Origin of the sequence: Corallococcus sp. AB038B (assembly GCF_003668955.1) — a bacterium.
In the GTDB taxonomy this organism is placed as follows: domain Bacteria; phylum Myxococcota; class Myxococcia; order Myxococcales; family Myxococcaceae; genus Corallococcus; species Corallococcus exiguus.
This window is the reverse complement of the sequence record NZ_RAWO01000004.1, coordinates 56,659-113,993: the sequence shown is the minus strand read 5'-3', so window position 1 is coordinate 113,993 and position 57,335 is coordinate 56,659. Positions and strand designations below refer to the sequence as shown.

Genomic DNA, 57,335 nt, shown 5'->3' with positions numbered 1-57,335 from the left:
CCGAGGAGCGGAAGACCTCCAGCGTGTTCGCGTCCACCTGCCCGAGCAGGAGCAGGAAATGCCCGTCCGACAGCTTCGTGAACGAGGCCGTGCCCGCGGTCGCCGTTTCACCGTGAACAAAGGCAAACGGGCTCGGCGTCAGGGATGGGTTGTAATCATAGAGCGCGATGCGCCCCAGACCGGGCCCCTGCTCCATGGGCAGCGCCAGGATGCTGCCCACCGCCTGCATGCCGCCGCCGTGGCGGTAGCCGTCCAGCACTGGCAGCGCCGCCACCGCGGCGTCCGCGCCCGGCGGAGAGGTATCCTCGGGTTTCTTGATGGAGGGGCTCAGCCGGTTGGAGCGGAAGCGAGCACCCTCTCCGTTGCGGGTGGCCATGTGCACCAGGTGCCCCACGTTGCCCCCGGGGGCGTCATCCCGCTTGGACAAGATGAGGAGGCGACCCGAGCGGGTCGACAGGCGCTGGATGCCTTGCCAGTGATTGCTGCCCGGGTAGGCCACGTTGAGGTTGAACGGCCCGGGTTGGAAGCCGAGCACCTCGCCGTGATCCCTCAACTCCTGGAAGCGCAGCGGCACATCAGGGCTGCACAGGTTGCAGTCCGGGCTTCCCCAGATGCAGGAGGTGTCGCCTCCGAGTCCGAGGGCCCGTGGAGCCGCGGTGGCAGCGGGGGTTTCACGAGGAACCGCGGCGGGCTCGCGGGCCTCTGGCTCACAACCCGCGAACGCCAGCAATCCCGCCAGCGACAGGGCCGCGGCGGGCCCGTAACGACGATGGATGCGTTGCATGGTTCTTTGGCCTGCCCCCGTGGCTACGGATCCTGCGGCACCTGCGGGCAGTTCGGCCCCGTGCAGATGGGGCCGCAGTCCAAGCACCAGCCCATCTCGTGGGCCTCGCAGAGGTAATCCCCGCACGTCAGGCTGCCGCAGTCCGACAGGCAGCTGGCCACCGTCTCGATTCCGTTGCACAGACCATCACCGCAATACGTAGCGGGTCCGCCGCCACGCATCCACGGAGAAATGGTCGTATTGCACGGTGGCGAGGAGGACGACGTAGAAGCCCAGGTAGGTCATCTGGATGCTCGCCGCGTTCCAGTTCTGCGCGGAGCAGGCGCCTCCAATGAGCAACATCATCAGCAGCGTCCCCGCCACGAGCACCCGCCGCACCTCCACGCCCACGAGAAGCAGGAGTCCCACCACCGCCTCCGCCACCGGGATGGCCAGACTCACCGCGTACACCCACGAGGGCGGCAGCGGGCTCTTGTCGAAGGAGTCGCGCATGCCCGCCGCGAACGCCGTGAGCTGCGGCAGACGGAAGAGGCCGTGGAGCGCGATGTTCATCCCCAGGCCCACCCGGGCCAGGGCGTGCGCGAGGCGTGCGTTGTCGACAGGCTGCGAGGGCATCGGGAAACCTCCAGAGGCTTCCCGTGTCCCTCTGAACGCCCGCGAGGACAAGGCTCGCGGGCGTCAAATCATTCTTCGATGGACTCGAAGGATGCGCGTCAGTCCCAGCGGCTGGTGAGCTTCAGCTTCCACTCGCGCAGCTTGCCGTTGCCCACGCCCGACGGGTTGACGATGTGCAGCTTCCACAGGCCGTTGATGGTGCCGTCGCGGGGGATGCCGCGCGTCACCGGGATGCGCTTGGGCGGCGTTCCCTCGTTGGGGCCGTCCCACAGGAGCGCCGTCTCACCGCCCGGATCCTCCAGCGTGAGCACCAGCTTGGACGGGTTGTTGTGCGCCAGGTCCAGCTCCACCGTGATGTCCTCCGGCACCGTCGCCAGGCCCACCACCGCCTGCGTCGCCGTCAGCGGCGTCGTGTTGCCCTGCAGCGTCAGGTCCGCGTACGCCGTGAACTCGCCCGACATCCACGCCGGACGGCACCAGCCCTCCGTCGCGCCGGAGTCCAGGCCGTGGCACGCCAGCCCCTCCTGACACGGCACGAAGCGCGAGCACGACTCGTGGTCGCCCGGGATGGCCAGCGTCGTCACACAGCGGCCGTAGAGGCTGGAGGCGTCATACGGCTTGCCCTCGCAGTGGAGGTTCGTCCCGCACGTCCCCGCGCCCGTGCACGCGTCGCCTTCCTCGCCCAGCTGCGTGGCCGCCTTGAGGTTCTGGAGCGCCACCGTGTTCACGGCCGGCAGCCGGCCCAGCGTCAGGATGTCGTAGAAGGGCCGCGCCGCCACCATCGCGTTCGCCGCCGCCGAGGGCACGTTGTACGTGGACTGCAATGCCGTCAGCGACTGGGTGTTCACCACCGCCAGCGCCCGGCGCGCCTCCGACACGTTGAACGACACGCCCTGGTACGTGCCCACCCAGCCGTCCACCGGCAGCTCCACCCGGCCCGTGCCCCGGGCGTACGCCTCCAGCGCCGCCAGCGCCGCGGGCCCCACCTGGGGCAGCGCGTCCACCTGCTCGATGGAGACGAAGCGCTTGTCATCCGCCGTGTGCGAGATGCCGTCCGGCCCGAAGCGGTAGTTGATGATGCTCTGCGCCGCCAGCGCGTTGAGCGGCACCTGCGTGTCCAGCACGTTGAAGGTCAGGGCGTACTCGTTGAGGAACATCACCACCCCGATGCCCGCGGGCGTGCCCGTGGCCAGCTCCTGCGTCTGGACCGCCAGCGCTTCGGCCGGCGTGTCCGACACCGCGGCAGCGCCGCAGCTCAGGAGGAGGGGAACCGAGGAAAACGACAGAAAACGACGGAGTCTGGAGTTCATGGCGTCCATGTACTCCAAGAAAGGCCGCGTGTCGGTGACCGTTCAGGTTCTCTCTTGATACAGGGCGATGACGCCGTGGACCTGGTCGGTGACCTGCTGGAGGCGGTCCGCCGCCGCGTGGGTGGCCTCCACGCGGGCCACCGAGGCCTGCATCAGCGCCGTCAGGTCCGACACGGCGGTGAAGATTTGTGACACGCCCGCCGACTGCTGGCTCACCGACGCCGAAATCTGGCGGACGGCGTCCACGTTGCCCTTCACCAGCCCGGACAGCATGCCCAGCCGTTCGCCAGAGGCGCGGATGGTCTCGATGCCCCGGCCCATGCGCTCGCCGCCCTGGCGGGTGAGGTCCACCACCCCCTGGATTCGGGAGCGCGTGTCATCCAGCACCGCGCGCACCTGCTGCGTGGCCGTCACGGACTGGGTGGCCAGGCCCCGGATCTCCCGCGCCACCACCGCGAAGCCCCGGCCCACCTCTCCGGCCCTCGCCGCCTCGATGGCCGCGTTGATGGCGAGCACGTTGGACTGGTCCGCCAGGTCCTGCACGGTCCGGGTGATGCCAGCGATCCGCTCCGTGTACGCCGCGAGCCCCTGGATGCGCGCGGAGAGGTCCTCCGTTTGCGCGCGCAGGTCCGCCAGGCCCTCCACGCTCCGGCCGATGGCCTCCTCCACCGCCGCGCCCACGTCACCGGCCTGCTGCGTGGCATTCAGCACCCGGGCTGCCTGCTCCGAGGCGACCTGCGAAGTTTGACGGATCTCCTCCGCCGTCACCCGCGTCTCCTCCAACGCGCGGGCTTGACGGGCGAGTTCCTGGCGCTGCTCGCCAGTGGACTCCGTCAGCGTCCGCACGGAGTCGCGCAGCGCGTCCGCGGAGCCCATCAGCGGCCGGACGACCTGCTCCTCCACCGCGGTCCGGGACAGCTCCAGCTGCGCCTCGCGCCGCGCGGACTCCCGGAGGTCGCGCCGGCCCTGCACGCAGGAGGCGATGAGGAAGATGTCCTCGAACGCCACCCACGCGGTGTGCTCCATCCACCGCCAGGATTCGCGGGCGTGCATGCCGAAGATGGACTCCGGCCAGAGCAGGCCGCGCAGGAGGTGGTCCGCCGCCACCACGCCGCTGAAGGTGAGCAGCACCTTCCAGTCCCGGTAGATGGAGAGCAGCGCCAGCGAGCCGAAGATGTGGAAGTGCGTCTCGATGCGGCCGCCCATCAGGTGGATGAGCAGCCCGGACATCAGCGCCTGCCCCACCGCGATGACGTGCCGTGTGGACTCGCGGCCGGGCCGCGTGAGCGCGAGCACCACCGGAAGGCCGCCCAGGAGCAGGCCCAGCCCCACCGCGGCCACCACGTGGGAGTGGACCGTGCTCTGCAACCCCTCCCAGGCCCGGGGCGACAGGTACACCGCCGCCGCGATGCCGCCCAGCCACTGCAACGCCATCAGGACCACGAAGGTCCGGTCCGTCCGCCGGCCCAATGACAGACACTGCGCATCGAACAGCTGGCGCGCACGCTCGGACACGACCGATTCGGACAGCTGGATTCTCATCACGTGTCGTCACCCGCGGGCGTGAGCGGTGTTTCGAGGGCACAGCCAAAGACAGGCGCGGTGGTGGGGATGGAGACCTCCGAGTCCAGGAGGTCCCGGATGGCACTTCCCCCGGCGCTGTCACCTTCGTGGCCCCGCGAGGGGGTGATGCCGCCGGCGAAGCGCTCCACGCCGTCCGGCGAGAAGAGGACCAGCTGTCCCGAGGTGCGCGCGCCCAGCTCGCGCGCCACCTGCCCGTCCACGTCCGCCACCACCTCCACCCCTGGCAGGGCCCCGGCGCGCGTCCACAGCTCCGAGCGCTCGAAGCCCGGCGGGGCTTCATGCGGCGCCCAGACGAACACGTGTGTGGAGAGCCGCGCGCCGTGCCGGTCCAGGAGCTTCGCCAGCTCCGACAGCGTCGCGCGGGAACACGGGCACCGCGGATGGAGGAAGACGAGCAACGTCCACATGCCCGGCGCCCGGGTGAAGCGCTCCGGCAACCGGACAGGGGGCGTGGCCGCGAGCCCCGCGACATTCGCCGTCGCCCCCATGAGCCCCAGCCCCAACACGCTCGCCACGAGCCAGCCGCCCACCAACCACGGCAGCGCCCGGCGCCGGAGCGCACTGTGTTTCAGGCCCTCGTCATGGGACGCCCGGGCCGGGGCATCCGCGGGGCCCTGCGAGACAACCGGGGCGGACATGCATGGTCATGCTGAAGAATTCCCGTGCCAATGGCAACGCGTATTCAAGCAACCAAGTCCATACACTCCCCAGCCCGGGAAAAACGACAAGCCCGGTCGTCAGCCTCTTCCGGGAGAGAAGCCCGCCTTCCTTGCGGGCAAGCCCGGACTTCTACCCATGAATTCTTGTTATCACCGTTCCCAGAGCCGGATTTCGGTCCCTGCACGGCGCACGAGCAGCGGGCTCGCGGCGCCGTCCACCGGCTCGATGCGGCCCGGAAGCGTCGCGGACTGGACGCACCTCCAACCGCGCGCGACGAGCGCGGCGTGCACCTGGGCGCCGAAGCCTCCGCCATAGGACGTGAGCAGGTGGGACGCGCGCAGCCGGTTCAACAGGTCGTGGCCAGCGTCCTCGGACAGGTAGTAGAGCACCTCCGCGAGCAGCACCAGGTCCGCCTCCAGCGCCACGTCCTCCACGCTGGCCTCCACGATGCGCACGCGCGCGTGGCTGCCCAGCCGCTCGCGCAGGCGCGTGACGAAGCGGGGCTCGGACTCCACGGCGCGGACGTTCGCCTCCGGGAAGAGCGTCAGCAGGTGCTCGGTCATCAGCCCCTCGCAGGCGCCCACGTCCACCACGCGGCGGGGCGCGCCCGCGTCGCGCAGCGTCCCGAGCACCTTCGCGGTGAGGGCGAAGCGTTCCCCCTCGTAGGTGGATTGGGCGAAGCCCCAGGGGTCCGCGAGCTCGGAGAAGATCTCCGGCTTCGTGAGGGACAGGGCGCGCACCACGTCTCCGGCCCGCACCTCCGCGAAGGCCTCGATGCCGGGCCCGTCTCGCACGGGGTCCGTGCAGGCGCCCGCGCGGGCTCCGTCCGGACGCTCCCGGTAGAGCGCGTTGAGCAGGCCCAGCTTCCGTTGGAAGGCCGCGTCGTCCAGCACCGTGCAGGCGGTGGGCCGGGCGCCCGTGGCGGGGACCCACAGTCGTTCGAAGACGCGGCTGACGAGCAGCGCCACTTCGCGGTGCAGAGGGGCGTCCTCCTGCGGGCTGTGCGTGAAGACGCGGACGTCGCCTCGGGAGCGCTGCTCGCGGCACCACGGCCCCACCTCCGACGGGGACAGCAGGAGGTGCGTGCTCCTCGCGCCCAGGGCCCGGCCCACGGCCTCCAGCTCCCGGCCCGCGCTCCCGTCCTCCGTCACCACCGCGACGTCCGCCCCCGGCGCCACCGTGCTGAACAACCGGACCACGTCCTCCGGGTGTGCCACGACGATGAGCGCCGGGGCCTGCTCGTTCTCAGCCATGCTTCGCACTCCACATTGAAAGGGATTCCGTCAGGGGCTCAGCCATGGGCCGCGCTCCAGTCGGACACGTCCTGCGCCTCCTCCTTCGGGAAGCGGAGCAGCGGCAGCAACTGCTCGCGGATGAGCGGCTCCCAGTGCAGCCGCTCCGACAGCGCCCAGCCCGTCGCGAGCAGGAGGCGGCCTTCGTGCGCGTCACGCGGAAGCCGCCGCACCACCTCCTCCGCCACGCGCTCCGCGGTGCGCAGCTCCGCTTCCCGCAGGACGCTCGCGGGCAGCGCCTTCCAGGTCTCCATCGAGTGCGCCAGGCCCGCGGCCCGAGCGTCCGCCACCGGGTCCGACACCACGAGGTTCGGATGCGCCGCCTCCGACAGCCCCTGCCGCTCGCACACCGCCTTCAGCGCACGCCGGGCGCCGCTGGCCCCAGAGATGACGCAGATGGCGCCGCAGCCCAGGGCCTCCAGCTGCGCCAGGCCATAGGACTCATACAGCGACTGCCCCAGGGACACGTCCGTGGCGCGGTGCAGGTCGTCCCGCGTGAAGTCCAGACCCGCGGGCCACGTGGGCTGGTTCACCAGCGCGATGTGCAGGCCCGTGTCCTTCGCGTTGAACGCGTCCACCCGTGTCTTCAGGGCGCGCAGGTTGTCGGACGGGTCCGCCTCGTTCCACTCCGTCACCATCATCAGCAGCGCGGGCTTGCGCTCCGGTGGCAGCAACGTGGCCAGGTGCTCGCACACGTCCACGTCGCGCCAGAGTCCCTTGCAGACCTCGTCCCGCGCGATGTGCGTGAGCAGCAGGCGGAAGTCCTTCCCCCACGCCTTGCGCGCATGGGCCAGCACCTTCGCGCGCGCGGCCTCCTTCGCGTCCCAGCCCGTCTCGATGGGCCGGTGCCCGTGGGGCACCACCGTCACCGGCTGGAGCGCATAGCGTTCATCCAGGAACCGCAGCTCGTCCGCCACGGACGCGCTCACCGCGCCCACGCGGTCGCACAGGTGGCCGTTGCGCAGGATTTGGAAGTTGGGCCAGGTGCTCACGGGGTACACCTGGTCCAGCGTCTTGCCCTGCTCCAGCCCCAGGCGCTGGATGTTGTAGAAGCGCGCGTCGGACGCGCCCTGCCCTGCCTCGCCGTACTCCACGAGCACGCGGGGCGTGCGCACCTCGCCCGCGTAGTACACGGTGCGGCACCAGCGCCGCCCGTCGAGCAGCGCCTTGTACGCGAGCGGCAGCGACAGGTGCTCCTGCGCCAGGATGACCGTCCCCGCCCCATCCTTCGGGCGCAGCCGCTCCAGCGCGTCGAAGACAGGCTCCGCGAGCACGATGGCCAGCATCGCGTCGTGGTCCAACGCGGGTGCGTCCAGGAGGCCGTGCCGGACCGCCTTGCGGAACAGGCGGTTGACCCAGGGCGCCGCGCCCAGCCGCGTGCCGAAGCGCTGGCGCCACACGCGCGACAGTCCCCGCCACGCCGCCGGACGCGGCCCCCGGCAGTCGAACGGGAGGTCCACCCCGAGCAGCGTGTGCAGCCGCGCGAGGAACTTCGGCAACGTTCCCATCCTCACCCGGTAGCCCCGGAGCACGTCCGTGAGGTCCACGAGCAGCACCTCCACCGGACCGCCCGGAGCGTCGCGCCGCCCGTAGACGAACGACACGTCGTGCTGCTCCTCCACCGGCCGGAAGACGCGCGCCCACCGCTCCGGGTTGTCCCGGCGCAGGCCGCTGTAGAACACCTCGCCGTGAGTCTCCAGGTCGCGAGCCAGCGACTCCTCCGGCGCGTAGCTCCCCAGGCCGCACGGCCGCACCGTGGGGCTCACCAGCAGCGTGCGCGGGAAGGCCTGCCGGTACTCGGGCGCGGACAGCAGGTGCTCCAGCACCACTCCCATCCCTCCCAGCGTGCGCGTGGCCTCATAGGAAAGGTGCACCAGCATCTCCCCCTCCGCCCAGGGCTCCCGCGTGCTCATGGCACCACCGTCCACACGCGCTCGGCCATTCCCCGGCCCGCGCCCAGCCGCCGCGCGTGCGACTCCACCGCGGGCAGCGTCTGGGGCTCCAACTGGCTCGCGTAGAAGGACAGTCCGCGCAGCTTCGCGGACCACAGCGTCGTCACGTCCAGGCACCGGGGCGACAGCCCGAGCGCCCACGCGTAGTCGACGATTTCGTCCTCCGGGTGGTGCGCGGAGTACGGCAGGTCCTCGTAGTAGACGACGTTGCGCTCTCCGCGCAGGGCCCGCACCGCGTCGCGCACCATCAAGTGGTCCGCGTGGCTGGAGATGCCCAGCGGCACGTAGCAGACCGCGTCCTGGGACACGCTCGCCAGCACCTCGTCCAGCGCCAGCAGCACGCGCGAGGCCAGCGCCGACCGCGCCTCCTCCGACTCCACGGGGCCGCCCGGTGGCGCGCGCAGGCTCGTGTCGCGGAAGCCCAGGTGCACCAGGTCCAACCCGTGCGCCCGAGCGAATCTCCGGTCCTCGCCCATCCGCAGCGACGTCACCGCCATGGCCCGCGACGGGTCCACCGGCAGCACGAACTCCCAGCAACTCTGGGAGAAGACCGTGACGAGCGTGGGCACGATGCCCCGGGGCACGTCGAGCAGGCTCGCGTACGCCCCCAGCGCCACGTCGTCCGGATGCGGGGAGAAGAAGACGTGCTCCGGCCCCTCGTTCCTTCCACTGCGCGCGCGCTCAGCCACGGGCGCCTCCCGCGAGCGGCGGCGCGGGCCACGCGTCCAGCGGCAGGTCGTGCAGGTCGCCCTCGGGCGTCACGAAGCCCAGGATGACCACGCGCTCACCGTCGTTGTGCACCGTGTGCCGGAACGCCCGCACCGGCGCGTCCAGCTCTCGCGTGAGCCCTTCGGAGAAGCGGCCGGAGGTGATGAGCCAGTGCCCTTCGTCATTGGGCATGAGGCGCGGCGTGTTCCCGTCCAGCCACACCAGCCCCGGCCGGGACTCGCCCAGGTTGAAGGTGAAGAAGCTCTTGTCCGAGTGCGGCTCCGACGCGTGCGCCACCACCTCCCGCCTGCGCCGAGCGGTGCTGGGCGCGTGGTACTTCACGAACCGCACCGCCCCTTCCGTGCGGCGGCGGAACAGCCGCGTGAGCCCCCCGGCGCGAAGGCCGTAGCCCAGCTCCAGCGCCTCCAGCAGCACGATGCCCACGGCGTGACAGGCGTCGTACGCGTCCTCCGAGGCCTCCAGGAGCTCCCGCACCGGCTCCGGCACCACGCGGCGGCGGAAGACCGTCCACGTCGCGGGCTTGGCCATGAAGGCCTCGATGGGCTGCCGCACCACCGGCGACTCCGGGTACCAGGTGGCGTTGTAGCCCGTCTCGAACACCGTCGCCGCGGGGAGGAGCGCGTGCAGGTACGGATGCGCCAGCAGCGCGTGCTGGAAGGTTGCCTCGTAGCGCTCGAACAGCCCCGCCAGGGCGTGGCGCTCCAGGAAGGCCGAGGGGCGCTCCAGGTAGAAGAAGCCGCGCTCCGACAGCTGGGTGACGAGGCGCCGCGCGAAGGACTCCCGCTGGCGCGGCGTCCCGGACACGAAGTCCTCCAGCTTGAGCGGCCGGATGCCCGCGAAGCGCTGGGGCTGACGGCGCACGAGGCCGTCCCGCGCGGAGGTGAAGGGTCTGGGTGGCAGGGACGGTGCCGGTGTCCGTGGCGCGGTGGCGGGCATGGGATGTCGGGTCGTCATGGGTGGGATTCAGGCTGGAACGTGTCGCAGGTTACGGGTGGCGTCTGACATGCGTGGATCCCCCCGGACCCGGACCCGGGTCCAATGCCTCTCAAACCCAGTCACCTCCCAGGTCGCCCGGCACACACGCGCCGTCACTCACGCGTGCGAGGGTCGCGCTCCGTGAACGGGGGGCCCAGGGCTCGCGTCTAATTCCTGTCCTGCCTCCGCATGCGAGACGTCTGATCATCACTCGCTCCGGCCGCGTGCGGGTTCACCGCCCGGCACGGCTGACGCGTCATGCAGCTCCGCTGACGTGTCACACGGCGACGAAGATGACGCTCCGTCGCGCGTCCAGGTGCGCGTCTCGTCCGGACAACCACGGCGCATGAGCGCGGCATGTCGCTTGCTGTCTCCCTCCGCACTTGTTCCAGGAGAATGCATGCGCTTCATGAGCGGAGTCGTCGTCGCGGTCGGTCTTCTCGGGTGCGGTGGTCCGGAGGCCGAGCAGGCCCCCTTCGAGACAGTGGGTCACACGGACCAGGAGATCGTGGGAGGCATCGAGGCCCGGCCGAACTCCCACCCCTGGATCGTCAGCCTGCAGCAGTACGGCAGCCATTTCTGCGGGGGCAGCCTGGTGCGAGTGGGCGACAAGGAGGAGAGCGACATCGTCATCACCGCGGCCCATTGCGTCTATGACGGTCTCGCCAACGCCACTGCGGTCGCCGGGGCGCATGACCTGTACAACCCCACGTCCACGCAAGTGACAGCCCGGGTGACGAAGGCCGTCTACCACCCGCAGTACAATCCGGACACGACGCTGAACGACATCGCCGTCCTCAAGCTCGACAAGCCCATCAAGTTCGACACGACCGTCGCCAGGGCTTGCGGCCAGTCCTCGGGCATGCGCCCCAACCTCGCCCCCACGCTCGCGGGCGGCAACACGCGCGTCCCTGTCTGCCTCCCCTCCTCCGGGGCGCGCGTCGCGGACAACACGATGGCGACGGTCGCGGGCTGGGGACTGACACGCGAGGGGGGTTACGACACGTCAAGCATCCTGCTGCAGGTGGGCGTCCCCGTCCTCAGGCATCAGGACGTCGCCAACAGCTACAGGTCACAAGGAATCAACATCGACGAAAACGCCATGCTCGGGGCTGGGTACAAGCAGGGGGGCAAGGACGCATGCCAGGGCGACAGCGGCGGGCCGCTCGTCGTCCAACGCCCCCAGGGCTACGTGCTCCAGGGCATCGTGAGCTTCGGGGTGGGCTGCGCGCGGGCAGGGCTGCCCGGCATCTACACGCGCGTCTCCAACTACATCCCGTGGATCAACACGCAGATCCGAACCCTCAGCGCCGTCAGGTAGGGCGCGCGGCAAGGGCTGCCTTCGCCAACTCCAGGTCCGTGTAGAGGCTCGCCTCGGGGATTCCCGCCTCCTTCAACTGACGAGCGGCGATGCGGTTGACCCACCACACCGTCCCCCCGGGACGCTGGTGAAACCGGGCGAAGCGCGGATAGAGCAGCGTCCCCATTCCCTCGAAGCCCGTCAGATCCATCAACAGCGGTGTTTCTGGGGGAGTCGCCGCGAAGAGCGAGTCCAGGGCCTCGGACGACAACGACGACAGCCTTCCGAAGAGACGAACTCGGCGCGGCGTCTCCTCGAAGACTTTCACGGGGAGCCCCGCATCCAGATAGCCGTGGATGCCTTCCAGAAACGTGATGCTGCCGGCCTCGCGAGCCAGCGAGGTCGCGAGCCGAAAGAGCGCCAGGACCAGGGCATGATGCCGGGGCGCATGGTGGGCGCCCGGGCTCCACGCGACGAAGCCGCGCGCTTCGCCTGAATGACGGAGGCGAAAATAGAGGCTGATTCCATCCATCCCGATGACGTCCGAGTCGGTCATCCCCAACGGATCCAGGCTCGCGACTTCATCGAGGAACTGGCGTCCTCGCTCCTGGGGAATGGGGACACACTCCGGGAGGGGCAGGCTCTCGCTGGCAATCACCAGGGTGCCGTGGGTTTCGCGGAAGATCGTGGCGAGGGCGCCCTTCTCGAAGAACGAGGGGCTGAGCTCGACGCCATGGAACGTCGCGGGATGCGGAGGCAGGTGCAGCCGGGGAACGTGCTTGTCCTCCTCCTCCACAATCACCTTGAACCCACAGGCCTCCGCCGCCGCACTGAGCTCGAGCATCTCCGGGTGCGAGAGTCTCCGCCCCGTCCACCCCGGCAGACCTCGATATTGGTCGCGCACACACTGAATCGACTCATTCGCGTGAACGGGGAGGATCTGCCGCAGGGAGGCCGCCTCTTTCAGCGTCAGTTCGGGCCCACGCCAGGGAATCTGGACGCGCCATCCAGACGCCGTCCCAGGGATGGGCGCACAGCAGGCAGCCGCCATGGCCTGGTCACATCGAAGGCAGGGTGTGAAGACGAGGCCACGCTCGAGGGTGGAACCCTCGAAGCCCCCTCCGCAGCGGGGGCAGGTCTGGCGCTCTTCCGGCTCGTCGGTCAACGCAAGCTCCACGTCGCGAGTGCGGCGGGAGGCCGACACGGTCCCTTATGATACGTGCCGTGTCACGGGCCGTCCGCCGCCAGGCGCCTGTCCCCCTTCGTCCCGGGTGAATGCATGTTCGTCGCTCTTGGAGTCCTTGCTGGCGCCGCCGTGCTGGTGCCCACCGCGCGCTGGTGGTTGATGCACCGGGTGGGCACACCCCGCGGTAGCGAGCCCTTCGACGGACACGTCTACCGGGTGGGCAAGGCCGTCATCGCCGAACGGCGCTGCGAGCAGCCCCGCGCCACGGTCATCGTCATGCACGGCTTCGTGGCGGACATGCGCTACTTCACGCACCACTACCGCGAGCCCGACCTCCAGCTCATCCTGCTGACGAGCTGCGACTACCACCTGCCCATCACCGACCCTCGCGAGCAACCCGCCCCCTGGGCGAAGGTGCCGGCCGAACCGGAGGGCACCATCTCCCATGACGCCGCGGTGCTGGTGCAGGCCCTGGAGCACCTGCCCCGGACGGACGTCGTGCGCGTCCATGGACATTCGCGCGGAGGCGCCGTGGTCCTGGAGGCCGCGAAGCTGCGGCCGGACCTGTTCGAACGGGTGGAGGTCGTGCTGGAGGCGCCCGTGCTCCCGCAGGCCCGCCCCTACCGGAGCCTGACGCCCTCGCAGCTCTGGCTGCTGCCGTTCCTCATCCCGCTGTGGCGGCTCGCGCCCATCGCGCGGCACAACCGGGGCGCATGGGGGCCGCTGGAGAATGCTCGCAAGCGCGAGCTCATCATGGCCTTCCCGTTCAACCCCAAGCGGGTGGCGACGATGATGGCCAACCTGCGGGACATCGAAGCCTGGAGTCAGGCTCGCGATGCGTCCCTGTTCGGCAACCTGCGGCGTGGCACGGTGCTCGTTCCGGGGAAGGACCGGGTGCTGGAGTCCGCGTCCATGCGCGAGAGCGCCGGGCGCGCGAAGCCGGGGCTCGACGTGGTGGAGCTGGACGGGTGCAGCCACTTCGTCCTGTGGGACCGCCCGGATGCGATGCCCTTGCTGGCGCACACACCCGAACGGTCCACCGGCGGCGATTGAGCTACGCGCTCTTGCGACGCCGCATCATCGCTTCGTACGAACGGCCCACGCCCTGGGAGAGGATGAGCAGCTCGCCCACGTCCGGCGGGGTGAACTGCTCCGCTCCGTTGTCCACGTAGAGCAGGTGGACCACCTTGCCGCGCACGAGCAGCGGCAGGATGACCGCCGTGGTGGGGAACCCGCCGCCGAGCAGTTGGTAGAACATGCCCATCGCCGCGTCGCGCTTCACTGGACCGACGTAGTGGGAGCGCAGGTCGCGCACGAGGCGGAAGGTGCTCTGGTCTCGCAGCGGCACGCCGATGCGGCGGACCCCTTCGTCGCTCACGCCCTGCCCCATGCCGTGCCAGCCGGTGACGAGGTTGCCCTGCACGGACAGCAGCAGGCACCGGCGCCACTTGCCCATGGCGAAGCGGAGCACCGTGCGGGCCACGTCCTCGCGGTCCGAGCTGCGCGCAAGCTCCGCCTGGGCCTCCGGGAACGTGAGCGGCGTGGGAGGGGGAGCCACCGGCTTCGCGGCCACGGGTGGGCTCGCGGCGGCGCCCGGCGGCATCGCGCCCGTCGCACTCGCCTGGGCCGCGACGTGCGCGGGGACACCCTGCGCACCCGCCTGGGCAGCCACATGCGCGGGGACACCTGCGGCGCCCGGCCCGCCACGCACCTGCGCCGCGGCCTGGGCGGGGACGCCCTGCGCTCCAGGCTGACCCGCGAGATGGGCAGGAACGCCTTGTGCTGCTCCGGGTTGCCCCGCGACGTGCGCGGGCACTCCCTGCTTCGCCGCGCCCTGCCCTGCCGGACTCGCGGCGGCACGGGCCATCTGCGCGGGCACTCCCTGCGCGGGGACGGACGGAGCGACGTGCGCGGGGATGTCGACTCGCGGCGGCGCGGCCGCTCCGGGACGCGGCTGCGCCGGCATCGCGGGCCGGCCCTGGGGCGGCGTGGCCACTGGAGACTCCACCACCTCCTCGCCAGTGATGATGATCTCCCCCTCCAGCACGTCCGCTTCCGCATCCGAGCCACCGCGCAGCGCCTGCGCGTAGACGGACTGGAACTCCTCCTCGCTCATCAGGTCCGGCGGCCGCTCCGCCGCCTTCGCCAGCTCCGCCGCCGCCGCGCCCTTCGCGGGCCTCGGGCGGACGGCGTTCATGTCGATGGCTCGCAGCTGCCGGAACGCCTTCGCGTGGCGCCGGAGCAGCTGGTTCATCCGGAACTCGGGGATGACCACCGGCACCACGCGCTTGCCCGTCTTGAACGCGATGGCGTCCAACGTCGTGAAGTCATGCGGGTTCAGCACCGCGACGCTCAACCGCGTCGCGTCCGCCCGCATGGGCAGGTACTCCTTGTCGTCCGCATCGTTGGGGTTCACCAGCGCCACGGCCTTCGGGTCGGGCACCATCTCCCCGGACGCGTAGGCGCAGTTGTGCAGCCTACCCAGCGCCTTGGACAGGTCCTGCTCGGACAGGAGACCCAGCTCCACCAGGTTCGTCCCCAGCCGGCCGCCGTGGACCACCTGGGACTCCAGCGCCTCCTCCAGCCCCGCCGCCGACACGAGGCCGTCCTTCACGAGCAATTCACCCAGGCGCATGGGGCCGCTTGTAGCCATGCCCCGTCACCCTCCGCAAGCACCCGGCCGGGCACGCGCCCCTAGTCGTCTGGATGGTGGCTCAGCCCCACCCGGTTGCCCTCCGGGTCCCTGACGTAGAGCGTCCAGCGCGTCTCGTGCTCCAGCGGCACGCCCGCGCGGGCCAAGGTCTCCACCACCCCACCCCGAGCCTCGCGGGCAATCCGGAACACGAGCATCAGCAGCCCCGGCGCCGGATGGCGGAACGGCTCCACCTCTGGAGTTCCGTCCACCGCCTCGATGGCCAGGAAGGCGCCCCCGGGGACGCCTACCCAGACGCTCCGCAGGGTGCCGTCCTCCCGCAGGTGGCGCTTGAGTTCCGGAAAGCCCAGCAGGTCGCGATAGAACGCCGTCACGCGCTCCACGTCCTTCGCTTGAATCGCCACGTGGTGGAAGCCCTGAACGTCCTTCATGGGGTTGATGGTAGGGTCTGCCGGCCCATGGCGCGACTGCTCATCGTGGAGGACAACCAGGAACTCGCCTCCCTCATCGCCACGGTCGCGGAGACCCGAGGCCATGAGGCGGTCACCGTCTTCACGGGTGAATCCGCGCTGGAGGCACTGGGTCCCCACTCGCGCTTCGACGCCGCGCTGGTGGACCTGCTGCTGCCGGACATCCGCGGCAGCGAGGTGCTGGGAGCCCTGCGCGCGCACGGCATCCCCGCCATCGCCGTCAGCGGTGTGTACAAGGGCGACCGCTTCGCCCAGGAGGCCACGCAGGTCCACGGCGCCTGCGCCTTCTTCGAGAAGCCCTTCGAACTGGACGGCGTGATCAACGCGCTGGAGGAGGCCGCGGGCGTGCCGCCCGTGACGCACGGGGAGCTGCTCGACGAGGTGGACCTGCTCGTCCTGGAGGAGCTGGTCCAGGAGACGCCCGCGGCGGATGAGCCCGCGCTCGAGTCCGTCCTCTCCCCTTCCGAGCCCACTGACTCCGGGCCCTCGGAAGAGCCCGCCGACGTGTCGGAGGCACTGCCCCTGCCCTTCGCGCAGCGTGGCGCCGTGTGGACGGAGGCCGCGCCCGCGCCCGTGCGTCAGCGGCGTCAGTTGCCGGAGTGGTCGCTCGGCGGAGACCTGGCGCACACGTCGGTGCCACGGCTGCTCAACGCCTATTACGAAGCGCGCCACCACGGCGAGCTGAAGCTGCGCCAGGGCACGGTGCTCAAGGTCGTCTACTTCGAGGCGGGCCGCGTGGTGTACGCCGCCTCCAACCTGGCCCCGGAGCGCTTCGGCCGCTTCTGCCTGCGCAAGGGCGCGCTCACGGAGGCGCAGCTCGCGGAGGCCGCGGGTTATGCGCGCGAGCACTCGCTGCGCACCGGTGACGCCCTGCTCAAGCGCGGCCTGCTGAGCCCCAAGCAGCGCCGTCAGCTGCTGGAGGAGCAGGTGAAGGACATCCTCTGGTCCACCTTCGCGTGGACGGAGGGCGGCTACGGCTTCAGCCCCATGCGGCCGCAGCGCGCGGACCTGGTGCCGCTGTCGCTCTTCCCCGGCGACCTCATCCTGGAGGGCGTCACGCGCACGGAGACGCTGGTGGCGCTGCGCCAGCGCATGGCGCCCGGACGCCGCCTGTTCCCCACCGCGGATCCGCCCTACGGCCTGCACGAGCTGAAGCTGGCGGGGCCCCAGGCGATGCTGCTCGCGTTCGCGGACGGCACGAAGACGGTGGAGGACCTGCTCGCCCTCACGGACCTGTCCGAGCGCGAGGCCCTGGCCACCCTGCGCGGCCTGGAGCTGTCCGGCGTGCTGGAGGAGCGTCAGCAGACGCCCAACCGCCGCCAGCGCATCAGCTTCGGGCTCTGACGCCCCGCCGGCGCCGCGCGGCCCACGCCAGCGCGCCCAACCCGAACGCCGTCACGCCCGAGCCTCCGCCGGAGCAGCCGCAGCCCGACGTGGAGGGAGGCGGAGGCTCCGTGTGCGACACCACGACCTCGCGCAGCGACGCAGTGCCCGAGAACTTCGGCGGATCCAGGAGCGCCGTGCGCACCACGTACGTGAGCTTCGCGGTCGAGCCCGCGGGCAGCGGCACCGGATCCACCGCGAAGTGCTGCGCGGACGCATCCACCGGCGTCATCGGCCGGCCATTCAACGTCACGCTCTGGGGCACCACCTGCGCGCCGGTGACGGTCTCCTGGTAGCGGATGGAGCTCACGTCGCAGGCGGTGTCGTTGCGCAGCGTCACCGTGACGCCCACCTGGCCGGAGTTGATGCCCTCCCCCGTCTCCGTGCGCCGCTCCACCGTCACGAAGGGCCGCGCGCCAATGCGCACCGTGTGCTCGCGCGCCGCCCCGCTGGCGCCCTCGCCCTCTGCTGACACCTTCAGGGTGACGAACTCACCCACCAGGGACTCCAGCTGCGTGTCCACCGTGGCCAGCGACGCCGAGTCATCCTGGGTGACGGGCGGCGCCAGCTCCGGTCCACCGGCAGGGTCCCACTTCAGTTTCACCGCCGAGCAGGCCCCCTCCGGAATCGTCTGGCGCAGCGTGCCCCGGGCGCCCTCGCCGCAGGTGGCGATGAGCTCACCGCTCAGCTCGCCCAGCACCACCTCGCGCGCCGGCCGGAGGAATTCCTTTGTCGCCTCCGGTGCCATGACGCCACCATCGGGCAGGGTCTCATGCACGCGCGCTCGCACGGTGTAGTTGGCGCTGGCGCACGTGGGGGGCAGGTCCAGCGCGAAGGCGCCTCCGCCTCCGGTGGCCGTCCACGTGTCGAACACCTTCTTGGGGTCGTCCCGGTCCTCCAGCGTCACCATCGTGGTGAGGAAACGCATGCCCGTGCAGTTGAGTGGCGGCACGCCCGTCAAGGACACGTGGCCGCGCAGCATGTGCTCCTCCGCCCGCTCCAGTTCCACCAGGGTCTTCATCGATTCCAGGGCCACCCAGCGCGGCTTCAGCGTGACTTCCACGTCGGCCGTGGGGCTGTCGAGGACGAAGCCCTCCACGGTGATGCGGTTGAAGGCACGCAGCTTCAGCTTCAGGGCCTCCACGCACGTCGCCCCGTCAAGCACCACGAAGTTGCCCTCGACGGGTTCCTGGTCCACGGGACGCTGGTCGTTCCCCTGGAAGGCCATCACCGTCGCGGCCGAGGGCTTCTCCAAGACCGACCAGAACGTCGACACCGGCGGCAGTCCTGGCGTTCCGGGAGAGCCTCCGCACACGTGGGTCGCCTGGGGAAGGAAAGCCGTTTTGGTCCAGACTTCACGCGAGGGGGCGGTAAACGGGACATCCGGAGGGCCCCATGGGTGGAGCCGCACCGTGACGGTCGTGGGCGAGGAGTCCCAGGTTCCATCGTTCGCCGTCACCGCGTAGGTGAAGGCGGCCGTGCCCGGCTTGCAGCGGTCCTCCCGGGTGGAAGGGGGTGTGAACGTGGCCACGCCCGCGGCCGTCGTGAGCTTGGGTGCCCCTGGGGGCTCCGTCCATGTGTAGCTGACGGGCGCGCAGCCGGTGGTGCCTCGCGTGGCGGTGAAGGTGGCGGAGGGTCCTCCCATGAAGAAGTCGTTGACCTCCGCATCCACCTGGGGCGCGCCAGGCTTGACGGCGCGGTTCACCACCAGCTTCACCTCCTTCGGCGTGTCGTGCGCGCGCAGGCCGTCGGAGGCCACCACGTGGAGGGACGATGTCTGGGGCGCGCAGCTGCCCGAGGGCGCGGTGAGCGTCAGCTTGAGCCCGCTGTCCTCCCGCGAGTCGAGCGGTGATTGGACGACGGTGATGGGACTGCCCGCTTCCACGGTGGCGGTCAGCCGCACGGCATCCCCGTCCGGGTCGCGCAGCCTGAGCTCCACGTTCTCTGTCTTGCCCTCGTCCACGGAGATGCTGTCGGGCAGGTCGCTCACGTCGGGCGGGCTCACGTTCTCGTAGATGAGGACGTTCCGCGCGGGCCCGTTGAGGATGGCGACGCAGTAGGACGCGTCCGCGCAGGCCATCTGCACCGCGGACTGGGTGATGCCCAGGGGCAGCTCCACGTTCTGTCTCCAGATCGAGCCCGGGGGCGAGGACGGAGCCACTGGCTCCGCGCTGTATGCCACCACCTTGCCGTCCGCTTGTTTGAGCAACAGCAGCCCGAAGCCCGTCCCCGCGATGGAGCCGCTCGCCGTGTCGAGCGCGAGCGCGTCGACCGAGCCGGGAGCCAGCGGGATGGGCGCGAACGGGTAGGCAGCCCCCCCGAGGGTCCCCCGGAACAGGCCCAGGTCGTTGCCGAAGAACGCAATCGGCTGGCCTGGCATCACGCCTGGCACGAGCGCGACGCCGTGGGCCCAGTTGGGAGGCGTGATGCCCGTGGCGACGTAGGACACCACGTCCGTGCCCCGGTACCAGAGGAAGTTCGCCTTGGTCGCGGACACGGAGAACAGCGCCTGCGGAACCCCGTCCGCCTGCGGGGGCAGCACCGCGAGCTGCGGCAGGGCGCTCAGGCCGGTCACCGGAGGCGTCAGGGTGCCCCACTCGGCTGAGCCTTCCTTCGGGAGCAGCGAGGTCCGGAACTGCGGAATCTGCAGGGGCAGCTCGGAGGCGACGGCGTAGCCCACGCCTCCGTCCGCCGTGGCGCGCACGGCGCGCACCTCGTAGTCATTGCCGTCATCGGGGAACAGGCGCTTGCCGTCATCCGCCTGAGAGCAACCGCCCACGCTCTGGAGCGTCCCGTCCAGACGGATGCCCACTACGCAGGCGGTGCCGCGCAGGAAGCTACCCGCCATGCCCACGTTCAGGGTCGTCACGACGCCGTCGCGCGACACATACAACTGGCCGTCGGTCGCCACGGCGAAGAAGCCGGGCCGGAAGACAGTCACGTCCCTCGGGGTTCCCCCCTGGGTCTCGATGTGGGTCCACTCCGCGCGAGCGACGCCCGCGCACAACCCCAGTCCCAGGAGGAGCCACCCGAATCGCACGTTCGTCATCCCTCTGCCCGGCGCCTACCAGGCCACTTCCGCCCGGAGATAGAGGCGATCCGGAGCATCCTCCGATTCGGCCTCCAGACCCAAGCCGCTGAACCCCAGGACCGTGTACCCCAGGGCCACCCGCAGGCGCTCGTCCAGCCGGTAAGCGACCTCTGGCCGGAGCGCCGTCAGGCCCTGATCGTCCGCCGCCGATGTACGCCGGGCGGCCTCCACCGCGACCTCCAGTCCACCCAGCAGCCGCACCGAGGGCCGCAGCGTGCCCGTCCATACCCAGCGCGAGGACTCGCCCAGGCTGGAGCGTCCGACGTGCAGGCCAGACGCCACGGAGAGCCGCTCGCCAAGCCGCACCGCCGGCATCAGCGACACCGTCTGGAGCACCCGGTCTCCGAAGGCGAAGCGGGCCCCCGGAGACAGCTCGCGCGTGAGGCCGTAGCGGGCCACCACCAGCCAGGGACCAGGCCGCCAGACGAGCGCCGCGAACCCTTGCGCGAACCGGGCCTCCAGCCCTTCCTGGCCCGCGGTGTGCGCGAAGTCCAACCGTCCGGAGGCCGTCACGTCCTTCATCAACTGGCCTTCCGCGGCCAGCGCCAGCACCACCTGGGTGCGGTCCACGGTGCCCGAGGCGCCACGCACGGGCGTGCCCTCTTCATGGCGCAGCTCGGCGCGCACGTCCGCGCGGAAGCGCTCGCGCAACCACTGCGCGGACACGCTGGCCACGTCGCGCGTGAGGTCGCTCTGGATGTCCAGCGGGCTGCGCACGCCGCGCTCGTAGCGGGCACCCGCGCTGAAGCCGCTCTGTCCCGCCGCCCACTGGAAGCCCACGGCGCGCGCCCGCCGCATCGCCATGGCGTCGTGCGCGCTCACGTCCTCCACGAACAAGGTGGTGCCATCCCCGACCTCCGTGCGAGCGCCCGTCACCGCGCGGCCCGCGCCGAAGTCCGGCCCGTCCACGTCCACGGAGTAGCCGCCGTAGTAGGTCTCGCGGCCGCGCTGCACGCGCGCATCCAGCCACGCCTGGGGGCCCAGCTCCGGGCCCCAACCGGCCTTCACGCCCACGGCGGCCGCGTCGTCCAGTTGCACCTCCACGCCCGCGGAGGTGAACGTGTCGTTCATCCGGCCCAGGCCTTCGCCGCGCTCGAGCAGCCGCTGCCGGTGCGCCGCGGACACGGTGAGGCGGGACGTCAGCACACGGGACACCGATACGCCCAGGGACGTCCGGCCGCCTTCGAGCGCGGGGCCCTCGCCGGGCACCTCCGTGGCACGCAGCCAGCTGTCGCGCAGCTCCAGGCGCACGCTTCCGTCGAAGCGCTCATAGGCCACGGCGGCGCCCAGCGTGCGGGCACCGAAGGGCGTGTCCTCGAAGGGCAGGCGCGGATCCGCCGAGCGCCGCTCGTCGCCCAGGAGCGTGATCGCCACCGGGCCCACGGGCTGCGTGGCGCGCAGGGACAGCTGCCGGAAGCGGGCCGCGTCCAGGTGCTCGCCATCGGAGAAGCCCCTCGAGCGCTCGCGCCACGCGGCGTCCACGGAGCCACCCTTCCCGGGGCCCAGCACGCCGGGGCCGCTCACGCGCAGGGTCACCGCGCCACCGTGGTCGTCCAGCGTGCCCACCGGGCGGGAGAAGGACAGGCCACCGTCGTCCGACACGCCGAAGACGGTGGGCTCCACCGCGATGCCCCGGCTGCTCGCGGCCTCGGCGAGGAGCGAGTATCCCCACAGCTTCGTCTGTCCCCGCCCCGACAGGAGTTGGAAGGGGGCTCCCAGCCGGCGCTCGCGCACGGCGGCCAGGGCGACGGTGGAGTCGCGCCAGCGCGCCCAGGCTTCGCCGCCCACCGAGTCGCGCGGATCCCCCGTGTGCAGCACGGCGTAGTCCACGACGAGCACCGGCGCCGGCGTCTCGGTGAGCGAGTCCGTGCGCAGGAGCGACGCGCCGATGAGGAACGACAGCGGGCGCGCGAGGAGGATGCGTCCCGCCAGGTAATCGATTTCGTAGTCGCGGCCCCGGATGAGGTGCTGTTCGCCCAGCGGCAAGCCGGTGACGCCGTCGCGCACCTCCACGCGAACCAGCTCGGAGCCCTCCGCCACGATGCCGCCGCCCAGGTAGTAGAGGCTGCCGCCGGTGGCCAGCAGCTCCTCGTGCGCGGGCGTCGCGGCCAGGCCGCGCGTGGGGTCCACGAGCCCGCCAGCGAAGGCGTCCAGCCCCACGCTCACGGGGCCCAGCTGTTCGCGCAGCTCCGCGTAGGGACCGAAGAGCGGGCGGTGGTAGCGGCCCACCTCGCGGTCCTGCAGGAGCGCGCGGTAGGTGCCGAAGCCCACGCGGCCGTACTGCTCGTGCCGCGCTTCCAGGCGCAGGCGACCCTCCGCGGGGTTGGGCGTGAGGGACACGGAATTGTCGCCCCACTCCGCCGGAGCGAGGTCGGGGTCGGGCCAGCGGTCGAAGCGCTCGGGCCTCCGGGGACGCAGCCAGTCCGCGAGCGGCGCGTCGTCCAGTTGGCGCAGGTCGGTGTCGGTGAGATCCAGCTCGCCCACCACCTGCACGGGCCCCAGTTGGACTTCTCCATGGACGGCACCGCGTCCCCGCAACCGGAAGCCACCGCCGGCCGGCGCGATGCTGGCCTCCACGTCGAGCAGTCCCACGACGAAGGGTTGGGCACGCGCTTCGACCGTCACGGTCACGGCGGTCCAGGACCGCTGCGGCGGAGCCATCGAGATGCGGACGGTGTTGCGTCCCGAGACGAGTCGCACGGGCAGGCGAACCTCGCCGTCGGGGCCCGCGAAGAGTTGGGTGTCAGGGGTCGTCACCTGGGTACCGGGGGCGACCTCCAAACGCAGGAACGTGTCTCCCGTGGGCAGGGGCATGTCCGGGGACAGCCCGCGCAGGGCGCCCAGGCGCTCCTTCGCGTGAGGGATGACGATCCAGCCGTGCTCACCGCGCCGAACCACGTCGAAGGATTGCTGGGAGAACTCCACCGCGCCGCCTGGCGAGGTGGTGGTGATGGCGACGACGTTCGAGCCCGGCGTTAGCAGCACGGTCGCGAGCCACGCGCCGGAGTCCTCCACGGTGGCGTCCACGTCGCCCGCGCGGACCCGGTCCCCGGGAGAGGCCTGGCCGCTGATGAGGAAGCGCAGCTTCCCGTGGTCCGCGGCGCGCGCTTCCGGGGGACGGCTCTGCTCGGAGGTGGGGTCCGCGCGCGGGGGCGTGGGTGGCGGACGCACGGCGAAGTCCTGGAGGGCAGCGGCGCCCCAGGGCACCTCCACGGTCGCGACGCGGGGGACCACCTGGCTGGACGTCGGCAGGCTGCGCGGATCCACCTTCAGCGCATGGCGGCCGGGGCGAAGGTGCGGGCCGCCGATGAGGTCCGGCACGCGCGAGTCCACGCCGGTGAGGTGGTAGCGGCCGAAGGCATCGGTGCGCACCTCGCGGCCGGTGGCCAGCACCAGGCGCACGTCCGCGAGCCCGGGTTCGTCGGGCCCACAGAGCCCGTCTCCGTCCACGTCCACGCAGACGCGCCCGGCGATGGTCGACGCCTGCGTCGGCAGGTCCGACGACAGCGACTGAGCGGACGCCACGGACGACAGCAGGAGCAGCGCGAGCAGGAAGCCCGCGGCGGTACCCGGAACCAAGGCCCTCGGCGACACCCCAGCCCTCAAGGCCGCACCTCTTCCACGGCCGTCACACCGGTGCGCACGTCCGCCACGGACACGCTCACGGGGCCCTTCGCGCCATGCACGGTGAAGCGCGTGAGCCCATCCTGCACGGACAGCTCACCCCGCTCGCCCTCGGACAGCGCGACGTGCACCGGGCGGTCCTTCAGCACCTGCCCGCTCGTGTCCTCCACCCAGCATGTCACCCGGGGGCCCTCCACGCGCACCCGCACGTTGACCGGCAGCGGCGGCGCCAGCTTCACCCGCCGCACGACAGGCGCGGGCACCAGCGGCTCGGACTCCGGGAACACCGGCCCCTGGGGGGCCAGCACGTGCACCGTGACGTCGAGCCCCGGCCACACGTCGTGCGACACGCGCACCTTGCCGGTCACCAGCCCGCCCACGAACACCGTCCCGTCCTCCCCCGTCACCCGCGCCGCGCCGTTCACCCGCAGCGGCTGACGGGGCACCGGCCAGCCCGCCAGGTCCACCACGCCCGCGACGAGTTCCGTGTCCTGCCGCCACACCGCGATCCGCGCGGGCTCCGTCCCGAGCGGACCGTACGCGCGCACCGTCACGTCCGCGTTCACTTGATACCCGTTCTCCGGCACGGTCCACGGGACCGTGAACGTGCCCGGAGGGGACTCCACCGACGGCCCCGCGGTCCACTCGGCCGGGGTCAGCACCACCTTCGCCTCCGGCCGGGGCTGCCCGGCCGCGTCCCGCGCCGCCACCACCACCCGCGCCACCGACCCCACGTGCACCACCGGCTCGGACAGCGACACCGTCACGTCGCGCACCGCGCCTTGCACCAGCTGCATCGGCAGCGACTCGCGCGATCCCGGGCCCCGCTGAGGCCAAGCCGCCTCGATGCGCTCATCCGCCGCGAGCGTGCGCGGCGCCGTGTAGCGCCACTCCAGCATGCCGTTCGCGTCGCGCACGGGCCCATCCAGCCGGCCGTGCTTCGCCTTCACCGTGACGCGCGCATCCGCGACGGGCTGCCCCTTCGGGTCACTCGTCGCGCACAGCAGCCGGGCCTGAGCCACGCCATCCGCGGGCAGCCGCTGCGGGTTGAGCACGCACGCCAGGCCATCCGTGGGCGGCAACTGGAGGTCGATGGCGATGCGCTCCACGTGGCCGGATTCGTCCTTCACCTCGCCCCGGGCGAGCGAGTAGCCGGGAGGCACCACCAGCGGCAGCACGAAGCGCCCTTGTGCATCCACCGGCACGGGGCCGAAGCGTTTGCCCGCCACCTCCAACGACACCTGGCCTCCGGGTTCGCTCTTGCCGGGCAGATTCACCGACGAAGCCAGCGGCACCAGCAGCCGCCCGTACGCCCCATGCACCGACTGTGGATGCGGCCACGCGGATAGCGCAACGAGGATGGCAGCCTCGGGCAGTCGCGTCGGAGGCAGCACATAGCGAGCGGTGTACGTGCCCGGCCCGGTGTGCTTGAGCCCCTCCAACTGCCCGGTGCTCGCGCGCAGTACCGGCGGCGCGCCGCTGTCATCTGGCGTCCCGTCCGGCCGCAGGCGCTTCACGGTGAGCGTCGCCTCCGTGTCGCGCCCCTTCACTGGCAGCGCGGGTTCCAGCGACAACGCCATGTGGCTCGCTGGCGGCCCCACGTCATAGCGGGCCTGGGCCTCCTCGCCGTCCCCCTTCACGCGCACCACCACCTCGCGCGCCTGGGCCTTCGGCACCACGACCCAGGTGCGCAGCGGTGGCGCGTCCGGTCCGGGCTTGAGCTCCGCGCCCTCCGCCGTCACAGACGACGGGGTGAACGCCACCAGACGGCCCCCTGCGTCCCGGCGCACCACCGCGACCGTGAAGCCCTCTGGAGGCACGGGCACGTCCGGACCGAGCAGCTCCAGCGAAGCCGCCCAGACCGGGGCACAAAGCAAGACCATCGCGGAGAGCAGGAGACGTTCCAGGGCTTCCCGACTCTACAAGGCCCTCCGCCGGGACTGCACCACTTTGCTGCCGCTGGCTGCGGAGAGGAGCCCGCTTTCAGCCCGGGGACGATTCCTCCACGCCGGCTCACCCACGAGGTGGGTCTTGCCTCACAGGATCTGGCGCTCCCCCCGGCGGATCAGGGCGGGGAGCGCCCATCGGTTCACCAGGGATTCTCGGTCTCGATGATCGGCCGCGTGTCCAGAACCAGTTCGCGCGTCTCCTCCTTGGGAGCGCCGCCCACCCCCACGGCGGTCACCTGAACGGCGTTGGAGCCTTCCTGGAGGTCAAGGTTGAGCGTGAACCCTCCGTCCGCGTCGGTGGGCACGATGACGCCGCCCATCATCACCCGGGCACCCGGATCCGCATGGCCGGTGACAGTGAGTTTCGCTTCACGGAGCTTCTTGCCCTTGGGCCACTCCATCTTCATGAACACGGAGCTGGGGATGGGATCCGGTGCGGTAGGGGCCTGACCGGGGCGGACGATGGACCGCTGGCCGGCGCGGACGATGACGTACTTGCCCTCCTTGCCGGTCAGCTTCACGTCGCCCTCCCGCGTGCCCACGCTCACGGTGCCCTTGCCGTTGTTGCTCATGGTGAAGGTACCCTGCGAGGTGCTGGCCTCCGCGTCGCCGTTCTTCGCCTTCAGGACGAAGGTATGGCGCACGTTGGAACGGCCTCGCACGGTGGCGGTGGCAAGGCCGCTGCTCAGCATCACCTTCGACAGCTCGTTCGAAATCTCCTCCACGGAGATCTCCGTCTCGGCCTCCATGCGCAGCTCCACGGACTCGCCGTTGAGCAGCACCGCCCAGGATCCGCGGCCGGTGCGCACCACGTCCGTGGGACGCAGCGCCATGTCCTTGCTGGCGGGCTCCCACGTCCCGGCCTCGCCGTGCTTCACGTCCACGGTTCCTTCGAAGGAGCTCAGCACCAGCTCCACGGCCTTCTTCGCCTCCGCATCCGTGACGACGCGGCGAGGTGGCTCGGACGGAGGCAGCGGCGCGGGAGGCTCCCGCAGGAAGACGAACCAGCCCACCGGCAGCGCGGCCAGGATGAGCACGAGCCCGATGAGGAACGGAGCCTGTCGCCTGTGGGATGGGGAAGCAGCCATGCGAAGGTCCTAGCTACCACACGCGGCGGGCTTCATGCCCGGGGCAGCACCACGGTGAACCGGGCTCCCTGCCCTTCTTCCGAGCGGACCTCCAGCGTCCCCCCGGCCTCCGTGACGATGCGCCACGCGACGCTCAGTCCCAGGCCCACATTGGACCAGATGTCCTTGGTGGTGAAGAAGGGCTCGAAGATGCGCGGCCGGATGTTCTCCGCGATGCCCCTGCCGGTGTCCTCCACCTCCAGGATGCACATCCCGTCGCGCTCGCCGGTGCGCAGGGTGAGCCGCTTCACCGGCGTCTTCAGCATCGCGGTGCGCGCGTTGGACAAGAGCGCCAGCACCACCTGAGACAGGTGCCCGGGGTCCGCCTTCACGCGAGGCACCTCCACGCTCAGCTCCGTCACCAGCTCGATGCCCTCCCCGCGCGTCTGGTTCTCCGTGAGGCTCAGCGCGTCGCGAACCACCGCGTTCAGGTCGATGGGCCGCAGGTCCGGGCGCTCGCGCTGCTGGGAGAAGCGCAGCAGGTTCTGGGTGATGTCCTTGCAGCGCTTGGCGCTCTGCTCGATCTTGCGCAGCGTTTCGAAGTCCACGTCATCCGCCTCGCGGTCCAGGAGCAGCAGCTGCACGTTGCCCAGGATGCCGGCCAGCGGGTTGTTGATTTCGTGCGCCACGCCCGCGCCCAGCTGGCCCACCGCCGCCAGCTTCTGCGCCTCCACCAGTTGCAGCTGCGCCGCGCGAAGGTCCGCCGTGGCCTCCTCCACCCGGACACGCAAATCGTCGTTCCAGCTCATCAGCCGCGAGCGAGACGCCTCCAGCTCAGCGCCCATGCGGTTGAAGGTGGACGCCAGCTCGCTCAACTCGTCCTGGCCCTCCACGCGAAGGCGGCGCTCCAGCTCTCCTCGGCCATAGGCCTCCGCGCCCTGCACCACGTCCGCGAGCCGCCGGTCCAGCCGCCGGGTGAAGAGCGCGCCCAGCGCCAGGAGCACCACCAGCGCGCCCGCCACGGACGCGAGCACCGTGGTGCGCAGCTCCCGCACGGGCGTCAGCGCCAGGGCCTCGTCCTCCGTCACGACGACGCCCATCTCCAGCGTGTTCACCCACGCCACGCTCACCCGGCGCGCGGGGTCCTTCAGCTGGAAGCTGCGCCCGCCTTCCGCGCCCAGGGCGGACTCCAGCGCGGTGCGAAGCTCCGGCTCCAGCGCCGCCATGCGACGAGCGGCCTGGGAGCTGGCCACGACGCGCCCCTCGGAGTCGACCACGTCCAGCCGCTGTCCTTCATTCGCGCGCCGCGCGAGCAGCGCCTCCAGCTGCGTGAAGACGAGCTCCGCGATGGCGTAGGGCGCGTCCTCGGAGGCCCCCAGCTTCACCGCCACCGCCACGGCGGCCACGCCCGAGCCCGGGTGCACATACGCGCTGCCCAGCGCCGCCTGGCCCTTGCCCCCGTCCCGGAAGTTCTCCACCGGCACCGCGTGCGCCAGCTGACGGACGTTCGCGGCGTCGAAGGCGGGATGGCGCTCCAACGGCTCCGCGCTCCGGAACACGGCGGGCCCCAGGGGCTGCCCGTTCGCGTCCGCCTGGATGACCGCGCTCACCGAGGTGGACTGGCCATACAGGAGCATCAGCATGCCGCGCACCTCTTCGGGCGTGGCGCGCTCCCAGGGCAAGAGCTCCGCGGAGCGAGCGAGGCCGTTGACGACCTCCATCAGGCTCGCCTCCACGGCCTCGGCGGTGGCTGATGCGAGCGCGCGCTGCTGCTCGTCGATGCGCTGGGCCAGCGCGTGCTCCGAGCGCGACAGCAGCAGGAAGCCGACGATGGCCAGGGGCAGCACCGTCGCGGCGAGCATGAAGAGGACGAGCTGCTGGTAGAGCCTCATCCGGTGACGGACCGGACCACGCGCTCTAAGTCGCTGCGCAGGAAGACAGAGCCGGGAATCGCCTTGGCCCGCTTCTTCATGTCCGCGGCCCGACGCGCCAGCTCCGCGTGGTCATGCGCCACGCCGTCCGTCATCACCGCCACCACGGACACGCTCATGATGGGGAACTCGCGCTTCTCCCCGAAGCGGTCCTCCGCCTCGATGTGGCCGCGCTCCCGGTCCTGCCGGTCGTAGTAGAGCGGGATGATGCGGTCGAACTGCTCGATGGCCCGCTGGCACACCCGGTCCACGGACTCCACGGAGGTGATGAAGACGAAGTCGTCGCCGGCCACGTGGCCCAGGAAGTCCCCCGGGACGCCTTCCTGCTGGAAGACCTCCCGCATCAGGTCGCCCGTCTGGCGCACCACGCCGTCCGCCTTCGCGAAGCCGTAGTAGTCGTTGTAGGCCTTGAGGTTGTCCAGGTCCAGGTAGCAGAACGCGAACGGCTGGCGCGCGGCCAACCGGCGCTGCACCTCCCGCTCGATGGCGGTGGAGCCCGGCAGCTGCGTGGTGGGCGACGAGGACAGCTCCTGCTCCTTGCGCCGCAGCATGCTCTCCACGCGCGCGCCCAGCTCCAGCGCGTCGAAGGGCTTGGTGATGTAGTCGTCTCCGCCCAGCTTCAGCGCGCGGACCTTGGACGACGTCTCCGTGCGAGCGGAGATGAAGATGACGGAGATGTGGCCACTGGCGCGCTCGGCCTTGATCTCCTCCAGGAACGCGAACCCGTCGCCGTCCGGCAGCGTGACGTCCAGCAGCACCGCGTCCGGCCTGCGCTCGCGCAGGGAACGCCGGCCCTCCTCCACGGTGTGCGCGACGCCGACCTCGAAGCCCAGGCCCTCCAGGACCTCGCGGCAGATGGAGGCGATCTTCGCGTCGTCATCCACCACCAGCACGCGACCGTGCTGTGCCCCGGCGCGGCCCCGCGCCAGCGAGTCCACCGTGGCCAGCAGCTTGTCGCCAGCCAGGGGGCGCACGAGGAACGCGTCCGCGCCGGCACGGAAGGCGCGCTGGCGCTCGTCGAACGCGGAGGTGAGCAGCAGCGGCGCGCGGCGCGTCTCCGGATCATTCCGGAGGATCTCCGCCAGGCGCAGGCCGTCCACGTCCGGCAGCCGCACCGACACCAGCACCACGTCCGGGTGGAGGTTGCGAGCGGCGGAGAGTCCTTCTTCCGCGGAGCCCGCCAGGCGCACGCGGTAGCCCCGGGCGCCGAGCAGCGCCTTCATGATGTGGCCCACCTCGGGCTCACCCTCGATGATGAGCACCTTGCCGCGCGAGTCCGCGCGGATGGGCTGCGGCGACGGCAGGAGCGTGTCCACGGTCGCCTGCGACAGCACATCCTGGGGCGGCTCCGTGGGGAGCACGGCGATGAAGCGCACGCCGTTGTGGGACGGCTCGGACCAGATGCGTCCGCCGTGGGCCTCCACGATGTTGCGGCAGATGGGCAGGCCCAGGCCGGTGCCGCGCACGGTGCGGTTCGCCTGGGTGCGGGCCTGCTCGAAGCGGTCGAAGATGCGCTCCAGGCTCTCTTCCGGAATGGGGTCGCCACTGTTCCAGCAGGAGAGCACCACGTAGCCGGGCAGGCTGGACGTGGCGCGCAGCTCCACGCGCACCTCGCCGCCGTCCGGCGTGAACTTCACCGCGTTGTTGAGCAGGTTGTTGAGCACCTGGTTCACGCGGTTGGGGTCCACCATGGCGCGCAGCGGGTGCTGCGGCAGCAGGGGCACCACGCGGATGCGCTTCTCCGCGAAGGCGGGCCCGTACTTCTCCACCACCCGCTGGACGAGCTCCTCCAGGTAGATGCGCTCGAAGCTCATCTTCAGCCGGCCCTGCGCGTACTTCGACAGGTCCAGCAGGTCATCCACGATGCTGTTGAGCTTCTCCGCGGAGTCCTTGGCCAGCGACAGGTAGCGGTGCTGCCGCTCGTTGATGTCCCCGGCCATCCGGTTGAGCACCAGGTCCAGGGCGCCGGTGATGGAGGTGAGCGGCGTGCGCAGCTCGTGGCTCACCATGGAGACGAAGGTGTCCTTGCGCTCCTCCAGCCGCTTCTGGTCGGTGATGTCGCGCAGCACCACGCACACGCCGCGCAGGGTTCCGCGCGCGTCGTTGACGGGCGTCACGGTGGTCTGCACGGTGCGCTCGAAGAGCTTCACGTCCTCGCGCAGCACCTGGTGGCCGCTGTACTCCAGGTTGCGGACCAGCTGGAACGGCTGGAAGCCCAGGCGCTCCTCCAGGAGCCGGTTGGAGGGCCCCTCCCCTTCCTCCCCCGCGTGCAGGATGCGACGGGCCGCGGGGTTCATCACCACGATGTCGTTCTTCTCGTCGGTGAGCACCACGCCGTCCGCCATGGACGCGACCATGCGCTCCATGCGGTGGCGGGCCTCTTCCTCCGCGGAGCGCAGCGACTGGATGGCGTCCGCCGTCTGGTTGGCGAGCACGTCCAGCAAGAGCCCGTCGTCCTCCGTGAACGCGTCCGCGCGGTGGGAGAACAGCGACAGCATGCCCACGGGCTTCCCAGCGGCGGTGAGGTTCACCGTGAGCTGGTTGGGGTAGACGACGGGGGACGCGGAGTCCTTGGTGGTGGTGCCGGTGACGCGGGTGATGACCCGGTCCTCCGGCAGCGTCAGTCCGCTGCTCTTGCGGTACGCGCCGAGCATGGACTCCTTGACGCCCAGCAGCGCCTCTTCGCCCACGTTGCCCACGCAGCGCAGGCGCAGCGTGGCGCCCCGCTGCCCGTCCGGCGCGATGAGGGCCGCGCCGCAGTCGTACGGCAGCACGCGGGCCACGGCGGTGAGCACGCGGTCGATGATGGCGTCGTAGCTGGCCGGGTCGTTCGCGCTGGCGCGGCTGACCTCATAGAGGACGAAGAGGGCCTCCACCCGCTGGTGCAGCTGGCGGATGAGCTTCTCCTTGTCCTTCTTGAGCTGCGCGAACTCCACCGCGTTCTTCACGGTGATGAGCAGGTCGTTCACGTCCCAGGGCTTGGTGACGTAGCGGTACACCTGGCCCTGGTTGATGGCCGCGATGATGTCCTGCGGATCCGTGTAGGCGGTGAGCAGCAACGTGGTGACGTCGAGGCCCTCCGCCCTGGCGGCGTTGACCAGGTCGATGCCTGTCATCTCCGGCATGCGCTGGTCCGTGACGAGCACGTCCACGGACTCAGTACGCAGGATTTCCAGGGCTGCCTTGCCGTGGGGAGCGGTGAGGACGCGGTAACGTCGCTGGAACATCCGGCTGAGGATGTCCAGGACGTCGGCCTCGTCATCGACGAAGAGCAGCGTGTGGCGGAGGTCGGACACGGCGGCGCCAAGTGTACGCCGAGATCAACGCACCTCCTCAAGCCGCGAGAAGGTCGGGCGGGGGGCAGCACGGCGGGTATGGGTGGGGGTACTGAACAGATTGACTCTACACGTATGTTCAGGGAGCATGGGGCACTGAAATTCTGTTGCCCATCACCGCCAGAGCAGGCGGGCGACCGAGCGAAGGAGTGCGGCCATGGAAGAGCTCACGGAGCGCCAGCGCGAAATCCTGACCTTCATCGTGAAGGAGTCGGAGGTCCGAGGCTTCCCCCCGACCATCCGGGAGATTGGGGAGCACATGGACATCCGGTCGACCAACGGGGTGAACGACCACCTGAAGGCCCTGGAGCGAAAGGGCTACCTGACCCGCGGCGAGCAGCAGAGCCGCTCGCTGGTGCCCACCAAGCGGGCGAGGCTGCTCCTGGGCCTGGGGATGAAGAGCCGGGAGTCCGGCATGGTTGAGATTCCCCTCCTGGGCAAGGTGGCGGCGGGTGCGCCGGCGCTGGCGCAGGAGCACATGGAGGACTCGGTCAAGATCGACAGCTTCCTCCTGGGCGGGGTGAACGGCCGGGAGGTGTTCGCGCTCCGCGTCAAGGGCCAGTCGATGATCGACGACGGCATCCACGACGGGGACTACCTCTTCGTGAAGAAGACGCCGTCGGCGCAGCCGGGTGAAATCGTGGTGGCGCTCATCGAGGACGAGGCCACGGTGAAGCGCTACTACCCGGAGCAGGACCGCATCCGCTTCCAGCCGGCGAACGCGACGATGCAGCCCATCTACGTGAACCGCACGGACTTCCGCTCCACGATGATCCTGGGGCAGGTCGTGGGCGTGTACCGGAAGCTGCAGGGCGGCCGGACGTAAAGCAGTTCGTGGCACTTCCGCCCAGGCAACGTGAGCCCGGGCGGGAGGTGTCAGCGGACGGGACAGGCGCCGCAGTCGAGTGAGTAGCCGCAGCCGTCCGGCACCACACTTCCGCAGGAGCGGCCCAGCGAGGCGCAGGTCGCGGGCGTGCAGCAGGTGTTGTCCGCGGTGCAGGTCTGTCCGTGGGGACACACGCCGCAGTCGATGCGGCCGAACGCGGTGTCCTTGAAGCCGCAGGCGACGTTGATGCTGGCGCAGAGTTCGGGTGCATGGACGCCGTTCATGGACCTGCGACCCCGGACCTCCTCCTTGAGCACTCCCAATGAGAGGTAGGAGGAAACGGGGGCGTCGGCGGACGGGGTCTGGATGTTCACCCCACTGCCCTTGGGACCCAGTTCGCGAGTCTGCGCGTTCTTGAATTCAGCCCCACGCAGGGTCGGGCCTTCCCAAGGACGGGTCATCCAAAGCCCGACCTCGGTTCCAGGAGGGGGCGCTTCCGTGAGGAGCACGGTGGGCCCGGAGCCGGTGGGCCCGGTGATCATCTCCGCGAAGGTGTCCCCCAGCACCAGCGAGGGTGGCATGAGGGCCCTGGGCATGAACTCCACCGGGCTCAGGCCCTGGAGCTTGATCAACAGCCCTTCGTGAACGGTGACCTCTTCTTGCGTTTCACCGCGGAGGACCTGAAAGCCTTGGGTGATGCGCACGCGTTCCACCGACGTCACGGTGCCGAACCCAGAGTTCTGGGAGCGCGGCCAGGTCCGGGGCACGGGCGGAGGTGGCCGCTCGGCGCACGCCAGCGTCAGCCCCAGGACCAGCAGATGGCACCACCGCATCATGGTTCTTCCCCCTCGGCGCTCCGTCACGGCATGACAATCAGACTTCGGTGAACCGCATTCCCGTGGCGAGGATGCGCTCGAGCGCGAGCTTGATGTCCTCGGAGACGATGAGGGCGATTTTCCAGCCCTCGGTCCGAAACACCTTCGTGGTGCCGACCTTTTTCACGTCGATGTGAAGATCATCCACGGCGTAGTACGTCCCAACCTTCTCTGGCAGTCCGTCTTCGGCGGTCCAGAACTGGACTGCGGACGCCTGCTCATCAATGCAGAGGATGCACTTCGTGGCCACGAGGATGACGTACTGGTCCGGCATGCCCTTGATGCGGACGGGAATGAACTGGACATCCGCGGGGGCGAGTTCCGCGAAGACGGATGCCACCTGGACGTGGACAACGGGCGCCAGTCCGACTCCCGCAGTCGAGAAGTCCAGCGCACGCCCCTGCTGATCAATGGGCATGGTCAACCGGCCCGTGACCGACAACGGACGACCTGCCCGGAACTGCCAGGGGTCTTCGACCTCTCGGCCCTGCTCATCGACGGGGTCGCCGAGGTACCAGGTTCCGGCCTGGACGTCTTCAGACAGCTCGAAGTAGCGAAGTGTCATTGGCACTCCAGGATTTCAGCCGCCTCGTGTGATGAGCAGGTTGAGCTCGGAGCCAGGCTTCTTGACGTCCCTGGCCAGGATTTCAAGGGCTCGGATCAATGCCGCACGGCAGTCTTCAACCTTCCGGCAATTCGCGGTGGCGCTGTTGAGTCGTACCATCACGAGCTGATGGTAGCGCTGAGGATGGGGGCCGCGATGTCCCGGTACTTCGACAACGTTCTCCAGGTCCTTCAGTTCCATCCCAGCCTTTTTGAAGATGCGCTGGAAGCGGGGCGTCCACGGTCCTCCGCGCTGCGTGGAAACGTTGTTCCTGATGGTCGCGAGGTGGTGCTTCTGGCTGTCACCTCGTGACGACATGGCGACCGCGTTGGGCGCCAGCGCGATGGTGAAGCCATCCGCGGTCATGGCCACGGACCGCACGCCACCCATGCCCGCGTAGGAGTAGCCAGCTTGGGCCTCTACCGCGATCGCGGCCTGCGCTGAGCCCGGGAGCATCGGAGTTTTCGCCGCGAGTCCCACCGTGTTGCCCACCGCTGCGGTGGCCAGCATCACGAAGACCCGTGCGGCGTTCTTCCCCAGCACCTTCCCGTAGCCCTCCCCTGCTTCGCGCAAATCGTCGAACGTCAGCGCGCGATCCGCCTGCTTCACCAGCGTCAACCACCCGTCCAGCAGCCCCCACACCGTGTCTACGCCCAGATACGCGATGGCCGTCGCGGTCATCAGCGCCGCGAGTCCCTTGGACACGGGTTCGGGCAACGACCACAGCAGCAGATACACCGTGACCGAGGCCGTCACGGTGGCCAGGACCGCTTGCGGATTCACCACACCCCGCAGTGCCTCCGCCGTCTCCTCCCACACCGAGTCCATCGCCAATGCCAGGGCCAGCGCATACCGCCCGTCGCTTCCGAGCAGCGGCCCCTCCTCCAGCAACGACAGGCAGTCCCGTCCCTGCTTCTTGCGCTCGCACCATCGGCCGTAGGCACGCGTCAGTTCCGCCGACGCATCGTCGAGCAGGTGCAGTTCCCGCGCTTCCGCTTCCCCCAGGGGACGGATCCGATGCGTGGTCGCCTCGTACCCGAACACGCCACTGCGTTCGGGCATGCCGAACAACGTCCGCGCGTCTCGCAGCGGATGCGCGAACGGACGCACCTCCCGCGCGAGCTCGGAAACAGCCCTCTTGAACTCGCCCTTCGTCAGCTCCGCGTCCTCCAGCGGAGCCTCCTCTTCCACCTGGGGCGTCACGACAACCGGGTCCCCACGCCCCGTATCCAGGCGCACGACCCGGCCGGACGCGCAGCCAGTCAGGATGACCAGCAACAGCAGGCAAAGCCCCCCACGACGCATTCCTACGGGCACTTCACCACGCCACCATCCGTCGCCGCCGCGGCCACCCGGGCGCACGCGGCCTGCACGGTGGCCGTGTCCTTCAAGTCCCGCGCGAGCCTCGCGGTGGACAACTGCAGCTCCGTGTTACTCGCGTGCCCCGGCTCCGAGCCCAGGCTCGTCAGGATGCGCAGGGCGTCCTGCTTGCGCCCCATCACCGTGAGCAGGTCCGCCAGCTCCTGCATCTCCCCGATGTCCGCGCCCGACACCGTCTCAAGAGCCTTCTGCAGCTCCCCTTCCGCCGCCGCTCGGGCATCCGTCGCCAGGTGCGCTCTCGCGAGCGCCACGTGCACGATGGCGCGGTCCTTCACCTTCAGGGACTCGCCGTAGGCCTTCAGCGCTTCCTCGCGCTTGCCCAGCTTGAGCTGGATCTCCGCCACCAGCTCCCAGAGCGTCGGATCCTTGGGCGACTTCTTCGCGGCCTCTTCGTACGCCGCCGCCGCTTCCGGCAACCGGCCCGCTCGCACCTCCGCGTCTCCCAACGCCGTCAGCACCTCCGGCGTGCGCACGCCCTGCCCCGTCACCTTCCGCAACAGCCCGAGCACCTCGTCCTGCCGCCCCTGCTGCGTCAGCACGTCCACCGCCCGCACCAGCAGGTCGGCCTTCGACGCGTCCGGCGCGGCCTCGGCCGCCTGCGTGAAGTCGCGCACCGCCTCGTCGTGGTCTCCGCGCTCCTCGGCCAGCTCGCCCAGTTGCTCCAGCGCGTTGAAGTCCTTCGCATGCAGCGCCAGCGCCTTCTGCAGCGACTGCCGCGCTTCGTTCTTCTTGCCCAGTTGCGCCTGGATGAACCCCAGCCGGCTCCAGTTGGTGGAGCGCTTCGCATCCAACCGCAGCGCCACCTCGAACTCCTTCTCGGCCTCCTCCAACCGGCTCATCGACAGGAGCACCTCGCCCCTCGCTGCGGGCAGGCGTGGATCCGCGGGCGTCAACGTCTTCATCTCGTCGAAGGACTTGAGCGCGGCGTCGAAGTTGCCCTTGAGGTACTCGGAGTTGCCCTGGAGGTAGAGCCCTTCCGCCTGGTCCTTCGGGTCGAGCTTCGGCGTTTCAGTGCAGGCCCCGGAGGCCAGCAGGGCGATGAGCGGCAGGGCACGCAGACGCGAGGACATGGAAGGCTCCGGAAGACTCAGAAGTGATACGCGATGCCGGCGTTGACATCGAAGTTGAGGCCGTCGCCCGCGCCGTCGTCCGCGAGCCCCAGCACCGCCTGCGCGATGTTCGTTCCCAGCTCCAACTGGAAGCCCACGTGGCCCGCCAGCAGGTACTCCAACCCCACGAATCCCACGACGGACGGCAGCGGCCCCGTACTCTGGAAGATGCCGTAGTCGCCGAACGACAACTGCACGCCCAGGCCGAAGCCCCAGTACGGCCGCAGGTCCTTCTCCAGGCGGTGGTAGTGCCGCGCCCCCACGATGCTGGGCAGCACGTTGAGCTCACCCTCTTCGGTGCCACCCGCATGCACCCAGGTGAAGCCGACCTGGACGAAGCCCTGCCATTCCGGGTGGAACCAGTAGCCCACCTCCAGGTCCAGGCCGGGATTCAACGACGACACCTTGTCGATGAAGCTGTTGTTGAAGCGCAGACCCAGCGTAAGCCCGCCCCCCGGCGACGACGCGACCGCTCCGCCCAGGAGCGGCCGGGCCGGAACGACCTCACCGGGCGACTCCAGCGCGACGCTCAGCTCGTCGGATACGGCGACGACCGCGCGCAGGAGCTCGCCGTCCTCGGAGGCCTCCGTGCGCGGCCGCGCGAGGGTGCGGCCATCCCGCGTGTCCACGAGGCTCGCGTCGAGGAGGTACTGCCCCCCGAAGCGATCCAACCGCCCCGTGAGGACGTAGCGCGCCCCCGTCAGCGAGGACAGCTCCTGGACGCATTCGCCCTTCTCGCAAGGGGCGCTGTCCACCAGCTCCAGCTGGCGCTCAGTGCCGACCCGTTGTTGGAGCTCTCGCTGGGACAGCACGCGCAGCCGGGGCGACTCCGCGAGCCGGCCGGAGAGGAGCAACGTGATGCCCTCCGCGGCATCCTTCCCCGCCGCGTTGGCCGCCAGGGGCAGGACCGCCACCGTGAGCGGCTCGGCGACGGACGCAGCCTCCTGGGCGAAGACAGGCGACGCCAGCGATACAAAGCACGCGATGAAGAGCCGGGGGAGGCGGGACACGGCCGACACTCTACCCTCCTCCCGGCCGGCGCCCAGGCCTTCCGTGGCTGATTCCCTGCCCGCTCACTCCTGCTGGTTGAGCTTCGCCGCGATGGAACGCACCACGACGCGCGGGCTGACCCGCACCGAGAAGGCCGCCAGCCAGTTGAGCAGGCCGTGGATGGAGACCACCCGTCCCTTCATCATCGCCGCGTAGGCATGGCCCGCGACCTCGGGCGCTTCCGCCACGCCCGGCCGCTTGAACAGGCGCGACTCCGCGTTGCCAGCGCGCCCGGCGAACTCCGTCTTCGTGGCACCCGGACAGTGGCAGGTCGCCGTCACGCCCGTGCCCTCCAGCTCGACCGCGAGCGCCTCCGTGAACGACAGCACGAACGCCTTCGTCGCGTAGTACGTGGCCATGTACGGCCCCGGCTGGAAGCCCGCGGTGGACGCGATGTTGAGGATGCGCCCCTGCTTGCGCTCGCGCATGGGCCGCGCGAACAGGTGCGTGAGCTTGAGCAGCGCGGCGCAGTTGACCTCCACCATCTCCGCCTCGCGTCCCAGGTCCTGCTCCAGGAACGGCCCGGAGGAACCGAACCCCGCGTTGTTGACGAGGAAGTCCACCGCGAGCCCCAGCTCCTGCACGCGCGCGAAGAGCTGCTCCGGCGCGGAAGCCTGTCCCAGGTCCGCGGGCAGCACGTGCGCCTTCACGCCGTGCGCCTGCTCCAGCTTGCGGGCCAGTTCCTCCAGCTTCGCCACGCCGCGCGCGACGAGGATGACGTCGTGCCCGTCCTTCGCGAACTGCTCCGCGAACTGCACTCCGAGACCCGCCGACGCGCCGGTGATGAGCGCCACTTTCCGCGACATGGTGATGCCTCCCGGCGGGCCGATATAGCAGCACTCCGCGAGCAGAAGGCCCCGAGCCCGCGCACAAAGCGGTTGCCCCTGGGGATCCACGGCCATATTCGGATGAGGACCCCGAGGACGTGGAGCCCGGCATGGAGCGGATGGACACCCTCGAAGCACTGCTCGCACGTGGACGGACGGAGGACGTAGCGCTCGGTGCGCCCGGCAGGCAGGGCATGACGTACGGCGCGCTGCGGAACCTCACCGCGACGGTCCGTGAGCAACTGAATGCGTGGGGCCTGGGACAAGGAGACCGTGTCGCACTGGTGCTCCCCAACGGACCGGAGATGGCGGCGGCCTTCCTCTCCGTGGCGAGCGCCGCGACGACCGCGCCGCTCACTCCCGCCTACCGCGCGGACGAGCTCACGTTCTACCTGGATGACCTCAAGGCCCGTGCCCTCATCCTGCTTGAAGGAGCGGAGGGACCTGCTCGCGAGGTCGCGCGCGCACGAGACATCCCGCTCATCGAACTGCGTCCGGCGCAGGAGGGGCCCGCGGGGCACTTCACGCTCGTGGCCGTGCAGCCGTTCTCGGGCACGGCACATCGTCCTGGCCTCGCCGCCGTGGACGACGTCGCGCTGGTGCTGCACACGTCGGGCACGACTGCGCGGCCCAAGCAGGTGCCGCTGACACACGCGAACCTCAGCGCCTCCGCGCGACATATCGGCGCGCAGTTGGGCCTGGGGCCCACGGATGCGTGCCTCAACATCATGCCGCTGTTCCACATCCACGGGCTCGTGGCGGCGGTGCTGTCCAGCCTGGGGGCCGGTGGCCGCGTGGTGTGCACTCCCGGCTTCAACGCCCTGCGCTTCTTCTCCTGGTTCGAGGAGGTCCGCCCCACCTGGTACACGGCCGTTCCCACCATGCATCAAGCGCTGCTGGAGCGAGCCCACCGCAACGCGGACAGCCTGAAGGAACACCGCCTGCGCTTCATCCGTTCCTCGTCCGCGTCGCTGCCGCCGCAGGTGATGGAGGAACTGGAGCGCGTCTTCGGCGTGCCCGTCATCGAGAGCTACGGCATGACGGAGGCCGCGCACCAGATGGCCTCCAACCCGCTGCCTCCGCGTCCCCGTTACGCAGGGTCGGTGGGGCTCTCCGCCGGGCCGGAGGTCGCCATCATGGACGACGCGGGCACGCTGCTGCCTCCAGGTGCGCTGGGCGAAGTGGTCATCCGCGGCCCCAACGTCATGTCCGGCTACGTGAACAACCCCGAGGCCAATGCGCGCGCCTTCACCCACGGGTGGTTCCGCACGGGCGACCAGGGGACGCTCGACGCGCAGGGCTACCTGCGACTCACCGGACGGCTCAAGGAGCTGATCAATCGCGGCGGGGAGAAGCTGAGCCCGCTGGAGGTGGACACCGTGTTGCTGGATCATCCCGCCGTGCAGCAGGCCGTGACGTTCGCCCTGCCCCACCCCAAGCTCGGCGAGGACGTGGCCGCCGCCGTCGTGACTCGCGAGGGCCACACTCCCACCGAGCGCGAGCTGCGCGACTTCGTGGCCTCACGCGTGGCGGACTTCAAGGTGCCCCGCCGCATCGTCTTCCTCACGGAGCTGCCCAAGGGCCCCACCGGCAAGGTGCAGCGCATCGGGCTCGCGGAGCGGCTGGGGCTCACGTCATGAGGATCGCCATCTTCGGCGCGGGCGCCATCGGCGGCTTCCTGGGCGTCAAGCTGCTCCAGGCCGGCGCGGACGTCACCTTCATCGCGCGAGGCGCCCACCTGGACGCGATGCGCGCCCACGGCGTCACGCTCACCAGCGGCGGCGAGACGGTCACCGTGCGTCCGCATTGCACGGACTCGCCAGATGACGCGGGCCCGCAGGACTACGTCTTCCTCACGCTCAAGGCCCACGCCCTGTCCGCGGCCGCGCCTCAAATCGCCCGGCTGCTGGGCCCGGAGACGGCGCTCGTCACCGGCATCAACGGCGTGCCCTACTGGTACTTTCACGGACTCGAAGGCCCGTACGCGGGCCGGCACGTCGAGAGCGTGGACCCCGGCGGCGTGATTCTGCGCACCCTGCCTCCCGAGCGCGTCATCGCCACCGTGGTGTATCCGGCCGCGGAGGTCGTCTCTCCCGGCGTCATCGTGCACACGTACAACGACCGCGTGACGCTGGGCGAACCCGACGGAAGCAAGAGCCCGCGCGTGCAGGCCCTGTCGCAGCTGATGATGAAGGCCGGGCTCAAGTCGCCCGTGCGCCCCCGCATCCGCGATGAAATCTGGGTGAAGCTCTGGGGCAACCTCGCCTTCAACCCGCTGTCCGTGCTCACCGGCGCGACACTCGACGTCCTCGCCCGTCAGCCGGACCTGCGCTCCGTGGCCCGCACGATGATGTTGGAGGCGCAGGCGGTGGCGGAAACGCTAGGCACGCGCTTCCTCATCGACGTGGACCAGCGCATCCAGGGCGCGTCCCAGGTCGGCGCGCACAAGACGTCCATGCTCCAGGACCTGGAGCGCGGGCGGCCCATGGAAATCGACGCGCTGCTGGGCGCCGTCGTGGAGCTAGGCCAGCTCACCGGCAAGCCCATGCCCACCTGCGAGAACATCCTCGCCTTGGTGCGCGAGCGCGCCCGCCACGCCGGAGGCTACCCGCCCCGCGCGACGCCTCCCGCTCCCGAAGCGACCTAGTCGTTCGCGGACGGCATCACGCCCAGGTACTCCAATGGATCCGCCGGCTTGCCGTCCACGCGCACCTCAAAGTGGACGTGCGGGCCGGACGTGCGGCCGGACTCGCCCACCGTGGCGATGACCTGCCCGCGCCGGACCTTCTGCCCCGTCTTCACGCGCAGATCGCGGTTGTGCGCGTAGAGCGTAATCAGCGGCGCCGCGTGCTCCACGATGACGATGAGGCCGTAGCCCTTCTGCTCGCCCGCGTAGAGGACCGTGCCCTCCTGCGCCGTCTTGACGGGCGTGCCTGCGGGCGCCGCCAGGTCGATGCCGTCGTGCGGCTCCTTGCCCTTCTTGCCGAAGCGGCCATACAGCACGCCCCTCAACGGCCAGTCGAGCATCCCCTGCGTCGCGAGCCGCGGACGCGACGGCGCGCCCGGACGCCCCGACACCACGCGCGCACGCGGCGGATCCTCGCGGCGCGACACCGCCGGCACCGAGCGGCGCGGCGTGGACACCGGCGCCTGCCCCGGCTTGGAGAGCACCAGCTCCGGCTCCTCGTCGGACAGCGGCCCCGGGTCGCCGTACTTTGGCGGCTCACTGCCCGGAATCAGCAGGTCCTTTCCCACCGCCAGCTCACGCGGATCCTTGATGCCGTTGGCCCGCGCCAGCTCCTCCACCGTGATGCCGTACGTCTTGGCGATGCGGTACATCGTCTCGCCCGCCGCCACGCGGTGGCGCACCGCCACCAACTCCGGCTCCTCGTGCGTGGGCCTCAGCGCGAAGGCCAGCGGCTTGCCGTTGCTCGTCGACTCGGGCCGCACGCCGGCCGTGTCCAGCTGCGAGGAGGAAGCGGCCTGGGTGCCCACGCAGCCGCTGAACAGCGCGGCCGCGAGCAACACCCAGAGCGCCCTGCCCGCTCGGCTGGAGCCGCCCGGCACCAACCTCAGGCACCGCCGCCCGAACCGTGCCGCTTGAAGCCCTGCAGGTTCCATCCCGAGAGCTCGGGGATGCGACCGTGGTCGGTCATCTCGAAGTGCAGCGGCGTCACCGACACGCGCTTCTCGTCGATGACCGTGTTGCAGTCGCTGCCCGGGATGTCGTCGTGCGCGTACTCCGTGCCGCCAATCCAGTAGTACTTGCGGCCGCGCGGGTCCTCCTTCTCCACGACCTTGTTGCCGTAGGAGTGCCGGCCCTGCTTCGTGATGACGTAGCCGTCCGGCTCCACACCGCCCGGGATGTTCACGTTGAGGAGCATCCGGGGCGGCAGGGGCCGAGCCAGCGCCTCCGTCACCAGAGACCGCACGAAGCGGCCCGCCGGCCCGAAGTCGAACGGTCCCCGGGACACCAGGCTGAACGCGATGGCCGGAATGCCCAGGAACGCGGCCTCCATGGCCGCCGCCACCGTCCCGGAGTACGTGACGTCGTCCGCCAGGTTCGCGCCGTGATTGATGCCGGAGACCATGAGCTGGGGACGATTGTCCTTCAGCAGGTGGTTCACCGCCAGATACGAGCAATCCGTGGGGGTGCCATCCACGGCGAACCACCGCTCGCGCACCTCCTTGATGCGCAGCGGCCGGTGCAGGCTGATGGCATGGGAGGCGGCGCTCTGCTCGCGGTCAGGCGCCACCACCCACACCTCGCCCAGGGGACTCACCGCCTCCACCAACGTCTGCAGCCCTTCGGAGAAGTAGCCGTCGTCGTTGGAGACGAGGATGCGGGGGCGCGAAGTGCTCACGGTCACTGCTTCTTCGCGAGCGAGCGGAAGGCGGACCGGCCCGCGTACCGCGCACCGGCGCCCAGCTCCTCTTCAATCCGCAGCAGCTGGTTGTACTTGGCCACGCGATCGGAGCGCGACGCCGAGCCCGTCTTGATCTGCCCGCAGTCCAGCGCCACCGCCAGGTCCGCGATGGTGGTGTCCTCGGACTCGCCGGAGCGGTGGCTCATGATGGACGTCATGCCCGCCTTGTGCGCCATGCGCACGGCGTCGAACGTCTCCGTGAGCGAACCAATCTGGTTCACCTTCACCAGGATGGAGTTCGCCGTGCCCGTCTCGATGCCCCTGGACAGGCGCTCCACGTTGGTGACGAAGAGGTCGTCGCCCACCAGCTGCACCTTGTCACCCAGCGCGTCGGTGAGCTTCTTCCACCCCTCCCAGTCATCCTCCGCCATGCCGTCTTCAATGGAGATGATGGGGTACTTCTGGGACAGGCCCCGGTAGTACTCCAGCAGGCCCTGCGAGTCGTACTCCTTGCCCTCGCCCTTGAGCTTGTACTTCTTGGAGCCCTTGTCGAAGAACTCGCTCGCGGCCACGTCCAGCGCGAGGAACAGCTGCTCGCCCGCCTTGAAGCCCGCGGCGTCGATGGCCTCCATGATGAGCTTGAGCGCCTCCTCGTTGGCCGGCAGGTCCGGGGCGTAGCCGCCCTCGTCGCCCACGCCCGTGGCCAGCTTGCGGCCCTTGAGAATCTTCTTGAGCGCGTGGAACACCTCCGCGCCCCAGCGCAGGCCTTCCGCGAACGTCTTCGCGCCGGCGGGCACCACCATGAATTCCTGCACGTCCACGCGGGTGTCCGCGTGCGCGCCGCCGTTGAGGATGTTCATCAGCGGCACGGGCAGCGTGCGCGCCTGCAGACCGCCCACGTAGCGGTACAGCGGCAGGCCGTGCGCGTCCGCCGCGGCGCGCGCGGTGGCCATGGAGACGGCGAGGATGGCGTTGGCGCCCAGCTTGGACTTGGTGGGCGTGCCGTCCAGCTCGATCATCTTCTGGTCCACGGCCACCTGGTCCACGGCGTCCATGCCGATGAGCGCCGGGCAGAGGGTGTCGCGCACGTGCTCCACGGCCTTCTGCACGCCCTTGCCCAGGTAGCGGCCCTTGTCGCCGTCGCGCAGCTCGTGCGCCTCGTGCTCGCCGGTGGAGGCACCGGAGGGCACCGTCGCGCGGCCACGCGAGCCGCCGACGAGCAGCACTTCGGCCTCCACGGTCGGATTGCCACGGGAATCGAGCACTTCACGCGCCAGGATTTGAGCGATCTCGGTCATAGGGCGCCGGTTCTACGAAGCACGGGCGGAACGGGCAAGCACGCTCGCACAGGCCGCCTGCTACAGTGTCCAGCCGCCGAATGCCTCCTCCTCCCAAGCGCCGCGTCACGGGCCCCGACCCGCTCCCCGGTCAGCGCGCCCGGGGCGCCCTCCTGGGCCTCGCCATCGGCAACGCCCTGGCCGTCCCCGTCGCGGGCAAGCCCCTCTACGCGCCGGCCTTCCCCCAGCTCGCCGAGGGGCCGTACCTGGGCATGTACGGAGGCGGCCCGCACGACCTGCGCAAGGGGCAGGTGACGGAGCCCACCCAGCTCGCGGTGGCGCTGGCCCTCAGCCTGCGCGACATGAAGCGTTACGACGCGGGGGACGCCCTCAAGCGCTACCGGGCCTGGCAGTCGCACGCCATCTCCGTCAGCGACCCCATGAAGGAGCTGTTCCAGGAGTGTGACGCCAGCCACCCGCCCCAGGTGAAGGACGCCGGCAAGCGCGTGTGGCTGAAGAACTTCCGGCGGCTGGCCCCCGCGGGCGCCCTGCCGCGCGTGGTGCCCCTGGGCGTGCTCCTGACGAAGGACTCCTTCGCCCTGGCGAAGGCGGCGCTGGAGGACACCGCCCTCACCCACTTCGACCCGCGCAGCCAGCTGGCCGGCGCGGGGCTGTGCGCCGCCATCGCCAAGGCGGTGACGGGCGGCCCGAACCTGAAGGCCGCCGACCTGCTGCCCGCCGCGGAGGTGGGCATCTCCCTGGCGGCCGCCGCCCTGGGGAAGCAGGAGAAAGATTACGTTCAGGAGGTGGCCTTCGCCGCGAAGCTCCTGCGCGAGGACCTGGCCCTGGCCGCCCAGGACGACCCGCAGCTCTACGGCCCGGAGCTGCACATGCACCGGCCCGGCAATAACGCGGTGCGTGCGGCGTTCCGGCTGGCCTTCTGGGAGCTGCTCCACGTCCCCACCGCGGAAGGGGCGCTCCTGGACGTCGTCCACCGGGGCGGCGACACGGAGGTCCACGCCTCCGTCACCGGGGCGCTGGTGGGCGCCTTCCACGGTGAAGGAGCGCTGCCGGAGGAATGGCGCCAGAAGGTCCTCCTGGCCCTCCAGCCCTACAACCCCCTCCAGAAGGGAACGGTGCTGTGGGAAGTGTACCACCCCCGGCACCTGCTGCTGCTGGCTCCGGGGTGAGGAGGCCCGCAAGTGCGAAGCCCGCGGGGGCTGTCCGTCGAGGGACAGCCCGGCCGCGGGCTCCGGGACACGCCGTGGCTCCGGGGCCACGGGTGGGATGGGTCATCAGCCGAGAAGGTCGATGACGACGACGCCTCGTGACGGCTTCTCTTCCTCGGTGTCCGTCCTCCGGTGGGGACGGTCATCGGGTGCAGGCAGTGGGAGTTCCACCACCGGCCGCTCGTAATCCTCGCGGCGGAGCCGCTCGCGGCGCTTGATTTCTTCGATGATGAACGCGTCGAGCATGGGTTCGGTTTCTCCCTCAGCCTACGTACCCCGATGTACGCCCGCCGTCCCGCCCCCTTACCACTTCCACATCTCTTTGATGCAAATTAAGAACCCCGGTTTCTTTCTGGGGATGGCGCCCTGATTCCGCATGGCTGCTCGTCCACCTCCTGACATCCGGGACAGTGCAACCGTGCCATGGATGTCAGGGAAGTGTTCGTGGACGTTCAAAATTCGCATGATCCTAATGCGTTCGCCGCGCGCCGCAACACGACTCACTTCAGGTGGCCCCCCTCCGCTCGCGTGGCACGGCTCCAGCCGAAAAGGGCCCGCCCGCCTTCCTGCTCCCTTGCACGGCACGGACCGTACGGGATGACAGGCAGGCGGGCGGATAACTGACGCGCGACGTCAGGGGTGACGAAAGCGGTCGACGAAAGCCGTCAGGGGGCTTCCGCGCGGCGCTTGAAGGCCTCCAGCATTTTGGGGAGCTGGGTTTCCGTCAGGGTGTTGATGATGGCCTTGGGGATGAGGGCGCCCAGGGCCATCTCCACGTTGTAGGTGGCGCGCGTCTTGCCCTCGCCCTCGGGCTCCAGCGTCCAGCTGCCCTTGTTGTCCTTCATCACCTCACCCTCGACGAAGGTCCAGGACATGCGCTTGGGGCGCTCCTCGGTGACGCGGATGGTGTAGCGGATGCGCTTCACCACATCGACCTCGTAGTGCACCTGGACGGTGTTCCCCTGGCGCTGGGAGGTGGAGACCTTCTTCACCTCCGGGAGGAACTCCGCGTAGCGGTCGTAGTTGGTGATGATGTCGAAGACCTTCTCGACGGGGGCGTTGATGGTGATGGTGCGCGTGGCGCCGGCCATGACGGTGTCTCCGGAAGGCTTGAGGAACGGGCGAGGCTGCCGGACAGCTTACGGCGCGTAGCCCGGCTTCTTGTCGAACTTGTGGATGGACTGGATGAAGCGGACGGTGCCCGTCTTGCTGCGCATGACGACGGAGTGCGTCTCACAGCCGCCGCCGAAGAAGCGCACGCCCTTGAGGAAGTCGCCGCTCGTCACGCCGGTGGCGGCGAACATCACCTCGCCGCGGGCCAGCTCCTCGGCGGAGTAGATCTTGTGGATGTCGGTGATGCCCATCTTCTTGGCGCGCTCGATCTCCCCCTGGTTGCGAGGCACCAGCCGCCCCTGCAGGTCGCCGCCGGTGGCGCGGATGGCGGCCGCGGCGATGACGCCTTCCGGCGCGCCGCCAATGCCCATGAGCACGTCCACGCCGGAGCCCTCGAAGCAGGTGGCGATGGCGCCCGCGACGTCACCGTCCTCGATGAGGCGCACGCGCGCGCCCGCGGCGCGGACTTCCTTGATGAGGTCGGCGTGGCGCTCGCGGTCGAGGATCATGACCGTGAGGTCCTCCACGTAGAGCTTCATGCGCTCCGCGATGGCGCGCAGGTTCTCCGTGGGGGACTTCGTCAGGTCGATGGCGCCCTTGGCGCGCGGGCCCACGGCGATCTTCTCCATGTACGTGTCGGGCGCGTTGAGCAGGCCGCCGTGGCTGGACATGGCCACGACGGAGATGGAGCCCGGGCGGCCGTAGGCGCACAGGTTGGTGCCCTCCAGCGGATCCAGGGCGATGTCCACCTCGGGGGCGCCGGCGGTGCGGGCGCCTACGCGCTCACCGATGTAGAGCATGGGCGCCTCGTCGCGCTCGCCCTCGCCGATGACGACCGTGCCGTCGATGTTCAGCGCGTCGAAGGCGCGGCGCATCGCGTCCACTGCGGCCTGGTCGGACTCGTCCTTGTTGCCGCGGCCCATGAGGCGGGCGGAGGCGATGGCCGCCATCTCGGTGACGCGCACGACCTCCATTGCCAGGTTGCGATCCATTGTCGGGTGCTCCTCGTTCGGGAATTCGGGAAGGGAAAAGGTCAGGTGTCGGAGTCGTCCGCGGCCTTCAGGCGGGCGATGGCTTCGGGCAGCCGCTGCGGTTTGCCGTCGCGCCCCACGCAGGCGTGCATGGTGCGGCCGGTGCACAGCAGCGTGGGGGAGTCACCGTCGCGCAGCAGCTCGTAGGTGAACACGAGTGACGCGCGGCGCAACTCTTCCAGGGTGGTGCGGATGAGGAGCATGTCGTCGTAGCGCGCGGACGCCTTGTAATGGGCGCTGGCCTCCACCACGGGCAACAGCAGCCCGGTGCTCTCCAGTTCGCGGTAGCTGCCTCCGTGGGCACGGAAGAACTCGCTGCGGGCGAACTCGAAGTAGCGGAAGTAGTTCGCGTAGTAGACGACCCCCATCTGATCCGTGTCGCCGTAGATGACGCGCAGCCGTGCCTCGACCATTGAGGCGCCCATATCAGGGCGGGGTGACGTGTCCAAGCGGTGGGCGCGCATGTTGGTTGCTTCTGTTCATCCGGCCGGAGAGGCTGCCGCACCATGTCGCGCCTGATTGCCGCCCTCCTCGTCCTGTTCGCCCTGCCCGCCTCCGCCAAGGCCCCGAAGCTCACGCTGTTCATCAGCGTGGACGCCATGGGCAGCGACGTCCTGCTGAGAAACCGTCCTCGCCTGACGGGGGGCCTGGGCCGGTTGCTCTCCACGGGCGCGTACTACCCCTACGCCCGGTACGCCTACGCGGAGGCCCGGACGGCGCCGGGACACGCCACGCTGGCCACGGGCGCGAACCCCTGGCGCCACGGCATCGTGGACAACGACATCTACGACCGCGCGGCGGGCCAGGCGGTGCAGGTCTACACGGACCCGACGCATCCGGTGCTCAACGGGGAGACGCCCCCGGGGTCGGACACCAGCCCGGTGAACTTGCTGGCGGAGACGCTGGCGGACCGGCTGCGCGTGTCCACGCAGGGTCGGGGCAAGGTGGTGGCGCTGTCCTACAAGTCGCGGGCGGCCATTCCGCTGGCCGGGCGCCAGGGGCAGGCCTGGTGGTTCGACGAGTCGACGGGCCGGATGGTGACGAGCACCTGGTACGCGAAGGCGGAGCCCGCGTGGATGCAGGCGTTCAACGCGCGCAAAATGCCGGACGCGGCGTTCAGCAAGACGTGGGAGCTGTTGCGTCCGCGCGCCGAGTACGTGGGCGAGGACGACCGCCCCATGGAGCCGGAGGCCTACGGCATGGGGCGCGTGTTCCCGCATGCGCTGAAGGGCGGGCTCCAGGCGCCCGGGCCGGCGTCGTACCGCGCGTTCGCGGTGTCCGGGTTCTCGCATGACCTGCTGGTGCAGGCGGCGAAGGCCGCGCTGGAGGGCGAGGGCCTGGGCAAGGACGACGTGCCGGACATCCTGGCGGTGAGCTTCAGCGGCACGGACGCGGTGTTCCACGCGTTCGGGCCGTACTCGTGGGAGATGCAGGACACGATGCTGCGGTTGGACGTGGCGATGGGAGAGCTCATCGCCGCCGCCGAGCGCGCCGCGGGGGGCAAGGCGAACCTGGTCATCGCGTTGTCGGCGGACCACGGCGGCGCGGAGATTCCAGAGGCGTGGGCGCAGGCGGGCGTGCCGGCGGCGCGGCTCAACCCGGTGGAGGCCGCGAAGGGCCTGGCGCAGGAGCTGAAGGCGAAGTTCGGCGTGGACGTGACGGTGAAGCTGCTGGAGCTGGACGTGTACCTGGGCGGCAAGGCGCTGGAGTCCGGTCAGGTGGACGCGGTGGCGGTGCGGCGCGCGGCGGCGGTGTGGCTGGCGAAGCAGCCCTATGCCGTCTGGGCGGTGGCGAAGGACGACCTGGACACGGCGCCGGACCAGGGAGGCCTCATGGCGGCGATGCGCCGGGGCTACTACCCGGTGCGCAGCGGCGACGTGCTGTTCATGGCGAAGCCGTTCCAGGTCGTCAGCGATTACCCGCGCGGCACGAACCACGGCACGCCGTATTCGTACGACACGCAGGTGCCGGTGGTGTTCGCCGGCAAGGGCGTGAAGCCGGGGCTGTTCCTGGAGGAGATCAACCCCGTGGACGTGGCCCCGACCCTGTCCGCGCTGCTGGAGATGGGGATGCCCGCGTCGGCGGAGGGCAAGCCTCGCGTGGAGGCGCTGGTGAAATGAAGGTGGCGTCCTCCAGCGCCTCCAGCCTGGCATTCGTCAGTCGCTGGAAGCCGCGCTCAGCGCCGCGCTGGTGCCGTACGCGGCCGTGACCAGGTCGTAGCCGTAGTCCGCGAAGATGCTGTGGGCATAGCTGGTCGGGTGGAGCGAATCCCAGAACAGGTACGTGTCCGGGTCCACGTTCTTGCCCTTGCACGTGCCGGTGACGTTCGTCAGGCCATACGAGGACGGCGACGCGATGATGGCGTTGAACTTCGTATTGGCGTTCATCCCGATGAACTTCACCGCCGGGAAGTCCTGACGCAGCTTCGTCAGCGCCGCCGTCCAGCGCGTGTTGAACTCGTTGGTGGGCGGCGAGAGCACGGTGGTCCCCAGGCCGAAGGGAATGGCCAGCGCCACGGGCGTCCTGTGCAGCGGCGGCATGTTCACCCACAGGACGTACTTCGCGCCCGCGGCCACCAGCTTGCGGATCTGCCCGTCGATGTTCGACGCGGCCTTGGTGGCGGAGGCCTTGATGGCCGCGGAATCGAACGGGTTGTCCTGCGCCTTGTGGTTGATGTCATTGCCGCCGCCCCACAGGACGTAGAGCGCCGTGGGAGACGCCACCGGGTGCGCCCGCAGGTAGGCGTTCACCTGGTTCGTCATGTCCGCCGTCACCGAGCCGCCCTGGGCGTAGTTCGTCCCGCCCTCGTCGGACGCCACCAGCGTCAGGCCCAGCTGCTCCGCGAGCTGCTCCACCCACGGTCCCGAAATCTGGCTGGAGGGGTTCGTGTTCGGACCGCTGGTGGCGGTGCTGTACGTGCCGTTGTCACTCAGGCTGTCGCCAAAGGCGATGACGCTGCTCTGCGCACCCGCGTGCAGCGGGAGAAGCACGGCCGTGACGGCCGCGAACAACAAGGAAGCTGACTTCATGGTGAGAAGACTCCGAGGGGGTGGAGACACACGACGCTACGCAGCGTGTCACCAGTCTCGGAGCTTTCACATGAATTTCAGCTCTTGCGTGTTTTAATCCGGATATTTCAGCCGCGGGCGGCGCGGGCGTCTCGGCCCTTGGCGCGGGCGGCCTTGGAGAGCAGGTCGCTCCCCTTCTCCTCGCCCTTCATCCACGCCTTCAGCGCGGGCACCACCTGCTTGCTCCAGGCGCGGCCGGCGCGCACGGCCAGGAAGTCCTGCACCAGCGCGTCCACGATGGCGGAGAGCTGCTCGGTCAGCTCCAGACGTTCGGAGAGCTGATCATCCTCTTCCTCCGTCATGAGCGCGGGCAGCTTGGCGGCGCGGATGTCCAGGAACTCGGAATCCAGCGTGACTTCGTATTCGCGCTCGCCGTGCGAGATGCGCAGCCGCGCCTGGGACACCAGCAGGCCCCGGTCCAGCGAGTGGCGCACGTTCTCCGAGTACGGCGCCAGCGTGCCCTTGGCGCTCATCTCCGTGACGTCGCCCGCCACGCCGCGCAGCACCACCTTGCCCAGGTAGAGCACCACCACGCCCGCGCCGGCGTGCTCGACCAGCGGGTCGCCCGACTCCGAGCGCCACAAGAGCCACGTCATGAACTCGCGGCCCAGGTAGGCCCGGCCGCGCAGCAACTGTTCGCGGGCCTTGCCCTTTTCGACTTCGGCTTCGTCCTTCTCCTCCTCGGTGGCGGCACCATCCACGCCGACATCGCCCCGAGCGAACGCCGCCTCTTCCCTCGCCTGCTCACGCTTCGCCATGGGTGTCCTCCACCGAAGCCGTCGCCGGCAGCTCCATGCCAATGAGCTCCGCCGTGGGGCCCAGGGCCTTCTCGTCAATGCCCGCGCGCTGTGCCATGGACGCGGGCGTGATGCCAATCACCTTCACCGCCAGGGCGCCTTCCAGCGCCACGCAGATTTCATCCACCGTCTTTCGCGACGCGGCCCAGACCTGCACCGTGTGCGTCTTCAGGTTCCACGTCACGTCCAGCGTGCTGGTGCGCGGCACCGCGCGCTGACGCAGGAGCTGCTTCAACTCCGCGCGCTGCTTGTTCTTCTCCGCGCGCGCGGGCGGCCGGCCGTTCTCCTTGCCGAAGGCGGCGGACCACTTGTCCAGCTCCGACTTCATCATCGACGCGGGCACCTTCAGCGTGTCGATGCGGAAGGAGAAGAGGGCGTACTCGCCATAGTAGAGGTTGCCGGTGGCGAACTCGGAGGACTCCGGGTTCTCCAGCTCGACAAAGCCAGCGGCGCGCTCCTCCTCGGAGCGGCGGTCGATGGGCTCGAACGCATGGGACTTGAGTCCCTTGGTCATCCAGCGCTTGACGTCGGACGGCGCATCCTTGGCCGGCTCGGTCCGGAAGCGCGAAAAGGTCACTGCACCACGTAGGACAGGCATGGGGCGCGGCAGGATGGGGGTCGCGTGGCGTCGCGTCAAGGCACTCGGTGTGGCTGGACGCGAAGGGCCGGGAATAGCCCCCGCCGATATTCGTTTGCCCGGGCTCCGTCCAACCGTGCACGTCTCCGCCCCACCCCGCTGGCGGGAATCCATGACACTCCCAGGCACGCGACATACGGTGGCCGCCGCCATGCGCCGCGCACTCCTCTCCGCCAGCGTCGTTGCCCTCTTCCTGTCCGCCTGCACCCACACGGCCACCACGCCGGACGGAGCCCCGCGCGACACGCTGCCCGGAGTCACCCGGGCCCTGCTGGAGACCCTGGAGGCGGACGGCGCGCTCGCGGGCGCGTACGTGGTGGACGCGCGCACCGGCGAGCCCCTCTTCACCCACCGCGAGAACGTGCGGCTGTTGCCCGCGTCCACGATGAAGGTGGTGTCCACCTCCGCCGCGCTGTCCGCGCTGGGAGCGGACTTCCGCTTCACCACCCCGGTCTTCCTGGAGGGCTCGCAGGCGGGAGGCCTGTTCCTGGGCGACGTGGTGGCGCAGGCGTCCGGGGACCCGTCGCTGGGTTCGTGGCGCTTCCCGGAGACGGCGCTCGCGTGCGACCGCGTCGCGGAGGCGTTCCAGGCGCGCGGCATCCACCAGTGGCGCGGCAACGTGCGCATCTCCGGCACGGACGGCATGGACGGCGGCATGGGCCCGGGCTGGGCCTGGGATGACGCGGCCTATGCCTACAGCGCGGCGCCCACGCCCTTCGTCTTCCGCGAGAACGTGGTGGACCTGGCGCTGGCGCGCGCCCCCGGCGCCACCTGCGCGGACGCCCCTTCTGTCCAGTGGACGCCCACCTTCGCCACGCTGTCCGCGGTGGTGAACGTGGACGTCAACGCCGAGCGCGCGAACCTGGCCTGCGTGCGCGGAGGCGGCGGAGTGCGCTGTACGTGGCGTTCGCCCACGGGCGGGCCGTGCCCCCAGTCCGCCGCGGTGAAGCTGTCCGTGGACGCGCCGGAGGCCCTCTTCGCCGCGTGCGTGGACGACGCGCTGGCTCGGCACGGAATCACGCGGCTGCCGCTGTCCCTGGAGGCCCCCACCCCGCCCATGCCCCCCATGCCGTCGCCGCTGGTGGAGCTGATCAGCCCGCCCCTGTCGGAGCTGGTGCGCGTGACGAACAAGGAGAGCCTCAACCTGTACGCGGAGCGGCTGGGCATGCGCTTCGCCCGCGAGCGCACCGGCCAGGAGGGCTACGTCGCGCTGCGCACGGCCCTGGTGGCGGAGCTGGCGCGCCGGGGCGTGCCCACCAAGGACCTGCGCCCAGTGGATGGCAGCGGCCTGTCCCGCTACAACCTGGCGTCGCCTCGGGGCATGGCGCGCGTGCTGCTCACCAGCCTCCAGGAGCCGTATGGCGCCGCGCTGGTGGACAGCCTGCCGGTGCTGGGCGTGGACGGGACGCTGGCGGGCCGCAAGACGACGCAGTCCACCGCGGGCCGCATCCGCGCGAAGACGGGCACGCTCACGGGCCAGAAGTGCTTCGTGGGCGTGGCGGAGCGGCCAAACGACACGGAGCACCCGCGCGTCGTCTTCGCGCTGATGCTCGGCAACATGGACGAGGGCACGAAGCCCAACGCCAACGAGACCTTCGACACCTTCTCCACCGCCCTGGTGGAGCTGCCCCTGCGATGAGCGTCCCGCAGGGAAACACCCGCATGCGAGGTGAACCATGAAGTCCAGAATCGCAGTCACGACCGCAGCGCTGCTGTTGCCGCTCGTGTCCGGAGCCGCGGGGAAGGCTCCCGCGAAGCCCGCCGCCGCGGAGAAGCAGCCCGTGGAGACGACCTACCACGGCACCGCCGTTGCGGACCCCTACCAGTGGATGGAGTCCGCCACCGAGCCGAAGGTGCAGCAGTGGACGAACACGCAGAACGCGTACACGCGCACGTACCTGGACAAGCTCCCGGGCCGCGAGCCCCTGCGCCAGCGCATCACGGAGCTTTTGTCCTGGAAGTCGCCCTCCTACGGCGCCCTGGACGAACAGGGCGGCACGCTGCTGGGGCTGAAGTTCCAGCCGCCCAAGCAGCAGCCCACGCTCATCGTGGTGGGCTCGCTGGACGACACGTCGAAGGAGCGCGTGCTGGTGGACCCCACGCAGGTGGACACGTCCGGCAAGACGACCATCGACTGGTTCCAGCTGTCGCACGACGGCAAGAAGGTCGCCGTCTCCATGTCCAAGGGCGGCACGGAGAGCGGTGACGTGTCCGTGTGGGACGTGGCCACGGCGAAGGCGATGGCCAACGAGCTGGTTCCGCGCGTCAACGGCGGCACGGCGGGTGGCAGCCTCGCGTGGAACGCGCAGGGCACGGGCTTCTTCTACACGCGCTACCCGCGCGGCGAGGAGCGCCCGCCCGTGGATCGCGAGGTGTACCAGCAGGTGTACTTCCACACGCTGGGCACGCCCACGGAGAAGGACACGTACGCGCTGGGCAAGGACTTCCCGCGCATCGCGATGACGGACCTGGAGTCCAGCGACGACGGTCAGTACACCTTCGCGCGCGTGGCCAACGGCGACGGCGGCGAGTTCGACCTGTACCTGCACGGCCCCAAGGGCACGTGGACGCAGGTGGCGAAGTACGCGGACAAGGTGGTGTCGGCGCGCTTCGGCAGCGACGGCGCGGCGTACCTGCTCAGCCGCAAGGACGCGCCGAAGGGCAAGGTGCTGCGCCTGCCGCTGGCCACGCCCACGCTGGACAAGGCGGCCGTGGTCGTCCCCGAGGGCCAGGCGACGGTGCAGGCCGTGGTGCCCACGAAGGGCCGCCTGTACCTGCTGGAGCAGTTGGGCGGTCCGTCGCAGCTGCGCATGGTGGACCTGACGGGCAAGGCGCTGGGCCTGGTGGCCACGCTGCCGGTGTCGTTCGTGGGCGGCCTGGTGCGCCAGGGCGCGGACGACCTGCTCATCGTCAACGGCAGCTTCACCCAGCCGGCCGCGTGGTTCCGCTTCACGGCGGCGGACAGCAAGGTGACGAAGACGGCGATGGCGCGCACGGCGCCCATCGACATGAGCGACGTGGAGGTGGTGCGCACGGAGGCCACGTCCAAGGACGGCACGAAGGTGCCGCTCTCCATCCTGAAGAAGAAGGGCACGAAGCTGAACGGGAACAACCCCACGTGGCTCACCGGCTACGGCGGCTTCAACGTGTCCATCAACCCGGGCTACAGCCCGCTGACGGGCATGTGGCTGGAGCAGGGCGGCGTGTTCGCGGTGGCGAACCTGCGCGGCGGTTCGGAGTTCGGCGAGGAGTGGCACAAGGCCGGCTCGCTCACGAACAAGCAGAACGTGTTCGACGACTTCTATGCGTGCGCGAAGCTGCTGGTGGACCAGAAGTACACGCAGCCGAAGAAGCTGGCCATCCAGGGCGGCAGCAACGGCGGCCTGCTGATGGGCGCGGCGCTGACGCAGCACCCGGAGCAGTACGGCGCGGTGGTGGCGCGCGTGGGAATCTACGACATGCTGCGCACGGAGCTGACGCCCAACGGCCAGTTCAACGTCACGGAGTACGGCTCGGTGAAGGACCCGGAGCAGTTCAAGGCGCTGTATGGCTATTCGCCGGTGCACCGCGTGAAGGACGGGACGAAGTACCCGTCGGTGCTCTTCACCTCCGGCGCCAATGACCCGCGCGTGGATCCGTTCCACTCGCGCAAGATGGTGGCCCGGATGCAGGCGGCCACGGCGTCCCCCAAGCCCATCCTGCTGCGCGCCGACGCGGAGACGGGCCACGGCATGGGCACGCCGCTGTCCTCGCGCATCGAGGAGGAGGTGGACGTCTACTCCTTCGTCTTCAACGAGCTGGGCATGACGTACAAGCCCAACGCGACGAAGAAGGTCGCCGCGCCCGCGCCGCAGTAGCCGGGCTTCTCCCTGCGCCCGTCCTCCGAGTCCTTGCGGCTCGGAAGACGGGCGTTTCTTCTTTTGGGTTTCGTGGCAGCCTGCCGCCCCATGAGCCCGCTCATCCCCTACTTCGTTCTTTCGCCCATCGTCGCGGGCGGCCTGGTCTGGTGGACGCTCACCCGCCTTGGCAGGAAGCGGAACGCGCGCGCGAAGGGCTCGTTGGACGCGGTGGTGACGCGGCTGAAGGGGCAGAAGGTGCTGGGCGCGGTGGACCTCGTCGTCCAGGACGTGTCCTGGTCCGGGGAGACGGAGCTGTCCCCGCAGAACTGCCGCATCCGCGTGGTGATGGGCGGCCAGGACGCCAGCACCATTCCGCCGCGCTTCGAGGTGGAGAGCGCGCCCGGAGCCCCCCGCCCCCCCGCGGAGGTGCTCGCCGCGCTGCGCGTGCTGGATGCGCAGGCGACGGAGGCGTTGAAGGGCGGCGGCTGGAGCTGGCAGCGGCCCACGGTGAGCTTCGAACCGGCTGCGTAGCCCCGCGAACGCAACGCCGGGGATTCGGGTGACGGGGCGAGGAGCGCGGTGCCACCATGCGCCGCATGTCTTCGACCTTCCTCGACAGCCTCGACACGCCCGCCCCCATCGTGGACCTGGACCGCGTGGAGCGGAACCTCCAGCGCGTCGCGGCCTATGCGCGCGAGCATGGCCTGCGCTTGCGGCCCCATACGAAGACGCACAAGACGGCGGAGCTGGGCGCGATGCAGGTCGCGGCGGGAGCCTCTGGCGTCACGGTGGCCACCCTCCTGGAAGCCGAGGTCATGGCGGCCGTGTCCGACGACGTGCTGCTCGCGTATCCGCCGGTGGGCGCGCGGAAGCTGGCGCGGCTGATGGCCCTGCCCTCGCGCGTGCGACTCACCGTGGCGCTCGACTCCCTGGAGGTGCTGGAGGGGCTGGCGCGCGCGGCGCGGGATGCGGGGCGCACCGTGGGAGTGCTCGTGGAGGTGGACCTGGGCATGCGCCGCGTGGGGCTGCGCTCGCCAGACGAGGCCTTGGCCCTGGCACGCGCGGCGGCGTCTACGTCTGGGGTGGCCTTTCGCGGGCTGACCTTCTACGCGGGCCACATCCGCGTTCCCCAGGCGGAGCTGCCCGCGGTGATGCAGTCCCAGTCCGATGCGGTCGCGACGTTCGTGGACGCACTGAAGAGCGCGGGTCTGCCGCCGGAGGTGGTCAGCGGTGGTTCCACGCCGACGCTCTGGCAATCCCATACCGTGAAGGGCCTCACGGAGATCCGTCCCGGCCTCAACGTACTCAACGACCGCAACGCCGCCGTCATCGGCGCCTGTGATTGGACGGAGTGCGCCTACTCCGTCCTGGCCACCGTGGTGAGCACGGCCGTGCCGGGACAGGTGGTCATCGACG

General features: G+C 70.3%; 46 protein-coding genes (2 of these 46 only partly in view). 12 read left to right on the top strand and 34 right to left on the bottom strand.

Going from position 1 to position 57,335, the window contains the following annotated elements; all coding sequences use genetic code 11:
• From D7Y04_RS19745 to D7Y04_RS19700, 9 genes are all read right to left on the bottom strand, one after another.
• A protein-coding gene (locus D7Y04_RS19745) for a hypothetical protein (protein WP_147477144.1) crosses the window boundary here: on the bottom strand, positions 1–784 show its 5' portion. Its footprint begins 740 nt before the window's first position; the window shows 784 of its 1,524 coding nt (coding positions 1–784); its start codon is at positions 782–784; the stop codon falls past the left edge of the window.
• A gap of 186 nt (positions 785–970) precedes the next feature.
• The gene (locus D7Y04_RS19735) at positions 971–1,399 is read right to left on the bottom strand and encodes a MauE/DoxX family redox-associated membrane protein (protein ID WP_120594439.1); all 429 of its coding nucleotides are present in this window, start codon (positions 1,397–1,399) and stop codon (positions 971–973) included.
• Between the two features lie 98 nt (positions 1,400–1,497).
• Positions 1,498–2,709 carry a proprotein convertase P-domain-containing protein gene (locus tag D7Y04_RS19730; protein ID WP_121760532.1) on the bottom strand — a complete coding sequence of 404 codons (1,212 nt, stop codon included), beginning with the start codon at positions 2,707–2,709 and terminating at the stop codon, positions 1,498–1,500.
• Positions 2,710–2,751: 42 nt separating this feature from the next.
• The gene (locus D7Y04_RS19725) at positions 2,752–4,251 is read right to left on the bottom strand and encodes a methyl-accepting chemotaxis protein (RefSeq protein WP_121760315.1); all 1,500 of its coding nucleotides are present in this window, start codon (positions 4,249–4,251) and stop codon (positions 2,752–2,754) included.
• A complete protein-coding gene (locus tag D7Y04_RS19720) occupies positions 4,251–4,931 on the bottom strand; it encodes a RedB protein (protein WP_147477143.1) in 681 nt (226 codons plus the stop codon). Before D7Y04_RS19720 ends, D7Y04_RS19725 begins: the two co-directional genes overlap by 1 nt.
• A gap of 171 nt (positions 4,932–5,102) precedes the next feature.
• Positions 5,103–6,206, bottom strand: coding sequence for a class I SAM-dependent methyltransferase (locus tag D7Y04_RS19715; protein ID WP_120594436.1), 1,104 nt, complete (start codon positions 6,204–6,206; stop codon positions 5,103–5,105).
• 38 nt (positions 6,207–6,244) lie between these two features.
• On the bottom strand, positions 6,245–8,158 hold the full coding sequence (locus tag D7Y04_RS19710) for a hypothetical protein (protein ID WP_121760313.1): 1,914 nt from the start codon (positions 8,156–8,158) through the stop codon (positions 6,245–6,247).
• Positions 8,155–8,886 (bottom strand): PIG-L deacetylase family protein, encoded by a 732-nt coding sequence (locus D7Y04_RS19705; protein WP_120594434.1) that lies wholly within the window; start codon positions 8,884–8,886, stop codon positions 8,155–8,157. Before D7Y04_RS19705 ends, D7Y04_RS19710 begins: the two co-directional genes overlap by 4 nt.
• Positions 8,879–9,880 (bottom strand): hypothetical protein, encoded by a 1,002-nt coding sequence (locus tag D7Y04_RS19700; RefSeq protein ID WP_147477142.1) that lies wholly within the window; start codon positions 9,878–9,880, stop codon positions 8,879–8,881. Before D7Y04_RS19700 ends, D7Y04_RS19705 begins: the two co-directional genes overlap by 8 nt.
• A 421-nt stretch (positions 9,881–10,301) precedes the next feature.
• Between D7Y04_RS19700 and D7Y04_RS19695 the strand changes: the two genes are divergently transcribed.
• Complete coding sequence (locus D7Y04_RS19695) at positions 10,302–11,222, top strand: serine protease (protein WP_120594432.1); 921 nt, start codon at positions 10,302–10,304, stop codon at positions 11,220–11,222.
• Here D7Y04_RS19695 and D7Y04_RS19690 read toward each other — a convergent pair.
• Positions 11,215–12,045: a hypothetical protein gene (locus D7Y04_RS19690; RefSeq protein WP_121760311.1), complete on the bottom strand. Its 831-nt coding sequence runs from the start codon at positions 12,043–12,045 to the stop codon at positions 11,215–11,217. The genes D7Y04_RS19695 and D7Y04_RS19690 overlap by 8 nt on opposite strands.
• A 435-nt stretch (positions 12,046–12,480) precedes the next feature.
• On the opposite strand from D7Y04_RS19690, the gene D7Y04_RS19685 reads away from it, so the two are divergent.
• Positions 12,481–13,440, top strand: coding sequence for an alpha/beta fold hydrolase (locus D7Y04_RS19685; protein WP_121760310.1), 960 nt, complete (start codon positions 12,481–12,483; stop codon positions 13,438–13,440).
• 1 nt (position 13,441) lies between these two features.
• On the opposite strand, the gene D7Y04_RS19680 is transcribed toward D7Y04_RS19685, so the two are convergent.
• Together D7Y04_RS19680 and D7Y04_RS19675 are read right to left on the bottom strand one after the other, a co-directional pair.
• Positions 13,442–15,022, bottom strand: coding sequence for a general secretion pathway protein GspE (locus D7Y04_RS19680; protein ID WP_120594429.1), 1,581 nt, complete (start codon positions 15,020–15,022; stop codon positions 13,442–13,444).
• A gap of 59 nt (positions 15,023–15,081) precedes the next feature.
• On the bottom strand, positions 15,082–15,471 hold the full coding sequence (locus D7Y04_RS19675; RefSeq protein ID WP_121760309.1) for a VOC family protein: 390 nt from the start codon (positions 15,469–15,471) through the stop codon (positions 15,082–15,084).
• A 27-nt stretch (positions 15,472–15,498) separates the two neighbouring features.
• Between D7Y04_RS19675 and D7Y04_RS19670 the strand changes: the two genes are divergently transcribed.
• Complete coding sequence (locus D7Y04_RS19670) at positions 15,499–16,854, top strand: response regulator (protein WP_120594427.1); 1,356 nt, start codon at positions 15,499–15,501, stop codon at positions 16,852–16,854.
• On the opposite strand, the gene D7Y04_RS19665 is transcribed toward D7Y04_RS19670, so the two are convergent.
• From D7Y04_RS19665 to D7Y04_RS19640, 6 genes are all read right to left on the bottom strand, one after another.
• Positions 16,838–19,942 carry a PKD domain-containing protein gene (locus D7Y04_RS19665; protein ID WP_121760308.1) on the bottom strand — a complete coding sequence of 1,035 codons (3,105 nt, stop codon included), beginning with the start codon at positions 19,940–19,942 and terminating at the stop codon, positions 16,838–16,840. The genes D7Y04_RS19670 and D7Y04_RS19665 overlap by 17 nt on opposite strands.
• Positions 19,943–19,957: 15 nt before the next feature.
• Positions 19,958–23,578, bottom strand: a complete 3,621-nt coding sequence (locus tag D7Y04_RS19660) for a flagellar motor protein (protein WP_233601506.1) — start codon at positions 23,576–23,578, stop codon at positions 19,958–19,960.
• 8 nt (positions 23,579–23,586) lie between these two features.
• Entirely contained in the window at positions 23,587–25,491 is a 1,905-nt protein-coding gene (locus D7Y04_RS19655; protein ID WP_121760307.1) for a hypothetical protein, read from the bottom strand.
• 206 nt (positions 25,492–25,697) lie between these two features.
• Positions 25,698–26,645 carry a FecR domain-containing protein gene (locus D7Y04_RS19650; protein WP_121760306.1) on the bottom strand — a complete coding sequence of 316 codons (948 nt, stop codon included), beginning with the start codon at positions 26,643–26,645 and terminating at the stop codon, positions 25,698–25,700.
• A 32-nt stretch (positions 26,646–26,677) separates the two neighbouring features.
• Positions 26,678–28,516 carry a sensor histidine kinase gene (locus D7Y04_RS19645; RefSeq protein ID WP_121760305.1) on the bottom strand — a complete coding sequence of 613 codons (1,839 nt, stop codon included), beginning with the start codon at positions 28,514–28,516 and terminating at the stop codon, positions 26,678–26,680.
• Positions 28,513–31,851 (bottom strand): response regulator, encoded by a 3,339-nt coding sequence (locus D7Y04_RS19640; protein ID WP_121760304.1) that lies wholly within the window; start codon positions 31,849–31,851, stop codon positions 28,513–28,515. Before D7Y04_RS19640 ends, D7Y04_RS19645 begins: the two co-directional genes overlap by 4 nt.
• 196 nt (positions 31,852–32,047) lie before the next feature.
• Here D7Y04_RS19640 and lexA point away from each other — a divergent pair, with 196 nt between their 5' ends.
• The gene (gene lexA / locus D7Y04_RS19635) at positions 32,048–32,716 is read left to right on the top strand and encodes a transcriptional repressor LexA (RefSeq protein WP_120565881.1); all 669 of its coding nucleotides are present in this window, start codon (positions 32,048–32,050) and stop codon (positions 32,714–32,716) included.
• 50 nt (positions 32,717–32,766) lie between these two features.
• Here lexA and D7Y04_RS19630 read toward each other — a convergent pair whose 3' ends face one another.
• From D7Y04_RS19630 to D7Y04_RS19605, 6 genes are all read right to left on the bottom strand, one after another.
• Positions 32,767–33,552, bottom strand: coding sequence for a hypothetical protein (locus D7Y04_RS19630; protein WP_121760303.1), 786 nt, complete (start codon positions 33,550–33,552; stop codon positions 32,767–32,769).
• Positions 33,553–33,589: 37 nt separating this feature from the next.
• Positions 33,590–34,156: an imm11 family protein gene (locus D7Y04_RS19625; RefSeq protein ID WP_120594420.1), complete on the bottom strand. Its 567-nt coding sequence runs from the start codon at positions 34,154–34,156 to the stop codon at positions 33,590–33,592.
• A 15-nt stretch (positions 34,157–34,171) separates the two neighbouring features.
• Complete coding sequence (locus tag D7Y04_RS19620) at positions 34,172–35,500, bottom strand: AHH domain-containing protein (protein ID WP_121760302.1); 1,329 nt, start codon at positions 35,498–35,500, stop codon at positions 34,172–34,174.
• A 2-nt stretch (positions 35,501–35,502) separates the two neighbouring features.
• Positions 35,503–36,645, bottom strand: a complete 1,143-nt coding sequence (locus D7Y04_RS19615; protein WP_121760301.1) for a lipopolysaccharide assembly protein LapB — start codon at positions 36,643–36,645, stop codon at positions 35,503–35,505.
• A 17-nt stretch (positions 36,646–36,662) separates the two neighbouring features.
• Positions 36,663–37,694, bottom strand: a complete 1,032-nt coding sequence (locus D7Y04_RS19610) for a CsgG/HfaB family protein (protein ID WP_233601505.1) — start codon at positions 37,692–37,694, stop codon at positions 36,663–36,665.
• Between the two features lie 63 nt (positions 37,695–37,757).
• Positions 37,758–38,540, bottom strand: a complete 783-nt coding sequence (locus D7Y04_RS19605) for an SDR family oxidoreductase (RefSeq protein WP_120594416.1) — start codon at positions 38,538–38,540, stop codon at positions 37,758–37,760.
• Positions 38,541–38,671: 131 nt separating this feature from the next.
• On the opposite strand from D7Y04_RS19605, the gene D7Y04_RS19600 reads away from it, so the two are divergent.
• Positions 38,672–40,201 carry an acyl--CoA ligase gene (locus D7Y04_RS19600; protein ID WP_121760530.1) on the top strand — a complete coding sequence of 510 codons (1,530 nt, stop codon included), beginning with the start codon at positions 38,672–38,674 and terminating at the stop codon, positions 40,199–40,201.
• Positions 40,198–41,208, top strand: a complete 1,011-nt coding sequence (locus D7Y04_RS19595; RefSeq protein ID WP_121760299.1) for a 2-dehydropantoate 2-reductase — start codon at positions 40,198–40,200, stop codon at positions 41,206–41,208. Before D7Y04_RS19600 ends, D7Y04_RS19595 begins: the two co-directional genes overlap by 4 nt.
• Here D7Y04_RS19595 and D7Y04_RS19590 read toward each other — a convergent pair.
• Genes D7Y04_RS19590 through eno form a run of 3 tightly spaced genes read right to left on the bottom strand, consistent with a single transcriptional unit; the run spans position 41,205 to position 44,226 of the window.
• Positions 41,205–42,089, bottom strand: coding sequence for a M23 family metallopeptidase (locus tag D7Y04_RS19590; RefSeq protein ID WP_366928185.1), 885 nt, complete (start codon positions 42,087–42,089; stop codon positions 41,205–41,207). The genes D7Y04_RS19595 and D7Y04_RS19590 overlap by 4 nt on opposite strands.
• A 44-nt stretch (positions 42,090–42,133) precedes the next feature.
• Positions 42,134–42,925, bottom strand: coding sequence for a 5'/3'-nucleotidase SurE (gene surE, locus D7Y04_RS19585; protein ID WP_120594449.1), 792 nt, complete (start codon positions 42,923–42,925; stop codon positions 42,134–42,136).
• Positions 42,926–42,927: 2 nt separating this feature from the next.
• Entirely contained in the window at positions 42,928–44,226 is a 1,299-nt protein-coding gene (gene eno / locus D7Y04_RS19580; RefSeq protein WP_121760297.1) for a phosphopyruvate hydratase, read from the bottom strand.
• Between the two features lie 80 nt (positions 44,227–44,306).
• On the opposite strand from eno, the gene D7Y04_RS19575 reads away from it, so the two are divergent.
• Positions 44,307–45,395, top strand: coding sequence for an ADP-ribosylglycohydrolase family protein (locus D7Y04_RS19575; RefSeq protein ID WP_120594448.1), 1,089 nt, complete (start codon positions 44,307–44,309; stop codon positions 45,393–45,395).
• A gap of 105 nt (positions 45,396–45,500) precedes the next feature.
• Here the strand turns inward: D7Y04_RS19575 and D7Y04_RS19570 are convergent, their stop codons facing one another.
• From D7Y04_RS19570 to D7Y04_RS19555, 4 genes are all read right to left on the bottom strand, one after another.
• A complete protein-coding gene (locus D7Y04_RS19570; RefSeq protein ID WP_043321424.1) occupies positions 45,501–45,680 on the bottom strand; it encodes a hypothetical protein in 180 nt (59 codons plus the stop codon).
• A 419-nt stretch (positions 45,681–46,099) separates the two neighbouring features.
• Positions 46,100–46,525, bottom strand: coding sequence for a type II toxin-antitoxin system RatA family toxin (locus D7Y04_RS19565; protein WP_014396139.1), 426 nt, complete (start codon positions 46,523–46,525; stop codon positions 46,100–46,102).
• Between the two features lie 48 nt (positions 46,526–46,573).
• On the bottom strand, positions 46,574–47,539 hold the full coding sequence (glpX, locus tag D7Y04_RS19560) for a class II fructose-bisphosphatase (RefSeq protein WP_120599801.1): 966 nt from the start codon (positions 47,537–47,539) through the stop codon (positions 46,574–46,576).
• A 41-nt stretch (positions 47,540–47,580) separates the two neighbouring features.
• Complete coding sequence (locus D7Y04_RS19555) at positions 47,581–47,991, bottom strand: thioesterase family protein (RefSeq protein WP_121760296.1); 411 nt, start codon at positions 47,989–47,991, stop codon at positions 47,581–47,583.
• Between the two features lie 93 nt (positions 47,992–48,084).
• On the opposite strand from D7Y04_RS19555, the gene D7Y04_RS19550 reads away from it, so the two are divergent.
• Complete coding sequence (locus D7Y04_RS19550; protein WP_121760295.1) at positions 48,085–49,698, top strand: alkaline phosphatase family protein; 1,614 nt, start codon at positions 48,085–48,087, stop codon at positions 49,696–49,698.
• 36 nt (positions 49,699–49,734) lie between these two features.
• Here the strand turns inward: D7Y04_RS19550 and D7Y04_RS19545 are convergent, their stop codons facing one another.
• From D7Y04_RS19545 to rdgC, 3 genes are all read right to left on the bottom strand, one after another.
• The gene (locus D7Y04_RS19545; RefSeq protein ID WP_121760294.1) at positions 49,735–50,607 is read right to left on the bottom strand and encodes an SGNH/GDSL hydrolase family protein; all 873 of its coding nucleotides are present in this window, start codon (positions 50,605–50,607) and stop codon (positions 49,735–49,737) included.
• 107 nt (positions 50,608–50,714) lie between these two features.
• Entirely contained in the window at positions 50,715–51,404 is a 690-nt protein-coding gene (locus D7Y04_RS19540; protein WP_120578243.1) for a hypothetical protein, read from the bottom strand.
• Positions 51,391–52,041 carry a recombination-associated protein RdgC gene (rdgC, locus tag D7Y04_RS19535; RefSeq protein ID WP_120599796.1) on the bottom strand — a complete coding sequence of 217 codons (651 nt, stop codon included), beginning with the start codon at positions 52,039–52,041 and terminating at the stop codon, positions 51,391–51,393. Before rdgC ends, D7Y04_RS19540 begins: the two co-directional genes overlap by 14 nt.
• A gap of 190 nt (positions 52,042–52,231) precedes the next feature.
• Between rdgC and dacB the strand changes: the two genes are divergently transcribed.
• The 4 genes from dacB to D7Y04_RS19515 all read left to right on the top strand — a co-directional run.
• Positions 52,232–53,719 (top strand): D-alanyl-D-alanine carboxypeptidase/D-alanyl-D-alanine-endopeptidase, encoded by a 1,488-nt coding sequence (dacB, locus tag D7Y04_RS19530; RefSeq protein WP_121760529.1) that lies wholly within the window; start codon positions 52,232–52,234, stop codon positions 53,717–53,719.
• Positions 53,720–53,756: 37 nt separating this feature from the next.
• Positions 53,757–55,937, top strand: a complete 2,181-nt coding sequence (locus tag D7Y04_RS19525; RefSeq protein ID WP_121760293.1) for a prolyl oligopeptidase family protein — start codon at positions 53,757–53,759, stop codon at positions 55,935–55,937.
• 90 nt (positions 55,938–56,027) lie between these two features.
• Positions 56,028–56,450 (top strand): hypothetical protein, encoded by a 423-nt coding sequence (locus D7Y04_RS19520; RefSeq protein WP_121760292.1) that lies wholly within the window; start codon positions 56,028–56,030, stop codon positions 56,448–56,450.
• 56 nt (positions 56,451–56,506) lie between these two features.
• Positions 56,507–57,335 carry the 5' portion of an alanine racemase gene (locus tag D7Y04_RS19515; RefSeq protein WP_199749701.1) on the top strand. 266 nt of this gene lie beyond the right edge of the window, so 829 of the gene's 1,095 nt are visible here — the first part of the coding sequence; its start codon is at positions 56,507–56,509; its stop codon lies beyond the right edge, outside the window.

Excerpts from the sequence above, each read along its gene's own strand:
- D7Y04_RS19595 (WP_121760299.1), top strand. The coding sequence starts at position 40,198 with ATGAGGATCGCCATCTTCGGCGCGGGCGCCATCGGCGGCTTCCTGGGC.
- D7Y04_RS19520 (WP_121760292.1), top strand. The coding sequence starts at position 56,028 with ATGAGCCCGCTCATCCCCTACTTCGTTCTTTCGCCCATCGTCGCGGGC.
- D7Y04_RS19655 (WP_121760307.1), bottom strand. The coding sequence starts at position 25,491 with ATGGTCTTGCTTTGTGCCCCGGTCTGGGCGGCTTCGCTGGAGCTGCTC.
- D7Y04_RS19695 (WP_120594432.1), top strand. The coding sequence starts at position 10,302 with ATGCGCTTCATGAGCGGAGTCGTCGTCGCGGTCGGTCTTCTCGGGTGC.
- D7Y04_RS19680 (WP_120594429.1), bottom strand. The coding sequence starts at position 15,022 with ATGCGCCTGGGTGAATTGCTCGTGAAGGACGGCCTCGTGTCGGCGGCG.
- D7Y04_RS19670 (WP_120594427.1), top strand. The coding sequence starts at position 15,499 with ATGGCGCGACTGCTCATCGTGGAGGACAACCAGGAACTCGCCTCCCTC.
- eno (WP_121760297.1), bottom strand. The coding sequence starts at position 44,226 with ATGACCGAGATCGCTCAAATCCTGGCGCGTGAAGTGCTCGATTCCCGT.
- dacB (WP_121760529.1), top strand. The coding sequence starts at position 52,232 with ATGCGCCGCGCACTCCTCTCCGCCAGCGTCGTTGCCCTCTTCCTGTCC.
- D7Y04_RS19550 (WP_121760295.1), top strand. The coding sequence starts at position 48,085 with ATGTCGCGCCTGATTGCCGCCCTCCTCGTCCTGTTCGCCCTGCCCGCC.
- D7Y04_RS19675 (WP_121760309.1), bottom strand. The coding sequence starts at position 15,471 with ATGAAGGACGTTCAGGGCTTCCACCACGTGGCGATTCAAGCGAAGGAC.
- D7Y04_RS19700 (WP_147477142.1), bottom strand. The coding sequence starts at position 9,880 with ATGACGACCCGACATCCCATGCCCGCCACCGCGCCACGGACACCGGCA.
- D7Y04_RS19605 (WP_120594416.1), bottom strand. The coding sequence starts at position 38,540 with ATGTCGCGGAAAGTGGCGCTCATCACCGGCGCGTCGGCGGGTCTCGGA.
- D7Y04_RS19570 (WP_043321424.1), bottom strand. The coding sequence starts at position 45,680 with ATGCTCGACGCGTTCATCATCGAAGAAATCAAGCGCCGCGAGCGGCTC.
- D7Y04_RS19575 (WP_120594448.1), top strand. The coding sequence starts at position 44,307 with ATGCCTCCTCCTCCCAAGCGCCGCGTCACGGGCCCCGACCCGCTCCCC.
- D7Y04_RS19545 (WP_121760294.1), bottom strand. The coding sequence starts at position 50,607 with ATGAAGTCAGCTTCCTTGTTGTTCGCGGCCGTCACGGCCGTGCTTCTC.
- D7Y04_RS19690 (WP_121760311.1), bottom strand. The coding sequence starts at position 12,045 with ATGCTCGAGCTCAGTGCGGCGGCGGAGGCCTGTGGGTTCAAGGTGATT.
- D7Y04_RS19710 (WP_121760313.1), bottom strand. The coding sequence starts at position 8,158 with ATGAGCACGCGGGAGCCCTGGGCGGAGGGGGAGATGCTGGTGCACCTT.
- D7Y04_RS19650 (WP_121760306.1), bottom strand. The coding sequence starts at position 26,645 with ATGGCTGCTTCCCCATCCCACAGGCGACAGGCTCCGTTCCTCATCGGG.
- D7Y04_RS19625 (WP_120594420.1), bottom strand. The coding sequence starts at position 34,156 with ATGACACTTCGCTACTTCGAGCTGTCTGAAGACGTCCAGGCCGGAACC.
- glpX (WP_120599801.1), bottom strand. The coding sequence starts at position 47,539 with ATGGATCGCAACCTGGCAATGGAGGTCGTGCGCGTCACCGAGATGGCG.
- D7Y04_RS19645 (WP_121760305.1), bottom strand. The coding sequence starts at position 28,516 with ATGAGGCTCTACCAGCAGCTCGTCCTCTTCATGCTCGCCGCGACGGTG.
- D7Y04_RS19525 (WP_121760293.1), top strand. The coding sequence starts at position 53,757 with ATGAAGTCCAGAATCGCAGTCACGACCGCAGCGCTGCTGTTGCCGCTC.
- D7Y04_RS19685 (WP_121760310.1), top strand. The coding sequence starts at position 12,481 with ATGTTCGTCGCTCTTGGAGTCCTTGCTGGCGCCGCCGTGCTGGTGCCC.
- rdgC (WP_120599796.1), bottom strand. The coding sequence starts at position 52,041 with ATGCCTGTCCTACGTGGTGCAGTGACCTTTTCGCGCTTCCGGACCGAG.
- D7Y04_RS19665 (WP_121760308.1), bottom strand. The coding sequence starts at position 19,942 with ATGACGAACGTGCGATTCGGGTGGCTCCTCCTGGGACTGGGGTTGTGC.
- D7Y04_RS19620 (WP_121760302.1), bottom strand. The coding sequence starts at position 35,500 with ATGCGTCGTGGGGGGCTTTGCCTGCTGTTGCTGGTCATCCTGACTGGC.
- D7Y04_RS19735 (WP_120594439.1), bottom strand. The coding sequence starts at position 1,399 with ATGCCCTCGCAGCCTGTCGACAACGCACGCCTCGCGCACGCCCTGGCC.
- lexA (WP_120565881.1), top strand. The coding sequence starts at position 32,048 with ATGGAAGAGCTCACGGAGCGCCAGCGCGAAATCCTGACCTTCATCGTG.
- D7Y04_RS19715 (WP_120594436.1), bottom strand. The coding sequence starts at position 6,206 with ATGGCTGAGAACGAGCAGGCCCCGGCGCTCATCGTCGTGGCACACCCG.
- D7Y04_RS19730 (WP_121760532.1), bottom strand. The coding sequence starts at position 2,709 with ATGAACTCCAGACTCCGTCGTTTTCTGTCGTTTTCCTCGGTTCCCCTC.
- D7Y04_RS19725 (WP_121760315.1), bottom strand. The coding sequence starts at position 4,251 with ATGAGAATCCAGCTGTCCGAATCGGTCGTGTCCGAGCGTGCGCGCCAG.
- D7Y04_RS19615 (WP_121760301.1), bottom strand. The coding sequence starts at position 36,645 with ATGTCCTCGCGTCTGCGTGCCCTGCCGCTCATCGCCCTGCTGGCCTCC.
- D7Y04_RS19600 (WP_121760530.1), top strand. The coding sequence starts at position 38,672 with ATGGAGCGGATGGACACCCTCGAAGCACTGCTCGCACGTGGACGGACG.
- D7Y04_RS19565 (WP_014396139.1), bottom strand. The coding sequence starts at position 46,525 with ATGGCCGGCGCCACGCGCACCATCACCATCAACGCCCCCGTCGAGAAG.
- D7Y04_RS19540 (WP_120578243.1), bottom strand. The coding sequence starts at position 51,404 with ATGGCGAAGCGTGAGCAGGCGAGGGAAGAGGCGGCGTTCGCTCGGGGC.
- D7Y04_RS19630 (WP_121760303.1), bottom strand. The coding sequence starts at position 33,552 with ATGATGCGGTGGTGCCATCTGCTGGTCCTGGGGCTGACGCTGGCGTGC.
- D7Y04_RS19720 (WP_147477143.1), bottom strand. The coding sequence starts at position 4,931 with ATGTCCGCCCCGGTTGTCTCGCAGGGCCCCGCGGATGCCCCGGCCCGG.
- D7Y04_RS19555 (WP_121760296.1), bottom strand. The coding sequence starts at position 47,991 with ATGGTCGAGGCACGGCTGCGCGTCATCTACGGCGACACGGATCAGATG.